General features: G+C 68.2%; 53 protein-coding genes. 33 read left to right on the plus strand and 20 right to left on the minus strand.

Annotation, left to right across the window (positions count from 1 at the left end):
* Nucleotides 1–92 precede the first annotated feature (92 nt).
* The 6 genes from ACWFR4_RS43150 to ACWFR4_RS43175 form a co-directional block, all read right to left on the minus strand.
* Complete coding sequence (locus tag ACWFR4_RS43150) at nt 93–461, minus strand: transposase (RefSeq protein ID WP_453656933.1); 369 nt, start codon at nt 459–461, stop codon at nt 93–95.
* A complete protein-coding gene (locus ACWFR4_RS43155; RefSeq protein WP_453656934.1) occupies nt 434–2,464 on the minus strand; it encodes an RICIN domain-containing protein in 2,031 nt (676 codons plus the stop codon). The genes ACWFR4_RS43150 and ACWFR4_RS43155 overlap by 28 nt, the downstream gene beginning before the upstream one ends.
* A gap of 58 nt (nt 2,465–2,522) precedes the next feature.
* On the minus strand, nt 2,523–4,571 hold the full coding sequence (locus ACWFR4_RS43160; RefSeq protein WP_453656935.1) for a beta-galactosidase: 2,049 nt from the start codon (nt 4,569–4,571) through the stop codon (nt 2,523–2,525).
* Nucleotides 4,572–4,625: 54 nt separating this feature from the next.
* Nucleotides 4,626–5,966 carry an ABC transporter substrate-binding protein gene (locus tag ACWFR4_RS43165; protein ID WP_453656981.1) on the minus strand — a complete coding sequence of 447 codons (1,341 nt, stop codon included), beginning with the start codon at nt 5,964–5,966 and terminating at the stop codon, nt 4,626–4,628.
* A 65-nt stretch (nt 5,967–6,031) separates the two neighbouring features.
* Nucleotides 6,032–6,964, minus strand: coding sequence for a carbohydrate ABC transporter permease (locus ACWFR4_RS43170; RefSeq protein ID WP_453656936.1), 933 nt, complete (start codon nt 6,962–6,964; stop codon nt 6,032–6,034).
* A gap of 5 nt (nt 6,965–6,969) precedes the next feature.
* Nucleotides 6,970–7,896, minus strand: a complete 927-nt coding sequence (locus ACWFR4_RS43175) for a carbohydrate ABC transporter permease (protein ID WP_453656937.1) — start codon at nt 7,894–7,896, stop codon at nt 6,970–6,972.
* 254 nt (nt 7,897–8,150) lie between these two features.
* Between ACWFR4_RS43175 and ACWFR4_RS43180 the strand changes: the two genes are divergently transcribed.
* Nucleotides 8,151–9,155, plus strand: coding sequence for a LacI family DNA-binding transcriptional regulator (locus ACWFR4_RS43180; RefSeq protein WP_453656982.1), 1,005 nt, complete (start codon nt 8,151–8,153; stop codon nt 9,153–9,155).
* Between the two features lie 53 nt (nt 9,156–9,208).
* Here ACWFR4_RS43180 and ACWFR4_RS43185 read toward each other — a convergent pair whose 3' ends face one another.
* A complete protein-coding gene (locus ACWFR4_RS43185) occupies nt 9,209–9,973 on the minus strand; it encodes a transposase (RefSeq protein WP_453470030.1) in 765 nt (254 codons plus the stop codon).
* A gap of 145 nt (nt 9,974–10,118) precedes the next feature.
* On the opposite strand from ACWFR4_RS43185, the gene ACWFR4_RS43190 reads away from it, so the two are divergent.
* The gene (locus ACWFR4_RS43190; protein ID WP_453656938.1) at nt 10,119–12,281 is read left to right on the plus strand and encodes a zinc ribbon domain-containing protein; all 2,163 of its coding nucleotides are present in this window, start codon (nt 10,119–10,121) and stop codon (nt 12,279–12,281) included.
* A 529-nt stretch (nt 12,282–12,810) separates the two neighbouring features.
* Here the strand turns inward: ACWFR4_RS43190 and ACWFR4_RS43195 are convergent.
* Together ACWFR4_RS43195 and ACWFR4_RS43200 are read right to left on the minus strand one after the other, a co-directional pair.
* Complete coding sequence (locus ACWFR4_RS43195; RefSeq protein WP_453656939.1) at nt 12,811–13,470, minus strand: response regulator transcription factor; 660 nt, start codon at nt 13,468–13,470, stop codon at nt 12,811–12,813.
* Nucleotides 13,470–14,651, minus strand: coding sequence for a sensor histidine kinase (locus ACWFR4_RS43200; RefSeq protein ID WP_453656940.1), 1,182 nt, complete (start codon nt 14,649–14,651; stop codon nt 13,470–13,472). Before ACWFR4_RS43200 ends, ACWFR4_RS43195 begins: the two co-directional genes overlap by 1 nt.
* Before the next feature lie 209 nt (nt 14,652–14,860).
* Between ACWFR4_RS43200 and ACWFR4_RS43205 the strand changes: the two genes are divergently transcribed.
* Nucleotides 14,861–15,451 (plus strand): DUF308 domain-containing protein, encoded by a 591-nt coding sequence (locus tag ACWFR4_RS43205; RefSeq protein ID WP_453656941.1) that lies wholly within the window; start codon nt 14,861–14,863, stop codon nt 15,449–15,451.
* A gap of 273 nt (nt 15,452–15,724) precedes the next feature.
* Here ACWFR4_RS43205 and ACWFR4_RS43210 read toward each other — a convergent pair whose 3' ends face one another.
* Entirely contained in the window at nt 15,725–16,297 is a 573-nt protein-coding gene (locus ACWFR4_RS43210) for a TetR/AcrR family transcriptional regulator (RefSeq protein ID WP_453656942.1), read from the minus strand.
* A gap of 81 nt (nt 16,298–16,378) precedes the next feature.
* On the opposite strand from ACWFR4_RS43210, the gene ACWFR4_RS43215 reads away from it, so the two are divergent.
* Nucleotides 16,379–17,152 carry an oxidoreductase gene (locus tag ACWFR4_RS43215; RefSeq protein ID WP_453656943.1) on the plus strand — a complete coding sequence of 258 codons (774 nt, stop codon included), beginning with the start codon at nt 16,379–16,381 and terminating at the stop codon, nt 17,150–17,152.
* A gap of 35 nt (nt 17,153–17,187) precedes the next feature.
* Nucleotides 17,188–17,556 carry a VOC family protein gene (locus tag ACWFR4_RS43220; RefSeq protein WP_372561694.1) on the plus strand — a complete coding sequence of 123 codons (369 nt, stop codon included), beginning with the start codon at nt 17,188–17,190 and terminating at the stop codon, nt 17,554–17,556.
* Between the two features lie 135 nt (nt 17,557–17,691).
* Here ACWFR4_RS43220 and ACWFR4_RS43225 read toward each other — a convergent pair whose 3' ends face one another.
* From ACWFR4_RS43225 to ACWFR4_RS43235, 3 genes are all read right to left on the minus strand, one after another.
* Nucleotides 17,692–17,847 carry a hypothetical protein gene (locus ACWFR4_RS43225; RefSeq protein ID WP_453470046.1) on the minus strand — a complete coding sequence of 52 codons (156 nt, stop codon included), beginning with the start codon at nt 17,845–17,847 and terminating at the stop codon, nt 17,692–17,694.
* 125 nt (nt 17,848–17,972) lie between these two features.
* Nucleotides 17,973–18,275 carry a hypothetical protein gene (locus ACWFR4_RS43230; RefSeq protein WP_453656944.1) on the minus strand — a complete coding sequence of 101 codons (303 nt, stop codon included), beginning with the start codon at nt 18,273–18,275 and terminating at the stop codon, nt 17,973–17,975.
* Nucleotides 18,276–18,558: 283 nt separating this feature from the next.
* Nucleotides 18,559–18,735 (minus strand): hypothetical protein, encoded by a 177-nt coding sequence (locus ACWFR4_RS43235; protein ID WP_453656945.1) that lies wholly within the window; start codon nt 18,733–18,735, stop codon nt 18,559–18,561.
* 509 nt (nt 18,736–19,244) lie between these two features.
* Here ACWFR4_RS43235 and ACWFR4_RS43240 point away from each other — a divergent pair.
* The 3 genes from ACWFR4_RS43240 to ACWFR4_RS43250 all read left to right on the plus strand — a co-directional run bounded on the left by ACWFR4_RS43240 (nt 19,245) and on the right by ACWFR4_RS43250 (nt 20,961).
* Nucleotides 19,245–19,595 carry a hypothetical protein gene (locus ACWFR4_RS43240; protein ID WP_453656946.1) on the plus strand — a complete coding sequence of 117 codons (351 nt, stop codon included), beginning with the start codon at nt 19,245–19,247 and terminating at the stop codon, nt 19,593–19,595.
* A 544-nt stretch (nt 19,596–20,139) separates the two neighbouring features.
* On the plus strand, nt 20,140–20,769 hold the full coding sequence (locus tag ACWFR4_RS43245; RefSeq protein ID WP_453656947.1) for an isochorismatase family cysteine hydrolase: 630 nt from the start codon (nt 20,140–20,142) through the stop codon (nt 20,767–20,769).
* Nucleotides 20,770–20,787: 18 nt separating this feature from the next.
* Nucleotides 20,788–20,961 (plus strand): hypothetical protein, encoded by a 174-nt coding sequence (locus tag ACWFR4_RS43250; protein ID WP_453656948.1) that lies wholly within the window; start codon nt 20,788–20,790, stop codon nt 20,959–20,961.
* A 55-nt stretch (nt 20,962–21,016) separates the two neighbouring features.
* Here ACWFR4_RS43250 and ACWFR4_RS43255 read toward each other — a convergent pair whose 3' ends face one another.
* Nucleotides 21,017–21,757 carry a 3,4-dihydroxy-2-butanone-4-phosphate synthase gene (locus ACWFR4_RS43255; protein ID WP_453656949.1) on the minus strand — a complete coding sequence of 247 codons (741 nt, stop codon included), beginning with the start codon at nt 21,755–21,757 and terminating at the stop codon, nt 21,017–21,019.
* Nucleotides 21,758–21,770: 13 nt separating this feature from the next.
* Nucleotides 21,771–22,940 carry an LLM class flavin-dependent oxidoreductase gene (locus ACWFR4_RS43260; RefSeq protein ID WP_453656950.1) on the minus strand — a complete coding sequence of 390 codons (1,170 nt, stop codon included), beginning with the start codon at nt 22,938–22,940 and terminating at the stop codon, nt 21,771–21,773.
* A 368-nt stretch (nt 22,941–23,308) separates the two neighbouring features.
* Here ACWFR4_RS43260 and ACWFR4_RS43265 point away from each other — a divergent pair, with 368 nt between their 5' ends.
* From ACWFR4_RS43265 to ACWFR4_RS43295, 7 genes are all read left to right on the plus strand, one after another.
* On the plus strand, nt 23,309–24,085 hold the full coding sequence (locus tag ACWFR4_RS43265) for an HpcH/HpaI aldolase family protein (RefSeq protein WP_453656951.1): 777 nt from the start codon (nt 23,309–23,311) through the stop codon (nt 24,083–24,085).
* A gap of 89 nt (nt 24,086–24,174) precedes the next feature.
* Nucleotides 24,175–25,437, plus strand: a complete 1,263-nt coding sequence (locus ACWFR4_RS43270) for an amidohydrolase family protein (protein WP_453656952.1) — start codon at nt 24,175–24,177, stop codon at nt 25,435–25,437.
* Between the two features lie 39 nt (nt 25,438–25,476).
* A complete protein-coding gene (locus ACWFR4_RS43275; RefSeq protein WP_453656953.1) occupies nt 25,477–26,355 on the plus strand; it encodes a hypothetical protein in 879 nt (292 codons plus the stop codon).
* Nucleotides 26,356–26,395: 40 nt separating this feature from the next.
* Nucleotides 26,396–27,313 (plus strand): SDR family NAD(P)-dependent oxidoreductase, encoded by a 918-nt coding sequence (locus ACWFR4_RS43280; RefSeq protein WP_453656954.1) that lies wholly within the window; start codon nt 26,396–26,398, stop codon nt 27,311–27,313.
* Between the two features lie 57 nt (nt 27,314–27,370).
* The gene (locus ACWFR4_RS43285) at nt 27,371–27,952 is read left to right on the plus strand and encodes a nuclear transport factor 2 family protein (RefSeq protein ID WP_453656955.1); all 582 of its coding nucleotides are present in this window, start codon (nt 27,371–27,373) and stop codon (nt 27,950–27,952) included.
* A gap of 127 nt (nt 27,953–28,079) precedes the next feature.
* Nucleotides 28,080–28,868 (plus strand): enoyl-CoA hydratase/isomerase family protein, encoded by a 789-nt coding sequence (locus ACWFR4_RS43290; RefSeq protein ID WP_453656956.1) that lies wholly within the window; start codon nt 28,080–28,082, stop codon nt 28,866–28,868.
* A 48-nt stretch (nt 28,869–28,916) separates the two neighbouring features.
* A complete protein-coding gene (locus ACWFR4_RS43295; RefSeq protein ID WP_453656957.1) occupies nt 28,917–29,513 on the plus strand; it encodes a cysteine hydrolase family protein in 597 nt (198 codons plus the stop codon).
* Between the two features lie 81 nt (nt 29,514–29,594).
* Here ACWFR4_RS43295 and ACWFR4_RS43300 read toward each other — a convergent pair whose 3' ends face one another.
* Nucleotides 29,595–30,095 (minus strand): IclR family transcriptional regulator domain-containing protein, encoded by a 501-nt coding sequence (locus ACWFR4_RS43300; protein ID WP_453656958.1) that lies wholly within the window; start codon nt 30,093–30,095, stop codon nt 29,595–29,597.
* 73 nt (nt 30,096–30,168) lie between these two features.
* Between ACWFR4_RS43300 and ACWFR4_RS43305 the strand changes: the two genes are divergently transcribed.
* Nucleotides 30,169–30,546, plus strand: coding sequence for a hypothetical protein (locus ACWFR4_RS43305; RefSeq protein ID WP_453656959.1), 378 nt, complete (start codon nt 30,169–30,171; stop codon nt 30,544–30,546).
* Nucleotides 30,547–30,599: 53 nt separating this feature from the next.
* On the opposite strand, the gene ACWFR4_RS43310 is transcribed toward ACWFR4_RS43305, so the two are convergent.
* Complete coding sequence (locus ACWFR4_RS43310; RefSeq protein WP_453656960.1) at nt 30,600–31,112, minus strand: flavin reductase family protein; 513 nt, start codon at nt 31,110–31,112, stop codon at nt 30,600–30,602.
* Between the two features lie 76 nt (nt 31,113–31,188).
* Nucleotides 31,189–31,698 carry a DoxX family protein gene (locus ACWFR4_RS43315; RefSeq protein ID WP_453656961.1) on the minus strand — a complete coding sequence of 170 codons (510 nt, stop codon included), beginning with the start codon at nt 31,696–31,698 and terminating at the stop codon, nt 31,189–31,191.
* A gap of 286 nt (nt 31,699–31,984) precedes the next feature.
* Between ACWFR4_RS43315 and ACWFR4_RS43320 the strand changes: the two genes are divergently transcribed.
* The 10 genes from ACWFR4_RS43320 to ACWFR4_RS43365 all read left to right on the plus strand — a co-directional run bounded on the left by ACWFR4_RS43320 (nt 31,985) and on the right by ACWFR4_RS43365 (nt 41,518).
* The gene (locus tag ACWFR4_RS43320; RefSeq protein WP_453656962.1) at nt 31,985–32,806 is read left to right on the plus strand and encodes an SDR family NAD(P)-dependent oxidoreductase; all 822 of its coding nucleotides are present in this window, start codon (nt 31,985–31,987) and stop codon (nt 32,804–32,806) included.
* 42 nt (nt 32,807–32,848) lie between these two features.
* Nucleotides 32,849–33,571 carry an ABC transporter ATP-binding protein gene (locus ACWFR4_RS43325; RefSeq protein ID WP_453656963.1) on the plus strand — a complete coding sequence of 241 codons (723 nt, stop codon included), beginning with the start codon at nt 32,849–32,851 and terminating at the stop codon, nt 33,569–33,571.
* Nucleotides 33,572–33,705: 134 nt separating this feature from the next.
* On the plus strand, nt 33,706–34,905 hold the full coding sequence (locus ACWFR4_RS43330) for an ABC transporter substrate-binding protein (protein WP_453656964.1): 1,200 nt from the start codon (nt 33,706–33,708) through the stop codon (nt 34,903–34,905).
* 61 nt (nt 34,906–34,966) lie between these two features.
* Complete coding sequence (locus ACWFR4_RS43335; protein WP_453656965.1) at nt 34,967–35,830, plus strand: ABC transporter ATP-binding protein; 864 nt, start codon at nt 34,967–34,969, stop codon at nt 35,828–35,830.
* Nucleotides 35,823–36,698 (plus strand): branched-chain amino acid ABC transporter permease, encoded by an 876-nt coding sequence (locus ACWFR4_RS43340; RefSeq protein WP_453656966.1) that lies wholly within the window; start codon nt 35,823–35,825, stop codon nt 36,696–36,698. The genes ACWFR4_RS43335 and ACWFR4_RS43340 overlap by 8 nt, the downstream gene beginning before the upstream one ends.
* Nucleotides 36,699–36,701: 3 nt before the next feature.
* Nucleotides 36,702–37,793: a branched-chain amino acid ABC transporter permease gene (locus ACWFR4_RS43345; protein ID WP_453656967.1), complete on the plus strand. Its 1,092-nt coding sequence runs from the start codon at nt 36,702–36,704 to the stop codon at nt 37,791–37,793.
* 167 nt (nt 37,794–37,960) lie between these two features.
* Complete coding sequence (locus ACWFR4_RS43350) at nt 37,961–38,581, plus strand: TetR/AcrR family transcriptional regulator (RefSeq protein WP_453656968.1); 621 nt, start codon at nt 37,961–37,963, stop codon at nt 38,579–38,581.
* A gap of 197 nt (nt 38,582–38,778) precedes the next feature.
* Nucleotides 38,779–39,465: an enoyl-CoA hydratase/isomerase family protein gene (locus tag ACWFR4_RS43355; protein ID WP_453656969.1), complete on the plus strand. Its 687-nt coding sequence runs from the start codon at nt 38,779–38,781 to the stop codon at nt 39,463–39,465.
* Between the two features lie 119 nt (nt 39,466–39,584).
* On the plus strand, nt 39,585–40,790 hold the full coding sequence (pcaF, locus tag ACWFR4_RS43360) for a 3-oxoadipyl-CoA thiolase (RefSeq protein WP_453656970.1): 1,206 nt from the start codon (nt 39,585–39,587) through the stop codon (nt 40,788–40,790).
* On the plus strand, nt 40,787–41,518 hold the full coding sequence (locus ACWFR4_RS43365) for an enoyl-CoA hydratase/isomerase family protein (RefSeq protein WP_453656971.1): 732 nt from the start codon (nt 40,787–40,789) through the stop codon (nt 41,516–41,518). Before pcaF ends, ACWFR4_RS43365 begins: the two co-directional genes overlap by 4 nt.
* Nucleotides 41,519–41,560: 42 nt before the next feature.
* On the opposite strand, the gene ACWFR4_RS43370 is transcribed toward ACWFR4_RS43365, so the two are convergent.
* The gene (locus ACWFR4_RS43370) at nt 41,561–42,364 is read right to left on the minus strand and encodes an enoyl-CoA hydratase-related protein (protein ID WP_453656972.1); all 804 of its coding nucleotides are present in this window, start codon (nt 42,362–42,364) and stop codon (nt 41,561–41,563) included.
* A 71-nt stretch (nt 42,365–42,435) separates the two neighbouring features.
* Here ACWFR4_RS43370 and ACWFR4_RS43375 point away from each other — a divergent pair, with 71 nt between their 5' ends.
* The 4 genes from ACWFR4_RS43375 to ACWFR4_RS43390 all read left to right on the plus strand — a co-directional run bounded on the left by ACWFR4_RS43375 (nt 42,436) and on the right by ACWFR4_RS43390 (nt 48,821).
* Nucleotides 42,436–43,338 carry a 3-hydroxyacyl-CoA dehydrogenase family protein gene (locus ACWFR4_RS43375; protein WP_453656973.1) on the plus strand — a complete coding sequence of 301 codons (903 nt, stop codon included), beginning with the start codon at nt 42,436–42,438 and terminating at the stop codon, nt 43,336–43,338.
* 113 nt (nt 43,339–43,451) lie between these two features.
* Nucleotides 43,452–45,410, plus strand: a complete 1,959-nt coding sequence (locus ACWFR4_RS43380) for a flavin-containing monooxygenase (protein WP_453656974.1) — start codon at nt 43,452–43,454, stop codon at nt 45,408–45,410.
* Nucleotides 45,411–45,537: 127 nt separating this feature from the next.
* Nucleotides 45,538–47,169: a thiamine pyrophosphate-binding protein gene (locus tag ACWFR4_RS43385; protein ID WP_453656975.1), complete on the plus strand. Its 1,632-nt coding sequence runs from the start codon at nt 45,538–45,540 to the stop codon at nt 47,167–47,169.
* Nucleotides 47,170–47,216: 47 nt separating this feature from the next.
* The gene (locus tag ACWFR4_RS43390; RefSeq protein ID WP_453656976.1) at nt 47,217–48,821 is read left to right on the plus strand and encodes a class I adenylate-forming enzyme family protein; all 1,605 of its coding nucleotides are present in this window, start codon (nt 47,217–47,219) and stop codon (nt 48,819–48,821) included.
* Nucleotides 48,822–48,888: 67 nt separating this feature from the next.
* On the opposite strand, the gene ACWFR4_RS43395 is transcribed toward ACWFR4_RS43390, so the two are convergent.
* Entirely contained in the window at nt 48,889–49,644 is a 756-nt protein-coding gene (locus tag ACWFR4_RS43395) for an enoyl-CoA hydratase-related protein (RefSeq protein ID WP_453656977.1), read from the minus strand.
* A gap of 281 nt (nt 49,645–49,925) precedes the next feature.
* Between ACWFR4_RS43395 and ACWFR4_RS43400 the strand changes: the two genes are divergently transcribed.
* The 3 genes from ACWFR4_RS43400 (at nt 49,926) to ACWFR4_RS43410 (ending at nt 53,970) form a co-directional block, all read left to right on the plus strand.
* Nucleotides 49,926–51,194, plus strand: coding sequence for an amidohydrolase family protein (locus ACWFR4_RS43400; protein ID WP_453656978.1), 1,269 nt, complete (start codon nt 49,926–49,928; stop codon nt 51,192–51,194).
* A complete protein-coding gene (locus ACWFR4_RS43405) occupies nt 51,191–52,693 on the plus strand; it encodes an MFS transporter (protein ID WP_453656979.1) in 1,503 nt (500 codons plus the stop codon). The genes ACWFR4_RS43400 and ACWFR4_RS43405 overlap by 4 nt, the downstream gene beginning before the upstream one ends.
* 728 nt (nt 52,694–53,421) lie before the next feature.
* Nucleotides 53,422–53,970 (plus strand): TetR/AcrR family transcriptional regulator, encoded by a 549-nt coding sequence (locus ACWFR4_RS43410; RefSeq protein WP_453656980.1) that lies wholly within the window; start codon nt 53,422–53,424, stop codon nt 53,968–53,970.
* The last annotated feature ends 190 nt before the right edge of the window (nt 53,971–54,160 follow it).

Genomic DNA, 54,160 nt, shown 5'->3' on the forward strand with positions numbered 1-54,160 from the left:
CACCACCACAATGACGGGGCCGGTGAACCCGTCTGATCACAGGGTTCCAGACCCGGTGGTGCTTCAGGTTTCACCGGCCCCGTGAGTCACCATTAGATGGTGCTTGGAGCCGGGGTGGGCGCGGTCGACCGGCGCGGGGCCGACATGCTCCCCCTTCGAGGACCCGGACCTGTGCGCCGTCCACGGCGCAGTCGTCCAGATCCAGCAGGTCGGCGCCACGCCGTCACTCCGGAGCAGCCCACTCTCTCCGCGGGAACGTCCCGCCAGGTCACACCGGTTCGCACCACATACATCACGTCGGCCAGCGCTGCCCGGTCGGGAACGTGCAACCGTCCCGGATGGCGTAGGCGCCGCTCGGGAGCAGGTGGCAACAGCGGACCCCGCGAGGGACGCGCTCCACGGCACGAGGCCGTGGAGCGCGCCGACGCGGTCCTCAGGACGTCACGTCGGTGACCTTCCACCGCTGATTGGAACCGGAGTTGGGCTGCCAGGTCCCGACGGGCGCGCCCTCGTGCGTGGCCTGTCCGCCGACCTCGAGGAGGCGGCCCGTACCGGCGTTGACGAGCGTGTACGTGCCGTCGCCCGTCGTCGACAGGATCCATTGCGCGGCCGCGTCCCGCTCGTCTGTGTCGGGTTCGATGACCGGCGCACCGTCGCGGACGGCCAGCCGCCTGCCGTCGGCGGCGCTGGTGAAGATGTGCCGTCTGCGGTTCGCCGGTCCTTCACCGCTGATCTGCGCGAGCCGCCACCGCTGACCGGCCGTGCCCGTCCCCGACTCGATGACGAGTGTGCTGCCGCCGTCGGCGACGGTGAGGTCCTTGCCGCTCTGCACGCCGGTCAGCTCGTACGTTCGTCCCTTGCGCAGCGTCGCGGCGTCCTTCGTGACCCCGGACACGCCCTTGATCACGAACGTGGTCACCGACTGCGCGGGCACCGTGAACGTGGCCGTACGGCCCGTCACCGCGACCGGCGGCTGCTCGGCCAGCTTGCCGTCCGTGCTGGTCACGACCGGGGTGATGGTCGCGCCCTGGCGTACGGTCGCGAACTTCGACAGGTCGAGCGTCACCGTGCGGGAGGACGTGGTGCTGTTGACGTGGACGACGGTGGCGCCGTTGCCGCCACGGGTGACGGCCGCGGTGCTGCTCGTGTCGTCGGTCTTGATGAGGTGGTCGCCGGGACGGATGTAGTGGGTGAAGTTCCGGGCGGTGTCGAACTTCGTGTTCGTGTGGACCGGGCAGGTCTCCAGGGTGTCGTCGGGGCCGGCGCTGAAGGAGACCTGGATTTCGCCCCAGTTGCCTCCCTTGGCGGATTCCCCGCCGGGCTTCATGTTGTCCCAGTCCTCGACGGGCTGCCAGAACACCCAGGCGCTGGGCTCCAGTTCGCGCAGGTCGTCGACGATGTGCTGGGCGAGCCCGAGTCCGGGCCGCATGTCGGTGAAGGACTGGCCGTCGCCCCAGTCTCCCTCGACCTCGCTCATCCACAGCGGCTTGCCGTCGGCCTTGGCGAGGTCGCGGACGGAGGTCCGGCCGCCGGTGCCGTACGTGTGGACGTTCATCTGGGCGACGTGGCTCTTCACGTCGGCCGGGTAGCTGGTCCAGTTCGTGGCGAAGGTCGTCGGGTTGGTCTCGTCCATCGCCGAGACGGCCGCCGTCGTCCGCGCCTTCTTGAGCGCGGCGTGCAGCGCGGGCACGATCTTCTGCTGGAGGGCGGGGCCGATGTGACAGCCCTCCTGACGGCCACCGGTCGGATTCCCGTCGGCGCCCAACTTCGTACCCCAGTAACTGGTGTTGGGCTCGTTGCACGGGTCGACGGTCTTCACCTTGATGCCGTGCGCCTTCTCCAGGCGCCGCGTCGCCCCGGCCAGATAGGTGGCGAAGTCGTCGACGGACGCCTCCTTCAGCTGGTCTCTCGACGCGTCGAAGCCGCCGGAGACATAGCCGCTGACCGTCATGAAGTACGGCGGCGAGTTGGAGAACGTTTCCCAGTGGGTGATGTCCTTCTTGATCCGGTCCACCCACCAGCGCTGGGTGGCGTCGGCGTCCCCGTTCCAGTGGTCCCCGTTGTCGGGGTCCCACCAGTCGGTGTCGGTGCGGGTGGTGCCCTCGGGCGCCTTCCACCAGCCTTCAACGGCGCCGCCCGGCCTCAAGTAGTCCGGTACGTCGGGGGCGTTGCCGCCGCCTATGTTGTAGCGGGCGATGTTCAGGGCGAGGCCGTCACGGCCGAAGACGAGGTCGGCTATCCGCTCGCGGATCTCGTCCGGGTAGTGCCCGGTCGCGTTCGCGAACCAGACCAGGCTGGTGCCCCACCCCTCGAACCGCTCCTGCCGGTACGAGGGGTCGGGGGTGACCGTGACCGTCGCGCCGGCCGCCGCGGCGACGAGCGGTGCGGCTGAGAGCTGGGTTCCTGCGGCCGCGGCCGTGGCCGCGGCGATGCCGATGAACCGTCTGCGGGTCAAGCGCGCCAACGTGTGCTCCCAATGTCGTTGTGTGGGTGGGGTGTCGGTGGTGCGAGAGCGGGTGGATTCAGGAGGCGGACTGCCGCAGGACGGCGACCTGGCGGGGCGCCAGGACGAGGCTGTCGCCCTCGGTCCGCGGCGCGACGAGCACGTCACCGGTCAGACCCGGCAGTGCCACCTGCTCGTCGCTCCGGTTGACCAGGAACAGATAGCGGTACTCCGTGTCGCGTCGTACGGCGTGCTCCACCAACCCCCGTGTGTCTTCCGGGAGTTCGCTGGTCACTCCGGCGGGGGAGAGCAGCTCGGGCAGCAGCACGGTCAGCCCGTCGACGCCGAGCCGGGTGGACACGTACGTGGCCGAGCCACGGCCCGTGCCGCGCCGGGTGACGGCAGGGCGCGACGCGTACGTGCCGGTGCGGTAGCCCGCCAGGACCTCGACGTCCGTGCCGGTGACGGAGATCCGGTCGGTCCACAGGCTGCCGGTGGTGCCGTTGTCCAGCTCGACGGTGTCGCCGTCGAGCAGTGGCCCGAACTCCTCGATGCGGATGCCGAGGACGTCGCGCAGCGCGCCCGGGTAGCCGCCGAGCCAGACGTGGTCGTTCTCGTCGACGATCGCGGAGAAGTACGTGGTGACGAGGTGGCCGCCACCCTCGACGTACCGGGTGAGTTCCTTGGCGAGAGGCTGTGGCACCACGTGCAGGACGGGCGCGATGACGACGTCGTACGCGGACAGGTCGGTGCGGTGGGCGGGCACCACGTCGGAGCGGTGGCCGAGACGAAGCAGCGCCGAGTACCAGTCGAGGGCCTCGCGGTGGTAGTCGAGGCGGGAGGTCGGGTGGGAGTCCTGCTCGCCGGCCCACCAGGAGTCCCAGTCGAAGAGGATCGCCACACGGGCGGGTTCGCGCTCGCTGCCCGCGATGGGGGCGAGCGCGTCGAGGGTGCGGCCCAGCTCGACGACGGAGCGGAAGAGTTCACTGTCGGCTCCGGCGTGCGGGACCATCGCCGAGTGGTATTTCTCGGCTCCGGCCGCCGACTGACGCCACTGGAAGAAGCAGACGGCGTCGGCGCCGTGCGCGACGTGCAGGAGCGAGTCGCGGGCCAATTCTCCCGGGGTCTTCGGTGGGTTGACGGGCTGCCAGTTCACGGCGCTGGTGGAGTGCTCCATCAGGAACCAGGGGCGGTGTCCAGCGATGCCGCTGCTGAGGTTGGCGGAGAAGGAGAGCTCGTCGCGGTCCTGCGGTCCGGGGGTGACGTAGTGGTCGTTGGCTACGAAGTCGACCTCGTCCGCCCAGTCCGCGTAGTCCATGCCCTTGGTGCCCGGCATCACCATGAAGTTGGTGGTGACCGGCGTGTCCGGGGTGAGCTCGCGCAGGATCTCTCGCTCGGCGAGCAGGTGGTCCTTGAGCGCGTCCGACGAGAAGCGCTTGAAGTCGAGCTGCTGGGTCGGGTTCGGGTGCGAGGCGGCGAGCCGCGGTGGCAGTAGCTGCTCCCAGTCGCTGTAGCGCTGGGACCAGAAGGCCGTCCCCCAGGCGTTGTTGAGGGCGTCGAGCGTGGTGTAGCGGCGGCGCAGCCACGTCCGGAAGGCGCGGGCGGCGTCGTCGGAGTAGTCGTAGACGTTGTGGCAGCCCAGCTCGTTGTTGACGTGCCAGGCGACCAGGGCCGGGTGGTCGGCGTAGCGGGACGCCAGGCGGCGGACGAGGTTCAGGGCGTGCTCGCGGAAGACGGGCGAGGTGGGCCGCCAGTGCTGCCGGGCGCCCGGCCACAGTGTTTCGCCGCTCGCGGTCACCGGCAGGATCTCCGGGTGCGCGGCGGTCAGCCACGGCGGCGGCGACGCGGTGGCGGTGGCCAGGTCGACGCCGATGCCGCCCGCGTGCAGCAGGTCCATGATCTCGTCGAGCCAGCCGAAGTCCCAGGTGTCGGTGGTGGGTTGCAGCCGCGCCCAGGAGAAGATGGCGAGGGAGACGACGTTCACCCCGGCCTCACGCATCAGCCGGATGTCGTCCGCCCACACCTCCCGTGACCACTGCTCGGGGTTGTAGTCGGCTCCGTAGCCGAGGCGCCGGGTGCCGTCCGAGCCCTTCGCGTACGGGAAACGGGAGGTGAGGGGGGCGGTCATGCGCGTCCTTTCGGGGAGCGGTCTTCCAGAGGTGCGGTCGCGGGAGGCGACGGGCTACTTCTCGACGGTGAAGCCCTGCTCGGTGCCGTACTTGACGGACGCGTCCTGCCAGGACTTCAGCCCGGCGGTGAGCTTGGTCGAGGAGACGTATGCCTTGCCGACGGTGTCGTTGAAGATCGAGTTGGAGTACACCTGGTACGGCAGGTACTTCCAGTCGGTGGGCACACTCTTCGCGGACTCGGCGAACACCTTGTTGGCCTTCTGGCCGCCGAAGTACGGGAACTCGGTGTTCTGGAACGACGAGGAGTTCAGGTCCTTCGTCGTCGCGGGGAACGCGCCGTTCTTGATGCGGGTCTGCACGCCCGCACCGGAGTTGGCGTACTCGACGAACGCGTAGGCGAGTTCCTTGTTCTTGCCGAGCTCGGGCAGCGCGAGCGAGCTGCCGCCGTTCTCGGAGCTGGTGTTCGCGCCCTTCTCCCACTGCGGCATGGGGGCGACGCGCCAGTCGCCGGAGGCGCCCTTCACGCCGGAGGCGAAGTTGGCGGGCATCCAGGCGCCTGTGGCCAGCGTGGCGATAGTGCCGTCGCCGAGGCCCTTGTACCAGTCATCGGTCCAGGCCGTGACGGGCGAGACGAGCTTCTCGTCGATCAGCTTCTGCCAGGTGTCGGTGTACTTCTTCGCGCCCGCGTCGGTGAAGTCGATGCCGACCTTGGTGCCGTCGACCTTGTACGGGTGCGAACCGGCCTGCCACAGCAGGCTGGTGGTCAGGCCCGCGTCGCCGACGTCGCTGGTTATGTACGCCTTCGGGTCGGCCTTGTGCAGCTTGCGGGCGGCCTCGACGTACTCGTCCCAGGTCGTCGGGACGGCGATCTTGTACTTGTCGAAGACCTTCGTGTTGTAGAAGAGCGCCATCGGGCCGGAGTCCATGGGCAGGCCGTAGACGCCGGCGCCGGACTGCACCGAGTTCCAGGGCCCGGGCGAGTACGAGTCCGCCAGCTTCTCGGCGCCGTACGCCTTGAGGTCGGTGATCTGCTTCGTCAGGGCGTACTGGCCGAGCGCGTAGTACTCGATCTGCGCGACGTCCGGGACGCCCTTCTTCGCCGAGATCGCATTCGACAGAGCCTTGTACTGGTCGTTGTTGGTGCCCGCGTTGACCAGCTTGATGTCGACCTTCGGGTACTTCTTCTCGAAGTCGGCGGCGACCTGCTTCAGGGTGGGCTCCCACGCCCACACCGTGACGGTGCCGCCCTTCTTCAGGGCCGACTGGATGTCGGCCGAACTGACCTGCTTGTCACTCGAGGTGTCGTTGTCGGAGCCGCCGCAGGCGGTGGCCCCGAGGGCGAGGGCGCAGAGGAGACCTATGCCGCGCAGCAGGCGGCGTGAGTTCTTGGGCATGGGCATGCTTCCACTTCTTCGTGGTCCTACAGAGGGTGTACGGGGTGTGAACTGCGGTGCTGCGCCTACTCCTTGACGCTTCCGGCGGAGAGCCCGGACTGCCAGTACTTCTGGAGCAGCAGGAACGCGGCGATCAGCGGCACGATGGTGAGCAGAGAGCCGGTGAGCACCAGGTGGGGTATGGCCTCGCCGCCGGCCGTCTGCGCCTGCTTGTTCCAGGAGTCCAGGCCGAGCGTGAGCGGATACCAGTCGGGGTCCTTCAGCATGATCAACGGCAGGAAGTAGTTGTTCCAGGTCGCGACCGTGGTGAAGAGCAGGACGGTGACGGTGCCGGGCGCGAGCAGCGGCAGGGCGACCTGGAAGAAGGTACGCAGCTCACTCGCGCCGTCGATGCGGGCGGCCTCCATCAGCTCGGTGGGGATCGCCTCGGTGGCGAACACCCACATCAGATAGAGGCCGAACGGCGAGATCAGCGACGGGATGATGACGGCCCACGGGGTGTCGGTGAGCCCCATCTTGCTGAACATCAGGAACGTGGGGACGGCAAGGGCCGTGCCCGGCACCGCGACCGCCCCGATGACGACGGCGAACACGGCCCGCTTGCCGGGGAAGGCGAACTTGGCGAGCGCGTATCCGCCCAGGACCGCGAGGAAGGTGGCGCCGCCCGCGCCCACCACCACGTACAGGAGGGTGTTGAGGAGCCAGCGGCCGAAGACGCCGTCCTGATACGTGAAGGTCTCGCCGATGTTGTGCCAGAGGTCGAAGTTCCCGTCGAACCACAGGCCGAACGAACGGGCCAGGCCCTGCTGGGACTTGGTGGCACTGATCAGGAGCCACACGAGCGGCAGCAGACTGTAGACGAGGACCACGCCGGTGAGCACGGTCAGCAGGACGCTGCGCCGGGGGCGGCCGGGTATCCGGCGGCGCGGTGAACGCAGGCGCGGGGCGACGGACTTCAGCGGTGCCGCCGGCCGCACGGAGTCGGTGGTGGTGGTCATCGCGCTCACGCTCCCTTGCGCATGCCGCGCAGCTGGACCACGTAGGCGACGATCATCGTGATCACGCCCATGACGATGGCGACCGTCGCGGAGTAGTTCTGCTGCTGGCCCGCGAAGGACAGCGAGTACGTGTAGAAGTTCGGGGTGTAGTCGGTGGTGATCGCGTTCGGCGCGAGCTTCTGGAGGATGGCGGGCTCGTTGAAGAGCTGGAAGCTGCCGATGATCGAGAAGATCGTGGCGATGACGAGGGCGCCGCGGATCGCGGGGAGCTTGATGGCCGTGATGACGCGCCACTGTCCGGCGCCGTCGATCTGGGCCGCCTCGTACAGTGAGTGCGGTACGACGCGCAGCGCGGCGAAGAAGATCAGCATGTTGTAGCCGACGAACTCCCAGGTCACGATGTTGCCGATGGACGCGAGGACCAGGTCGGCGGAGAGCGGGTCGGGCAGCTTCACGCCGAACGCGTCGTTGACGTCGCCGACCAAGCCGTAGCGGGTGCCGTACATGAAGCCCCACATGAGGGTCGCGACGACGGCGGGTACCGCGTAGGGCAGGAAGACGGTGATCCGGAAGAAGTCCTTGCCGTAGAGGCGGCCGCTGTCGATCGCGAGGGCGACGAGCAAGGCGATGCCGAGCATGATCGGCACCTGGATCAGCAGAAACAGTCCGACGCGGAAGACTCCCTCCCAGAACTTGCCGTCTTGCAAGGCCTGTTGGTAGTTGTCCAGGCCCACGAAGGTGGTGCCGCCGATGAGTTGTGTGCGAAACAGGCTCAGATAGACCGAGTATGCGAGCGGCGCCAGGAAGACCAGGGCGAAGACGAGCACGAAGGGGCCGATGAACCCCCACCCCGTCCACGAGCGGCGCGCCCTGCGTACCGGTGGCCCGGCCGGTCGTGGCCTTGCGGCGGCCGGCGGTTGCAGCGTCGTCATCTCGCGTCCCTCGCTCGTACGTGCCTCGCGGATGGTGCTCGGATGGTTGCGTAAACATTCCGGCGCGCAAGCGACCGACAGGTATTATGTTTGCGTAAACATTCGGTGGCGGCATGTCTACACTGCCCCGCAGAGGACGGTCAAGAGTCGCCCGTGAACGATCAACTCGACTGGTGAGGCCAACGGTGGGAGCAACGCACAGCGCCCCGGAGCGCGGCAGGACCGACGCCCGGCGCCGCACACAGAACGCGTCGATGGCCGACGTCGCCCGGGTTGCGGGTGTCTCGTCCCAGACGGTCTCCCGCGTCTCGAACGGCTTTCCCGGCGTCAACGAGGAAACACGCGAGCGGGTCCTCGCCGCGATGAAGGAGCTCGGCTACCGCCCCAACAGCGCGGCGCGGGCGCTGAAGCGGGGCGACTTCCGCACCATCGGCGTGATCACGTTCACGCTCTCCACGACAGGCAACATGCGCACGCTGGAGGCCATCGCGACCTCGGCCGCACAGGAGGGCTACGCGGTCACGCTCCTCCCAGTCGCGGTGCCCACCCAGGACGAGGTGCGCGGCGCGTTCTCGCGCCTCGGCGAACTGGCGGTAGACGCGGTCATCGTCATCATGGAGGTCCATCTGCTCGACTCGGCGAGCCTCACGCTGCCGCCACACGTGAAGGTCGTGGTCGCGGACTCGGACGCCGATGACCGTTACGCGGTGGTGGACACGGACCAGGCCGGCGGCACCCGCGACGCGGTACGCCACCTCCTCGACCTCGGCCACCGCACGGTCTGGCATCTGGCGGGCCCCTCCGAGTCGTTCGCCGCACAGCGCCGAACAGACGCGTGGCGCAGGGCACTTGAGGCCGCGGGCCGCGCGGTCCCACCGCTGGTGCGCGGCGACTGGTCGGCCGATTCGGGCTACCGCGCAGGCCTGCGCCTGGCCGAACAGGGCGACTGCACCGCGGTGTTCGCGGCGAACGACCAGATGGCCCTCGGCCTACTGCGGGCCCTGGAAGAGCGGGGCCGCAGGGTCCCCGAGGACGTCTCGGTCATCGGCTTCGACGACATCCCCGACTCTGGCTCGTTCCAGCCGCCGCTCACCACGGTCCACCAGGATTTCGCCGAGGTCGGCCGCCGCTGCGTGGAGAGCGCACTGCGCCAGGTCCGGCAGGGCGAGGCGGAACCAGGTACCACGCTGGTGCCGACACGGCTGGTCGTGCGGGAGAGCACGGGACGATCGCCGTCGCGAGAAGGCGGGCGAGGCTAAGAGCTATCACGTAATGCCGGTGGGAACGTACCCCGCTGCGGAGAGTGCCCCGTTTACCCGATGTCGAGCTTGAGGTTGTGGAGTGCGGCAACGCCGGCGACGGCGTGATTGATCGCGTCGCCGCGGCGTCGGCACTGACGCAGGATCTGGTGGTCTTTGAGTCGGGCGATGGTGTGCTCGGCGACGGCCCGGCGTTTGCGGAACCGGTGGTAGGTGCGGTCTTTGATGATGCGGCCGTCGGGGCCGCGGCGGGGTGTTCGGATGCGGTCGAATCCTCGGTAGCCGCCGTCGCCGGACAGGCGGGGATGGTCGGGCAGCGTTTTCGCAAGGGTTTCGCGGAAGACGACGATGTCGTTGCGGTTGCCCGGCCACGCGTCTCCGACGGCGACAACCCTCCGGTCCCGGGCCCGGCAGACGACCTGTACGTTGACGCTGCGCCGGTAGTTTTTGCTCTTCGCGGTGCGCCGCTGGTCGTGGACGGGGATCAGTGTGCCATCGACAACCCACAACTCCCGCCGGTCGGTTGGCGGCGGCCCGAGAAGCTGCGCGAGCGGTTCGGCGAGCCTGGTAGTGACCCGGTGGACAGCGGCGTGGGAAATGCCGAACAGGGAGCCGAGCTGCTGCATGGTGAGATTGGTCCTGTAGGAGAGGACGACCAGCAGGACCCGGTCGGCGAACGGGAGCGCCCAGGGCCGGCCACGACCAGTGTCCGGTGCGAGGTCCCACAACTGCCCGACGAGATGCTGCATTTGTGGTCCGGTCAAGCCGGTCCAGGCGTGGAGGTCGGCCGAGGTGCAACGGGCGAGACGCAGGCGCATGCAGGGAGCATAGAGCCCGAAGTCCTGCCGCAGCACGGTGCGTTGTCAGTGGGGGCTTGTAGCTTTGGCGTTGGTTGCCGCACCAGCCGCGGTGCGGACAAGTCACGCCGTCCGGCATGAGCAAAAAGGGGGAGGTGGGTCAGCGGTGAGCACAGAACTGGGTGCGCCCGTGCCCGCCTCCGATGTACCGGCTTTCGACGCTTCTCCTGCTCGCCGGTTTAGGGGGAAGAACAAGAGCAAGCGGTGGACGCGGGGGAAGGACACCGAACTTGTGGTGATCCGCCTGCCGCTCGACGTCCACGACCCCGGAACCCGGCACCGGACCGAGGACCTGTACTCGGCGATGTGGTCCGTCAAGCGGGCATTGCAGCGCGATGCGCGGGACGCCATCGACGCGTACTGGGCCGGCGATGTGCGCCGGGCTACGGACGCGCAGGCGTGGCGTCTGGAGCTGGGCCTGTCCCGGGAGGGGATGGAGCGCCGCGCCTACCGGCACATGGAAAACTCCCGCCACCTCGCCCATCACGTCACCAAAGCGCTGGTGATGCACCAGGCAGACGAGGTGTTCGAGACGTCGGCGAGCCGGCATCTGTTCGCGGACTCCTCCGGCCGCAGGTTCGGCCGGCCGAAGGTCGGCCGGTGGTGGGATTACACCCGAATTCCCGGCCGCGCCCGCTCCCACACCGCCGAGCGGAAATGGGAGACGTTCCGCCTGCACGGCACGCTTGCTGGGCACCTGGAGGCCTACCGGCACCGTGGCCTTGACCGTACGGTCACGACTCCTGAGCAGGCCGCTCCGCTTCCTCCCGATGTGCGGGTCCTCGAGCAGCCGCGGCAGCTGCCTACACCCGTGCGGCCCACGGGACGTGTTGAGACGGGTGAGGTAACACCGAAGGGCACCCCGAAGAAGCGGGCAGCAACCTGGTGGGATCACACCGGGCCGCTGGCCGTCGTCTTCACAGGCGGCGCCGACTCGAGTCGCGGCGACCTGGTCCTTCCCGTCCGCTTGCCGTCCGGCTCCGGACGCTGGCCATACCTGCTGCACTTCCTGAACAACCCCGAGACCTGGCACAAGATGGACCTCGTGCGGCGCCGGGATACCTCCGCGCCGGGCGGGTGGGCGTACGAAGCCCACCTGATGGTCCTCTGCGGCAGCTATGCGTCACCGGCGACGAAGGCCCGCCGCCAGGCGGCGGCCGCACTCGAGCGGCGCGGCGGGGTCGACGGCAACGTCTCCAACCTCTCGATTGTCTCCTTCCCGGCCACCTTCGACCCCGCCGACGGCGACGTCGAAGCCACCCGCATCGAGCCGTCCGACGAGGAACTCGCAGCCCTGGCGAAAACCCGGCAGAAGGAACGCGGCCGCAAGAGGGCACTCGACCGCTCTCGCCGAGCGGCCAACCCCGGCCAGTACCGGCCGTCGAAACGCCAGCAGGCCCGGGCCGAACGGCGCCAGACCGTAGGCCTGCCCGCACGGGCCGTCGACATGCCCCGCGGTGCGAGGTCGGCAAACAAGGCCGGGGTGCCGAGGCAGGCGTACCGGCGCGACCGCCTGTCGGCCGGCTACCGCCTCAACCGGGCACGGCTCGCCGAAGCCGCCGCAACCGCGGCCGCCGCCAAAGACCACCGCGCGAGGTGGATAGCCGCAGACATCATCGCCGACCACGGCGCCAACCTCGTCGTGGAGGACTGCGAAATCCGCACCTGGTACCGCAGGTGGGGCAAAGCCCTCCAGGCCACAACGCCCGGCAGGCTCGTAGCTGCCATCAGCCGGGAGTGTGAGAAGACCGGCGGGCGGATGCTCCGCGCATCCACCTTCACCACCAAACTCTCCCAGACATGCTTCTGCGGCGAGAAGGTCACCAAGACTCTCTCCGACCGCATCCATGTCTGCACCTCGTGCGGGCTCGTCGGCGACCGGGATATGGTCTCCGGCGCTCTCGGCGCCCACGTTGGCCTCACCGACCCGGACGACCCCAGCACGGCGCGCCTGGACATAGTCCAGGCGCGCCATACACAGCTTTTGTTTCATGAAGGGCTGCAAGAGGCCCTGTCCAGTCAACCGCAGCGCGGTGCCCGCCCCACCCGGGGCCGCACCCACGCGGCAGCCCAGAAGCCGGACACCTCCGGCTGTGGGCCTCTGCTCGACGAAATGCCACCACCTGGTACCGGACAAACCCCGAATGAGACCCGACCCGCAGTCAAGCGGCACAAGGCCCACGTCGGAGCAGCCGGCTGCACGGACAGCACGCCACCCCGGCGCGCCAGTTCCGTGCAGACACCGGGCGGACATCACAGCACTACGTGATGACTCTTAGGCAGTTCTGTTTGGAACAGCCAGCTGGTCGTTGGTTCGGGTGTGGCGGTGGCTGACGTGCAGTGGGCCCGGATTGAGCCGTTGCCCCCCGGACCGGATGCCGAAGCCGGGTGGCCGGTGGCTTGATCACCGTGAGGTGATCGATGCGATCGGGGCCTCGTGGGGCCGGGAGGTCGACGACCGCAGCCGCTGGATCGCGGCACCGGCCGCCCACCCGATCCTGATCCAACGACCGATCATCACGGCGGACGGTGGAACGACACCGGCTCCACAGAGCAGTAGCGCGGCGCGGATGGTCTTGGTGCCGACGGGGATGGGGAAGTTGGGCGGGGGAGCGGTGACGGCTCCGGGCAGGCGCGGGCAAAAGGGCGGGTGCTGTGAAGAGGTGTCCTCGCGGTGGCCTGCTCAGCCGAAATGACCACCGGTGCGGGCACCTTCCGCGCCGATGCGCTGGTGAAGAAGGTGTCGAAATGGGCCTGGACGGCTTGTGACTGCTGATGCGGGGTTCTGCTTGGCAGGCTCAACGGTAGAGGCCGGCCCGGAAGGTGAATGAGACGAGTTGTGCCCGATCACGTGCGCCGACCTTCGTCATGGCCCGCACCGCATGCGTCTTCACGGTGAACGGCGACACGGACATCTGGGCCGCGATCTCGTCGTTGCCTAGACCGCTCGCAACGAGAACGACCACGTCCCGCTCCCTGGGGGTCAGAGAGCCGAATCGTCGCAGAAGTTCCTGGTCGATTACGGGGGGCGGACTGTCGGTCATGTGACCGATGAGCGCGGCTGTGGCGGCGGCGGACAGTGCACCCCCACCGCCAACGACCTCGGTGATTCCGGCGACGAGTTCAGCAGGGCTCACGGTCTTGCTCAGGAAACCGTTGGCGCCCGCGCGAAGAGCGGCGAGAACGATGTCGTCCTGGTCGAAAGTGGTCAGCACGATCACGCGTAGCTTTTCGGGTGGGTGTTCTTTGCGGATCCGTCGGGTGGCTTCGACACCGTCGATGCCGGGCATCCGGATGTCCATCAGGACCAGGTCGACGGGGTGGTCTCGGAGGAAGGGGAGGGCCTGGAGTCCATCGGAGAGATCACCCGCAACAACGAGACTCGGGTCGATCAGGAGCATCGCTCGGATGCCGGCCCTGATGTCGTCCTGGTCATCGACGATCAGAATTTGTGTCATCAGACGACGGCTCCCTGGGGGCTGAACTCCGCACGGACCCGGAATCGTCCGCCGTCATCGTCGATCGTCAGTCGCCCGCTGGAGGACTCGACGCGTTCGCGCATTCCCACGAGTCCGAGTCCACTGCCCGAGTCGGGGCCGCGGAGTGAATGACCGACGCGGTTCTCCACAGTGACGCAGATCCTGCCGTCGCGCTCGCGCACATCCACCGTTGCTGTCCCTTCTCCATGCCGATAGGCATTCGTTAGTGCTTCTTGAACGACTCGGTAGACCGTCACGCCGACGCTGGGCTCCACGAAGCCGGTGGGGATGTCGATGGAGGGCTGGATGTCGAGGCCGATGCTCTCGAAAGAAGAGATAAGGCCTTCCAGGCCGCTGAGCGCCGGGGTCGGCCGGAGTGCCTCGTCGTCGGAGCTGTCGTCTCCGAGGCGGAGGAGCGCGAGGATCCGTTGCGTCTCGACGACGACGGTGCGGGCGCTGGACCTGGCTGAGACGAGGGCCTGCCGCGACGATTCGGCGTCTTCAGGCAGCCCGATCTCCGCAGCACCGAGATGCAAGCTGAGCATCGCGACTTGGTGGCCGATGACGTCGTGGAGGTCTCGGGCGATGCGGAGTCGTTCTTCCGTCACTCGTCGGGTGGCTTCGATCTCGCGGGTGGCGATGGCGCTTTCGGCCCGTTCCTCCAGCATCCACCAGTGGTCTCGATGGATGCGGAGCGCGCCCCCTGTCGCACCTCCTGCTATGGCCGAGAAGAGGGCGGCGGCTCCCACGATCGCGCCGCCACGGAATCCTCCCAGCGTCATGAAGGCCCCCAGGAAGAACGCCGCCACGATGGCGGTTCCGGCCAGCGGCTGCTTTCCCCTGAAGGTGACCGAGAACAGCACGAGCACCGCCATCATCCACACCGATAGAGGGTCGTGGCCGACCGCTGTGACGGCGAAGGATGCTGCGCTCGTCACGATCAGTCCTGCCCAAGGCTTCCACCATGAGAGGGCGACACCGCCACCGGCGAGCAGTACGGAGAGGGCTGTCGGCCAGTCCGATCCCCTCAGTACCACTGCCACGATCTGACCGGTGAACACCAGCGCGGCCACTGAATAGGCGACGAGGTGCAGCACCTCGGGGCGGCGGATCCACAGGGGTGCCGCGGACCCGTCTTGAGTGTTCTGCGCCTTGACCATGACCTGATTCTCGTTCACGCGTGCTGTGGCCGTGTACTTCGAACGATGTATACGGCGCGAACCTCCTGATCGAGGGAGACGGCAGAACTCGTTCGATCGATGTGGATGGCAGAACTACTTCGTTCGAAGTACACGGCCCTCCTCGAGGCCCCCGAGACTCATCAGCGAGGCAACCGCCTCACACCATCGAGATCACAAAGGGACACCCCGTGACTCAGACCATCGAACCTTCCACCACGGCAACGACGACGGCCTCCGGGCTCCGATCGCTCTACCTGATCCGGGTCATCTTCTCCCTGATCTGGGTGGCATTCGTCTTCACGACCTCCGCCACGCTCGTGTCGACGGACAGGCCCACAGTGATCGCGGCCGTGCTACTCGTCATCTACCCCCTGTGGGACGTCATCGCCACGCTCTTCGAGCGTCGCGTGGCCGGCACCGGCTCCACGAACCAGGTCAGCACCATCAACGTGGCTCTCGGCCTCGTCACCACCATCGGGATGATCATCGCCGTCTTCTCGACCATCGGAACGACCCTCCTCGTGTTCGGCATCTGGGCCCTGCTCTCGGGGGCGATCCAGCTCGTCGTAGCGATCCGACGCCGGCGTACCGTCGGCGCCCAGTGGCCCATGATCATCAGCGGCGGACTGTCCGTCCTCGCCGGCCTCAACTTTGCTGCCATGTCCGCCTCGGCGACGAGCGGCCTGTCCACCGTCGCCGGATACTCAGCCTTCGGTGCCTTCTGGTTCCTTGTCTCCGTCATCGTCCTGAGCATCCGCAGCCGACGCGCAAAGCGCTGACCGTCGCTGTCGTGGCCACCGCCTTTCCCGCAGGCGCGGTGCCTTCACCAGAAGTACGACCACCTGAGGAGAGATCCTGCGACCTGCGGCCACCGTCTCATCGTCTTCGCAGCCCTGGCGCCCCTGAACCGCAGCAGCTCTCATGCAACGAGGTGAAGCCGCCGCCGCGCTCGCGGAGTTCGGCGACCATTCGGTGGCTACCCGCAGGTATTTTGAAGACCTCGCAGGCCCTCTGGCCAACGGATGGCCTCGCTCGGGTGTGTTGCGGTCGATCTAGCCGTGGTTCGCCGCGCCGTAGCGCAAGCCGTCATACAGGAGCGTGGCGATGTGCAGCGCATCATCCTTCCAGCCTTTGGCGCGCATCCCGCAGATGCCGCCGAGGGCGCGCAGGACGATACGTCCCTCGACGTCACTACGGACGAGGCCGGCTGCGACGCCTGCGGCGAGTAGTTCGTCGAGCGCGCGGGCCATCTCGTCACGCGCATCTTCGAAGACCGGTGAATCGGTCGCCATGATGTTCTCCAGCACCTCACCCATCCCTTTGCCCACCGCCGCGTGCTCCACGAGCAGCAGCAGGAAGACGCGCAGTGCTTCGTCCGGGGCGTGGTGTGCGAGCAGCCGGGCGGGGGTGGCGCAGAGCTCGGCGGCTTCCTGGCGGTACACCTCCGCCACGAGCACTTCGCGCGTTTCGAAATGCCGGTAGAGGGTGCCGACGGACACGCCGGCTCGGCGTGCGATCTCCTCCACACCGGCGTCGTCGCCGGCGAGGAACGCTTCTCGTGCTGCGGCCAGGAGGGCTTTGCGGTTGCGGCGGGCGTCGGCACGCAACGGACGTGGTGACGGCAACGGTCCTCCATAAGGTGAGTCGGACTCCGCTTGTGTGTAAAGTTTCCGGAGTCCGGTTCACCTTACTGAAGGGATACGCCCATGACGATCGAGCACGGAGAGTTCGCCGGTCTGCGCGTGCTGGTGACAGGCGGTAGCCGAGGGCTCGGGGAAGCGACGGCTCGTCGCTTCGCCGCAGCCGGTGCCACCGTGCTGACGGCCTCACGAACCGCGCCCCCGGAAGACCTGCCCGCCACCTTCATTCCCGCCGACCTGCGCTCTGAGGAGGGGGCGGCGGAACTCGGCCGACGGGTAGTGGACAGCGTCGGAGGCATCGACGTCCTGGTCAACAACGCCGGAGCCGCGACCGGACCGATGCCGACCCTGGAGCGGTCGGACGCGTCCTGGCTCGCTGACCTGGAGATGAACCTGCTCAGCGCGGTCCGCCTCGACCGGGCCCTGGTTCCCGGGATGGTCGAGCGCGGTTCCGGCGTCGTGGTGCACATCTCCTCTATCGCCAGTCATCTACCCCAGCCGGCCGAGGCGTCGTACGCCGCATCGAAGGCGGCACTGAACGCCTACAGCCGCGAGTTGGCAATGGCGGTGGGCGAGCACGGCGTACGCGTGGTGTGCGTTCTGCCGGGCTTCGTCGTCACCGAGGGAGCGGCCCAACACCTCCAGCAGATGGCCGACAGCCAGAACATCGGAATCGACGACGTCAAGCAGCAGATCGTGGACCACCTGAAGTTGCCGATGGGCCGCCCCGGCGAACCCGAGGACGTCGCCGAGATGATCGCGTTCCTCGCCTCCGCCCGCGCCAGATGGCTCACCGGCGCCCAGTTCCGGGTCGACGGCGGCATCATCCCCACGATCTGAACCACGCCCCGACACGCAATTCGAGGAGAGACACCATGACCTTCAGCCTGACCTCACTGATCGTGGACGCCGCAGACCTGGAGAGCGAGAGCTCGTTTTGGCACCGGCTGCTCGGCGGCTCGATCACGAGGACGACCACGCACCACTTTCTCCAGCTCGACGGCTTCCCCGTGATCGTGATCCAGCACGCTCCGGGGCATGTACCGCCGCAGTGGCCCGACGGTGCCACCCAACAGATGCACTTCGACCTAGCCACCGACGACGCGGCGACCGCGGACACACGGGTGCTCGACGCCGGCGGTCGACGGCTGCGACCCACTGACGATGTCGTCGCCTCCACTCAGCAGGGCTCCCGGGTGTACGCCAGCCCGGCCGGACATCCCTTCTGTCTCCGATCGGCCTGACCCGGCAACCCAGCACGAACAACCGCGCCAGCGTTGTTTCGACGAACGCACCACGAGTCCTGGCAGTGATCCTGTTGAGGCCGAGGATGTCCACCCTTCTCGCGACGGGGGCTGCTCGCAACAAGCGGGCCAGCATCACCCCGCCGCCCATTCCAGTCCGAGGTCGGCCAGCTGCCGGAGTTTGACGGAGGTGAGCTTCGCCCGCCTGGCCTTGGTGCTGGTCAGCCACCCACCGAGCTTGACCTCGGTCCCGTCTTCCAGCTGCTCTACGTGGCCTCTGGGGACGGTCACCGAGCCGGTGCGGGTCTTGTGTCACGGACCAATCTGGGTGAGCAGATCTGAAGCGCTGAGTTGCGAGTTCTCACTTCAACTGAGCGTTATGAGGGCGCCTGTTGGCGCGCTGGCGGAGGAGGGTGTCAGCGTGCCGAGAAGGATGGGAGTTGCTGAGCCGCGCAGTCGCCCTTGGCGACGAGGTCGGCGCCCTGGCGGCGCGAGTTGCGGCAGGCCCCCAGCGCCAGAGCCCCGCACAGGCTGGCAGCGTTGTCATGACTCATGGCATCGAAGATCGTCAGATGCGCCAGAGGCCCGTCCAGGGCGTGCTCGTACACGTCGCCGCTGATCCGGTAGGCCGGTTCCAACGACGCCGAAATCACGACCCGCCCGTCGGCATAGGTACTCGGCGGCATCAGGTTCCACGCCGTCTCGGCCCCGATGTTCATGGGCTCGGTCCGCGTAAGGCGGGCCAGCGTGTCGCTGTGGTCCGCTTAGAGTCGATCCGCATCGCCACGAGCGCGGCGAGGCAGCCGGCATCGTCGTACACGGAGCGCACGCGCAGGACTCCCAGGCGCTCGGTTCCGTCCACCACAGGCAGCCACCAGTCGATGCCTGCTGCCTCCTTGAGGGACGAGGAGGTGAGACGGCCGAACTGGTAGGCCCGCCCGGGTACCGTGCCTTCGATCCGGATGTTCCTATCGGTGTCCGGCGGCGACCCGTTCGGCCCGGTCAGCAGATGTAATCCTGGCACCCCAGATCCGCCACGTAGATGAGCACGTCGGTGAAGCCCGCGGCGCGGGCAAGCTCGCCGGTCTTGTCCGGCAACGCTTCGAGGGGCATCAGATGGCTGGCGTGCAGCAGGCCAGCGAGCATCGCCCGCCCGCCACCCTCGCGGTCCACATCCACGGGCCTGCTCCCTCTTCTGTAGAAACGGCTCCGTACCTTCCGTACCGGGTACCCAACCGCAACCGCAGCACAGGAGGACCGCAAGCGCCAACAAGGCCCACGGCCTGTCGGCCCGGCAACCTACCGCCGACCAGCTGCTCGACGGCCCGCACGACGCGGTCAGGGGGTGTCGTCGAGATACTGGTCAATGGGGCAATAGTCGGGAACTACGCTGTGCGCCCGCACGGCACGAAACTGGGCTGAAGTGCGCCGAGACTGATCGCAGCGGCCAACGAGAGGGTCAACGGCAACGTCCGCACCCTGCAGTTCTGGCCCGCGTGACACCTTCCGGACCCGCTGGAGCGGGGACCGGAAGCGTGGTGGCGTCAGGAAACCTTGATGATGTAGCCGTCGTTGGGGCCGTCGATGATGCGGTTGGGGCGGTAGAAGTCCGCGATGATGCGCCCCGCCGGCGCCGTTGTCCTCCTTCGGGATCGGCCGTGCGCAGAAGCCTTTCTGCTTGTGGCCGCTTGCTGGCTGAAGAAGGGGTCCGTCTGCTCACCAAGGACGCGCTGGCCGCCGCCGCGATCGACCTGGACCGCGAGCCGGAGGAGATGGGCGGCATGCCCAAGAGCGCGGGCGGCTCGGGTGTCTCCCACCCCATGACGGTGAACGAGACGGTCATCGCGCTGATCCGTCCGAAGCCCGACCTCGACCTGGTCGCGGGGGAGCCGGCCGAAGCGGTCGCCGCCGCGCAGGCCGCCGTCGACGCACCCAAGGGGATCGGAACCATCACCTCCTACGCCACCGAGGTCGCGCTCCCGGTGAAGGGACCTGGAAGAACCCCGCGATCGGCAGCGCCCGCGCCGACGTCGTCGTGATCGCCCCGTCCCGGATTTTGTCGTCGGGGATCTGTCGCCGGTCGTTCGTCATCACGTGGTTCCTTCGGTCGGTATTGGCGTACGAGGGTTCTGCAGATGGAAGAGCCCGTCGGTCTGCGCCGCGCTCACCAAAGCGGGTTCCGCTCGTAGACCGCGGTGCAGTTGAAGCACAACGCCGCCTCCGTGTCCCTCTCCTCAGCTATCGACAGTCCGCCCACTACCGTGCTGTCGGTTCCGCAAGCAGGACAGCCGACCATCCCATGGTCGTCTTCGCCCATGGTGACCACGTAGTTGAATGCGGCATTGAAGGCATGGTTCCACCCCTGCCGACAGAAGCGGCAGTTCAAAGGCCCACTGTCATGGCAGCCGACCAGCGCTGCGGCATTGGGGGCGGCTGCGCGTGGTGACGTCGTGGACGGACCACGCGAAGGCTGCGTACGGCGCGGGGCTGCACCGGGGCTGATGGTGGTCTCGGAGACACCCTTCCGGCTGATACCTGGCCTCTGTCTGCGGGAACTTCAAACAGCCATGGAAAGTGATTGATATGTCATCTGAGAAGAATTACGAACCCGGACTGACGGGGCTGCTGATCGTCGACCCGTACAACGACTTCCTGTCGGAGGGCGGCAAGCTCTACGACTACGCTCGCTCGACTCTCGACTCGCTCAACGTCGTCGATCACATGCGCCAGGTCCTCGCCGCCGCCCGGGCGGTCGGCGTGCAGGTCTTCATCGCCCCGCACCATCGGTGGCGTGAAAGGGACCCGTACAACTGCTGGAAGACGATGCCCCCCGTCCAGGCCTCCGCCGCGAAGGCGCACGTGTTCGCCGACGGAACCTGGGGCGGAACCTTCCACCCCGATTTCGAGCCGCGCCCCGGCGACATCGTCGCTCAGGAGCACTGGCTCTCCAGTGGATTCGCCAACACGGACCTCGACCTGCAACTCAAGAAGACGGGCGTCCGCAAGGTCGTCGTGATCGGCATGCGTGCCAACACCTGCATCGAATCCACCGTCCGTTTCGCCGCCGAGCTCGGCTACGAGGTCACGGTGGTGAAGGACGCCATCGGCAGCTTCGGGGCCGCTGAAATGGATGCGTCGCTGCAGTTCAACATGCCGGAGTACGCGAGCGCCGTCATCTCGACCGACGAGATCGTCAAAAAGCTTTCCGCCTGACGATCACGGAGATCGAAAATGACTGACGGCATCATCGCTGAATCGGTGGCCGAAGCCACCATCCACGCTGAGCTGGAGTCGATCGACCTGGCGGACTGGGTGTTCACCCTCACCGACAGTGAATACCAGGCATGCTCGAAGGACCACTTAAGCAGCGGCCTCGATGCTCACGTCCGAGGGCAGGGCCGCTGACGTGGGCATCGGGCCGCCCGGGCAGGGCAGACAGGGGGCGGTGTCCGGGAGACCCTCAACGCGGCCAGGTATGCGAGTCGACCGCGAGCGGTTCGGTCAGTTCGCGGAAGGCGGTCACGTCCTGGATGCCGATGAGCGCCGTGCCCCGCGCCTCGCAGAACGCACGGATCCCTTCCCCTCCTGCGAGTGCGCGGACGACGCCCACTAGCGGCAGTCCGGCGATGCTCAGGAGGTCGAGCACTGCCTCGTCCGCACGCGGGTGGGTGAGGACGCCGCCCGGCTCCGCATAGTCGGCCGCGACATGTCCGGGGCGAGTGAAGTCGTCGGCTGTGAATGCGGGGTCGGCGAGCAGGGTGAGGGTACGGGCGATGCCGCCCGCGGATCCGGTGTCCGACGTGCCGGACGCTGCGTCGAGGGACACCGGAAAGTGCGGGCGGCGGCGCTGAGCGCGCGCTGTCGCCGACGCCGGCGCGAGAGCCAGCATGCGGGCGCGCTGTGGCGACATCGCGGCGCGGAGACGGCCGGAGCCATGGTGCACCGCCCACGCCACATTGACCGGCGTGGCCCGACTCGCGGCGAACGCCAGGAAGCCCGCGCCCGACGCCTCGTCCGCGATCACGACGACGCGGCCGGCGAGCAGTTCGTCGACCGTGCGCGAGACGCGGCCGACGGATTCACGGATGCGGTCGAGGTGGCCGTCGCGGAGAGAGCTCTTCCTCGCCGACGGCTTCCGCCGGTCCGGCAGTGGCACGGCGGGGTGGAGCACCTGTCCGCCCCGAGCGGTAACGCTTGACATGCGTTTGCCCCTTTCAGTGCGCAGCGGTGGCGGGGTCCGGTGTGTCGTCGCCGCGCAGGCCCGCTTGGTGCAGCAGCGGCATGACCTCCGCGTTGAAACGGTCGACCCCCTCGGTGTAGTCGAGCCAGCCCATCGCCACGCCCCTGATGCCGAGCTCGTGGATGCGTACCAGCTGCTCGGCGACCTGCTCCGCCGTTCCCACCAGCGGCAGTGCGCCCCAGCCGGCGACGAACGCGCGCGCCTGCTTCGCGACGATCTTCGGGTCGAGGCTGCGCGCCCCGCCGCTGATGATGCCGCTCACCAGCCGCTTCGCGGACTCCATGTCCCCCAACTCGTCGACGTACCACTCGAAGTAGCGCTTCGCCTCCTCCTCCGTGTCCTTCACGACCACCGTGGAGAAGGTCAGGGTGTTGAGCTGCCGGTCCACCTCTGCGGCCTGTGCGCGGGCGCGTCGTACCGTCTCCTCGAGCAGGTCCCAGTTGTCGCTGCCGACGAAGCAGTAGTCGGCGCGGGTGAGAGCGAAGTCCATCCCGGCGCGCGACATGCCGGCGGAGATGACGACGGGCCGGGGCTGCTGGATGGGTTTCGGCTGGAGGTAGCCCTTGTCGACGCGGTAGAACTTGCCGTTGTGGTCGAGTTCCTCGGACGGGGACTGTGCGGACCAGAGCGCCTCGATGATGTCGAGCCACTCGGCGGTGGCCGCGTAGCGGTCGTCGTGGGCGAGCTGTTCGATGCCGAACATGCCAAACTCGGCGGCGTTCCAGCCCGAGACGATGTTGAGGCCGAAACGGCCGCCGCTGATGTTGTCGATGGTCGCGCCCAGCTTCGCGACGAGCGTTGGGTGGAAGATCGGTACGTGGCAGGTGGCGAAGACCTGGATCCGCTTGGTGAGGGCGGCGATTGCGGCGGCCCAGGTGAAGCATTCGTACTGTTCGGCGTTGGCGTTGTACTTGCCGCCGTGCCCGCGCCAGCGGCCGATGGGAAGAAGGAAGTCCCACCCCGTTTCGTCGGCCGTCTTCGCGACGGCCACGTTCTCGTCCCAGTCCAGGTGGGGCTTGGATGCACCGGAGAGCATCATGCCGCCACTGACGTTGAGACAGAAGACACCGAGCTTCAGGGCGTTGTCGCCCCTGAAGGTCGGCTGGGCGATGGGATCGAAGCATTCCTGCTGCTGCGCGGTCATGACGCGGCCTCCTTTGGACGCTCGCACGACGTGGAACTGAGCTCGAATCTCCATGAACGGGGCCGGCAGTGGTGCGGCCGCCGCCGATGCGTGGCACGATGAAGTCACGCTATCCGGGACGCGCATCCCGGTCAACGGTCTTGTTGATAAAGGATAGTTGTCGCGTGTCGCCGTTGTGGTAGCAGCGTGGACTTGACGCTGTGTGGAATGGCAATTTGATCGCTGAGGGGCGAGGCGTCATGGCAACTTGCGTTCGTCAACGCAACCGTTGACATCGCGGAGTTGCCGGTTCTACGGTCGACGCGTCTCACTCCCACACAGGCCACAGCGGGCGACGGCGCCCGCGTGCACTCCCCAGGAGGGCTTGGATGAGTGGTAACCCCCTCAAGGACCGCCTCGCACGATGCGAGCCGTTGTTCGGCGGCTGGTGCAGTTCGGGGTCTCCGTTCGCCGCCGAGGTCATCGCACTTCAGGGCTTCGATTTCATCGGGCTCGACGCGCAGCACGGGCTGTGGAGCTATGACCGTCTACTCTCGGCCATGATGGCGCTCGCCCGTACCGGCACCGGGATCATCGTCCGCATGCCGTCGCGGGATGCAGGAGCGGCCGGGCGGATGCTCGACGCCGGCGCCCACGGTGTCATCTTCCCGCTGGTCGAATCCGCGGACGACGCACGGGAAGCCGTCGAGGCGTGCCGCATCTACCCCAAGGGGCGGCGCAGCTTCGGTCCTGTACGCGCCTCGCAGACCTTCGGGCGTGACCCGCAGACCGTGAGCGAGGGCGCAACCTGCATCGTGATGATCGAGTCCGTGACCGGCGTGGAGCACGCCGAGGAGATCGCCGCGGTCCCCGGCGTGGACGCCGTCTACATCGGCCCCGGCGACCTGGCTATCACCCTTGGTCTGCCGCCCGGCAACGACCCCGTACCCGGACCGCACGCCGAGGGCATCGAGCGGGTGCGCAAGGCAGCCGCGACCCACGGCGTTGCGGTCGGCATGCCGTCCACCACCGCCGCCGGGGCCCTGGCGCTCGCCGAGCGCGGCTTCAGCCTCCTGGCGGTCGGCGCCGACACGTGGTGGCTCACCGGCAACGCACGCAGCGAGGTGCAGGCGCTGCGCGAGGCCGGCCACCTCGGCTCGTGGTAGGCGACCAGCAGCCGACCAGCACTCGACACGTACACCGGCACGCCCGCCCTCGTGCCGGCGGATCGCTCGCGAATGGATGGTGCTCAACGATGAGTAGGTTCACGGTCATTTCCAGCGACGGACACGTCGCGGCCCGCATGAGCGACTATCGGCCCTACCTGGAGAAGAGGTATCACGACGACTTCGACGCGTTCCTGGTCGACTACCGCAAGTACGGAGTGGTGACCACGGACTCGACGAACATCGCCAACCGGCTCGACCCCGACGCGGCGGCCGAGTGGAAGGAGAGGGTCGCCGACCAGGGGCGGCTCGAGGCGAGTTGGGACCCGGCCCGGCGCGTCGCCGAGCTGGACAAGGAGGGGATCGCAGCCGAGGTCCTGTTCCAGGAGTTCGCGACCCCGTTCCTGATGAGCTCGCCGACCCACGCAGCCACCCTGCAGGTCGCCCAGCCCTCCGACGGCCAACTCGGCGCCGGTTACCGGGCGTACAACCGGTGGCTGACCGACTTCCGGCAGTTCGCGCCGGAGCGCTGGCTCGGCATGGCGGCGATCAGCCTGCACGACATCGATGCCGCCGTCGCGGAGATCAAGGCCGTCAAGGAGATGGGATTCGGCGGCGTCGCCCTGCCTGCCCTCCCCGAGGGGGACCGGCCCTACCAGGAGCGCTACGACCCGGTGTGGGCGGCGCTGCAGGAGAACGAACTGGTCGTCAACATCCATGTGGCGATCGCCAACGCGCTCCCCGAGTACACCGGCGCCCCGACGCTCACCTCCGCGCGTGCCATGGTCGGCGCCGACATCTTCACCGGTGTACGCAACCTGCTGCCGTCGCTGATCTTCGGAGGTGTCCTTGAGCGCTTCCCCCGCCTGCAGATCGTCTTCACCGAGACCCACTCGGACTGGGTGCTCGGCGCATTGCAGCGCATGGACCACTCCTACGAGCGCAGCGACCTGCGGCGCGACATCCGTGACGTCGTGCCCCGGCTGCCGAGCGAGTACTTCGGCCGGCAGTGCCACCTGGGCTCGTCGCTCTTCTCCCGGGCCGAGATAGCGGCCCGGCACCGTATCGGCGTCGACACGATGATGATCGGCATGGACTTCCCGCACAGTGAGGGCGCCTGGCGGTACGGCACCCACGCCTACCTGGAGGCCACCTTCGGCGCCGAGCGCGTACCGGCCGACGAGGCACGCCGCATGCTCGGCGCGACGGCTGCCGGCGTCTTCGGCTTCGACCTGCCGGCACTGGACAGGATCGCGGAGCGCATCGGTCCCGACGAGGCCGAGGTTCTCACCCCGCCCGAGGTTCAGCCGTCGTTCCGCGGCGACCTCGACCGGCCGCTCATCCCGGCGTGACGCGGGCCGGACACACGGCGACAGGAGAGGAGGCAGCACATGCAGATCGTCGACACCGCACGCCAGAGCTGGGAGCTCGTAGTCCCCAACCCCCGTGGCGGTGACGTGTTCCGCAAGGTGATCCGCGCGGCCGAGGGCGGCAGGCGGGTCAGTTACGACATCCGCTTCGAGCGGTTCGGAGAAGGAGAGCGCGGCTACAGCTCGGTCAGGCACCGGCACGACTTCGAGCAGTTGCGCTTCGCGGCGCATGGCCGGATGGACCTCGGTTTCGCCGTGCTCGAGGAAGGCGACGTCGGCTACTTCCCGGCGAACGCCTACTACGGGCCGCAGAAGTGCGAGGGCGCACTCATCCTGGTCGCGCAATGGGGCGACAGGTTCGTCACCAAGGAGCAGAGCGATCAGGCAGTCGCGGAACTGTCCGAGCGCGGGGAGTTCCGCGACGGCATCTACCGCTCGGTCGACGAGCGGGGACACCCGTACAACAAGGACCCGCTGAACGCGATTTGGGAGCAGGTGTTCAAGGAGCCGTACAAGCCGCAGCGTCCGCGCTACCGGCAGCCGGTGCTGATGACGCCGTCGGCGTTCGGCTGGTCGGCACCCGAGGGGCCGGTCCGCCGTCGGCGGATGGGCGCCTTCAGCGAGAACGGGACGAGCGTCGAAACGCTGTGCTTCGACCGAGACGGCACGCTGAGCCTGCCGGCGAACCCCGGTGACCTGCGTCCGACGTTCCTGTTCACGACCACGGGCAGCTTCGCCTACGACGGCGAGTCCTTCGGCCCGCACACGGGGGTGTGGGCCGACTCGGGCGAAGGCTTGGCGATCGATGGCACGGCCGACAGCGAGCTGCTCATGGTCCGCTTCCCTGAACCCTCCAGCCGCCTGACGCTCGACGCGGATGACTGGACGCCGGATGCCTGAGCAACAGTGGGCAACAGCCCGCGAACGAAGAGGAGAACCGGTGGCAGACCGGATGCGATTCGACGGCAGGGTGGCCCTGATCACGGGCGGTGGGCGCGGACTGGGGCGCGCGTACGCCGAACTGCTGGCAGCGCGCGGGGCGACGGTTGTGATCAACGACCTCAGCTCCGACTCCGTCGAGCGGGACGAAATGACAGGACAGCCCGCCGTCCTCGAGACGATCCGCCGCGCCGGCGGACGCGCCGAGATGATCTACGCCGACCTCAGCAGCGAGGCCGGCTCCCGTCGGCTGGCACGCGACGTGCTGCGCGGATACGGTCGCGTCGACATCGTCGTGCACAACGCCGGCACCGCGACCGGCAGCCTCGACCACCACCTCGACCTCCATCTCAAGGGCGCGGTCTGGGTCCTGCACGAACTGTGGCCCGGCATGGTGGACCGCGGCTACGGTCGCGTGCTGATCACGACCTCCGGGGTCGGGATGTACGGCTCCGGGGCCGGCGGCAAGCGGGACAGCGACGAGAGCCCTACCGGGTTCGGCGAGAACTGGCTGTACGGGGTCGCGAAGGCGGCGGCATATGGACTGACCCGGCACCTCGCCAACCGCGGGAAGGCCGCTGGGATCAAGGTCAATGCGATTGCCCCGATCGCGTACACGCAGGCCGCACGCCACGCCACCACCGGCCGCACGGCCGATCCGACGGGGCGCCTGCAGTGGATCCGCGAGCAGTGCACCACCGAGCGGGTGGCCCCGGTCGCCGCGTACCTCGTGCACGACGACTGTGAGGTCAGCGGCGAGGTCTGGCGGGCGGCGGGGGGGCGGGTCGCGCGCATTTTCACCGCCGAGACGGAGGGCATCACGCTGGAGGACCTCCAACTCGAGGACGTACGCGACCACATCGAGCAGATACGCGAGGAGAAGGGCTACACGGTCCCCGCCTCGTCCGGGGTCGGCTGACCGGACCTTTGCCGTACGCCCCGCCTTCGACGAATTCGAGAAAGAGGTCAGGTCGAGATGACGACCGGTGTGGACGACAGCGTGACGCAGGCCAGGCTCGCGCTGCTGCTTGACGAACGCGACATCAAGAACTGTGTGCTGCGGTACTGCCACGGCACCGACCGGCTCAACTGGTCGCAGGTGGCCGACTGCTACCTGCCCGAAGCCACCGACGACCACGGCGCCTTCCAGGGCGGTCCCGAGGAATTCGCCGCCTGGCTGGAGGAGAAGAGCAAGTACCGCGGCGCGAAGCAGCACTTCGTGGCCAATCAGCTCGTCGAGATTAGCGGCGATGACGCGGTGTGCGAGAGCTATTACTGCTGCTACATCGAGTTCGTCGGTGACCCGGAGTTCGTCGCCGACGGGAGCAGTGAGGCGGTCCTGATGGGCGGCCGTTACGTCGACCGGCTGGCGCGCACCGCCGACGGCTGGAAGATCGCGAGCCGCGAGTCCGTCGTGGACTGGACCCGCAGCCTTGGGGAGCCCGCGTACTGGTCCTCGCCTGCGGCAGCCCGGTTCACCAAGGGGCGCGGCGACGAGCAGGACTCGGCGGTTGTCGCGTTCGCCGAGCTGCGCGCCCGCACCACCGCCACCGTATAGCCACCCGGCCCTTCTCCCCGCCGAAGGCGACGTACGGCCATGGCCTCCCCGTAGGCCTGTCTCGCCTTCGGCGGGGCCGTCATGTGCCGAGGACTTGCTTCCCTTTCCGCCGACTCGCAGGGATGCCATGAGTGCTGAGAAGGATCTCGACTACACGGTCGTCGCTCACATCGCGACCATCACGCTCAACCGCCCGCACCACAAGAACGCGTTCACCCTGGAGATGGTCGACGCCTGGGCCGAGGCCTTGACGCGCGCAGAGGCCGATCCCGTCGTCAGGGTGGTCGTAGTCACCGGCGCGGGCGGAGCCTTCTGCGCCGGCGTAGACCTGGCCACGTTCGCCGAGCGCGAGCGAACCCCCGCCGCGGAGAAGCAGCTGATGTCCCGCGTCCACCAGGTCGCGTTCGCCGCAGAGGCACTGACCAAGCCGTACATCGCCGTCGTGAACGGCGCGGCCGTCGGTGCGGGCATGGACATGGCCCTCATGGCCGACATCCGCATCGCGGGGGAGTCAGCGCGGTTCTGCGAGGGCTACGTCCGTGTCGGTCTCGTCCCCGGCGACGGCGGCTGCTGGTACCTGCCCAGGATCGTCGGCACCGCCACCGCCCTGCGACTGCTGTGGACGGCGGACTTCGTCGACGCCGACGAGGCGCTCGCCATCGGCCTGGTCACCGCCGTCCACCCGGACACACAACTCGACAGCCTGGCAAAGGAGTTCGCCACCACGCTCGCCTCGCGTCCCCCGCTCGCCGTGCAGCTGATCAAGCGCGCCGTCCGCGAGGGCGAACGCCACGACCTGCGGACCGCCCTCGACCTGATCGCCTCCCACCAGGCCGTCATGACGTCCACCGACGACTCGCGCGAGGCGATGGAGGCGTTCCGCGCCAAGCGCCCCGGCACGTACACGGGTCGTTGACGCGGCCTCCGACAATCCCGAGCGACAACCCCACCGAGGAGAACCCACTTGAGTACCGCTGCCGTGCCGGCGATCGACCCCAAGCGCACCGCCTTGCTGGCCATGGACTTCCAGAACGGAATCGTTGCGCACGCCCCCGACCCCGACACTCTCGTCGAGCGGGTCAACGGAGCCATTGCCGACGCCCGAAGTGCCGGCGGCACCATCGGCTACGTCCGTGTCGCCTTCACCGAAGACGACTGGGCGGCCGTACCCGACACCAACAAGTCCTTCGCGGCCGCGGCCGCGACGAAGCGGATGCACCACGAGGACCCCACTACACAGATCGACGTGCGGATCGCCCCGCAGAGCGGCGACATCGTCGTACGGAAGACCCGCTTCGGCGGCATTTCCACCACCGACCTCGACAAGCAGCTGCGCGAACGGGGCATCGACACCCTGGTGCTGTGCGGCGTCAGCACTTCCGGTGTCGTGCTGTCCACCCTCATCGACGCCGCCGACCGCGACTATCGCCTCTTCGTCCTCTCAGACGGGGTCGCCGACGCCGATATCGAGACCCATGAGACGCTGCTGACCAAGGTGTTCCCTTCGCGGGCACATATCATCGACGCTGCCCAATTCCGAGAGTTGCTGCAGCTCGGATAAGAGACAACCAGTTCGGGCCGCTCAGCTCGCCGACGGCAGCTGGGCGGCGAGCTTGTGCGCGGCGTCGTTAACCAACTGCCCCTACGGTGTGAACAGTTCGCTGCCGACGCGTGACTTGGGGGCCGACACGGACAGCGTTGCCACCGGCGGCCTGCCGGGGTGCCCGATGGCGGCGGCTATGGCGACCGCGCCGTCGGCGAGTTCCTCGTCGGCGGTCGCGTAGCCGCGCGCCTGGATGGCTTCGAGCTCGGTTCGCAGCCGGTCTGGGTCGGTCACCGTGCGCGAGATCGCGGCGGCGAGCGGGCGGCTGAGATACCGCTCGATGGCTCGGTCGGCGAGCGGACGCGACACGTACGACGGGATGACCTCCGCTCTGCCCCGGGTGTCGACCGCGCCTTGAACGCGGCCCAGGGTTTTGCGCGTCGCATGGACGAGAGGGTGAGGCCGATCGAGAACCTCCGGTACGTCGATGGTCGGCACTGGAGGAGGCTGGGCAGCCTTCTCGGTCTCCTCGTAGACCAGAGCGAAGACGCAGTCGCCGCGCTGGCGAACGTTCCACCGCAACGTGTGGCCTTCCGGCACGTGTCCGTGGTGGAACGCGTCATAGTAGGGGACCCGCCATCGTCCCCGGGTCAGAGGTGCGGGATCAGGGACCGTGAACTTTCCTCCGGCCTACTGCAGGCTCCGCCGGCCGGGGCGCGCGCGGCTTGAGCAGTATCACCCTCCTGCCGTTCCTTCTCGCCTCTACCTGCAGGTGATGCTTGCCGTGCTTGAGGTAGAAGCGGCCGTCCGCAGTCACCACGGCGACGTGCCCGCTGCTGGCCCGTCGACGCCCTGGCATGCCTCGTTGCACCCTCGCGCCGCAGCAGGCCATGAAGGAGTCCTGGGTCTCCGTGAGGCGGATAACGTCGCTCAGGCCGAAGCCCGCTTTGCCGCCTGGCAGCATCAGTCCAAGGGGTCCGGCGAGTCGGCGGAAGGCGTGGTCGCATTCCTCGACGACCGGCCGCCGCAGTTCACCTGGCCCCAGCCGTGAACCGTCCCGCTCCGGTGCCGACTGACCCTACCGGTCGGCCGAGCCGGAGCGGGTCAGCCGATCCGGTGCCGGCCCCGGAAGAAGGCCAGTGGCGCCGAGCGGCGGCCGTCGCCCAGTGCACGCACGCGTCCGACGCAGATCTCGTGGTCGCCCGCGGTGTGGACGGTCTCGATGTCGCAGTCGATCCAGGCCAGGACGTCGTCGATGCGGGGGCAGCCGCCGCCCGAGGGCGCCCAGCCGACACCGTCGAACTTGTCGGCACCCGTGCGCGCGAAGTTGCGGCACACGCCTTCCTGGTCAGCGGCAAGTACGTTGACACAGAACCGGCCGGCCCTCTTGATGACCGGCCAGGTGCTCGACGAATCAGCCGCGCAGAACCCGACCAGGGGCGGGTCGAGCGAGATGGAGAAGAACGAACCGATCGCGAGGCCGACCGGTTGAGTTCCGTCCATCGCGGACACCACCGCCACTCCGGTCAGAAACTGGCCGAGCACCTTCCTGAATACCTGAGGCTCGATCTCCGTTATCGGGGAGTCGGCCGTGACAGAGACAGGTGTCGAAGTCATGGGCACAGCTTAGGAATTGCTGCCCAATGTTTTCAACACCCGCGTTGAACATTATTTCTGGGATCGCCCTGTACGGCTATCGCGCAGGGCGCCAGCACGACGCGAGGAGTACCGCGGCGCCCAACAGGCCGGCGGTCACCCCGACCGTGAACCAGGTCCAGCCGACCGGCAGGAAGATGCCCAGCGCGCCGTCGGCGGACAGCCGTCCGGCGCCCGTGGCGGCGAGCGTGACGCCTGCCAGAGTGAGTGTCATGACGTACTCGTAGCCCTGTCCCGGACGGAAGACGAAGAAGCCGTTGCGTAGGTGTGCGGTCACCCAGGCGACCGTCATCACGCCGATGACACCGCCCGCGGCCAGGGGAGTCAGCAGGCCGAGGACGAGGAGGGCGCCGGCCCCCAGCTCGGTCAGGCTCGCGGCCCAGGCGTGCAGCCGACCGGGCCGCATCCCCATGTCTTCGAACCAGCGCGCAGTTCCTTCGATTCCGCCGCCACCGCGGATGTGGTTCCAGCCGTGGGCGGCCATGACTGCCCCGACGCCCACGCGCAGCACCAGGGCGCCGACGTCCAACACCGTCGTCGTACTCATCGAACACCTCCGAGGGATTGGTGGTCAGCTTGCTACCGGCTCGCCGACATCGTCAACTCATGTGTTGACGATGGGGCATTGGCTGGCTACGGTTCCCTCACTGCCGCCCCGGTCTGTCCGGCAGCGCGGCCCGATCCTGTGCGACTCCGTGCCACGTTTGTGGAATCCGGAGAATCTCGAATGCTTTCCAAGATCGTAAATTGTGTGCCGGCTCGCACCGCTTCGGTCAACTCGCGTCAATGGCCGCGGAATCGAGAGGACGTGACCAAATGGAGGACCTGACCACATGAGTGAGTCGACTTCCCGCTCGCCGCTGCGCGGAAAGGTGGCCATCGTCAGCGGTGCGGCCCGCGGCATCGGAGCCGCTACGGCGAGTCGCCTGGTCGCCGACGGCGCCCGCGTGGTCATCGGGGACGTGCTGGAGGGCCCGGGACGTTCCCTCGCAGCCGATCTCGCGCCGCACGCCCGGTACGTCCGTCTCGACGTCACCGATCCTGATGACTGGCGTGCTGCCGTGGAGGTCACCCAGGACACCTTCGGCAGTCCGGACATCCTCGTGTGCAATGCCGGCATCATGCTCTCCGGCCCGCTCGAGAAGACGACACCGGACGACTTCCGCCGCACGTTCGAGACGAACGCGATCGGCGTACTCCAGGGAATCCAGGCAGTGACGGGGCCCATGCGTGCGAACGGCGGCGGCTCGGTGGTCGTGCTCTCGTCGGTGGCCGGTGCGGTCGGTATCGAGGGGCTCAGCGCGTACTGCACGAGCAAGGCGGCCAACGCGATGATCGCCCGCTGCGCGGCGATCGAGCTGTCCCCGTACAACATCCGCGTCAATTCGGTGCATCCGGGCAAGGTCGATACGCCGATGAGCAGCGGCGCGGTCGCCGTCGTCGGTGAGGCCGCCGCCGCCGACCTGCCGCCGCTCGGGCGCGTGGGACAGCCGGAGGACGTCGCGGCCCTGATCGCCTTCCTGGCGGGCGACGATGCGTCTTACCTCACCGGCGACCAGCACTTCGTCGACGGCGGCCGGCACGCAGGAGTCCAGTACACCAAGCCCGTTGTCCGCGGGACCGGACCCGGGACCGGAATCAGGCCCGGCCGGTAGCGGCACGGGAGTCGCTCACCACAACGGCAGGCAGGTGGACAGATGCTTCTGAGAGCCGAGAACCTCGCACTGCGGTACCCCAATGGAGCGCTCGGTATCGAGGACGTCTCGATCGAGGCCGACGCAGGACAGATCGTCGCGCTGATCGGGGTGAACGGCGCGGGGAAGACCACGACGTGCCGGACCCTGAGCGGCTTCCTCGCTTCCGAGGACGCGAAGGTCGTGCGCGGCCGGGTGACGTACGACGGCGCGGACGTCACTGGATGGGAACCGCACCGGCTGGCGCGGGCCGGGATCGCGTCGGTCCCCGAACGCAACAAGATCTTCCCCAACCTGAGTGTGCGCGAGCATTTCGTCTCCGCGGGCATGCATCGCTCCCGTGCCCAGCGCGACGAGACACTCGCGTTCGGCCTGGAACTCTTCCCCCGGATCCGCGAGCGCCTGCGGCACAAGGCAGGCATGCTCAGCGGCGGGGAACAGCAAATGGTCGCCATCGTCCGAGCGCTGATGAACGGCCCTCGGCTGCTGCTCGTCGACGAGATGACGCTCGGGCTCCATGTCAGCCTGCAGCGCCCCCTCTTCGACGCGCTCGCGACCATCGCCGCACAGGGAACCGCGTGCCTGGTCATCGACGAGAGCACGACCCACGCCGTCTCGACGGCCCAGTACTGCTACCTGCTCGAGGGCGGTCGCACCACCGCACACGGCAGGTCCGCCGACTTCGCGCGCCTGGATCTCCTGGGTACCGCAGGCGCCGACGCGTAGTCGCTGACAGTGCACCTCGCACCACTTCGGCCCCACACACACCACTTCCACTTCACGCCCCACGTACGTACGCACCACGGCGTTGTACCGAGCGGCGTCGCCGCTCGACCACCATGGAGAGGACGGCGGACGCCATGCGCACGCAACCACGATCGAGACGAGCCCTGGCCGCTGCGCTGGGTGCCCTCACGCTGCTCCTGGGCCTCGTCGCCTGCGGCTCAGGCACGTTCGGCGGGTCAGGGACGAGCGGCAGCTCTCGGAAGATCGTGCTGATCTCGGACCTGTCCGGAGCCTTCTCCAGCGTGTCGGCGCCAGGCGCCGCTGCGGCCGAGATGGCTGTGCAGAACATCAACGCACACGGCGGCGTCAACGGCAGGAAGCTGGACCTGGAGGTCATCGACAGCCAGTCCAGTCCGGGCTCAGCACTCACGGCAGCGCACAAGGCGGTCTCCCAGAGCCCGCTCGCCGTGGTCATGCTCTCCGGGGCCGCCGGCGCCTCGTCCATCAGCCAGCTGGTGCAGTCGGCGCAGATACCGCTGCTGAGTCCCGCGCTGCCCGACAGTGCGCTGTATCCGGCGCAGCCGTACTTGTATCAGACGAGTCTGACCGCACGTCAGAACGCCGATGCCATCTACCGGTACGCCAAGGAGCGCCTCCACGGTTCCCTGGCCGGGAAGTCCGTCGCCGTCGCGGCCGTCAACTCCCCGTACGTCGACACCATCATCAAGCGGGCCGAGGCGCTGGTGGCCCGCGCGGGCGGCAGGATCGGCAAGGTCGAGCGATACGACGTACCGCTCGCGTCCTTCACCACGCAGGCCGGCGCCATCGCGCGCAGCAAGCCGGACCTCGTCCTCACCCTCGGGTCGACCGACGACAGCGTCGTCACGGCGAAGGCGCTCACCGCAGCGGGTGTCACGGTTCCGCAGCTCGGCATCCCCTCGGGCGCGGGACAGCCCACCCTGAAGCAGATCGCGTCTCCCCAGTACCACGCGCTGACCGCCAACCCCTACCCCAGCACGCTGCCCGGATTCCTCACCCTGGCCGAGAAACACGGGGCGCAGACGAAGGTGTCAGGATCGATCTTCTCGATGTCGGGCTGGGTCTCCGTGTACGCGCTGGCGCAGGCGATGAAGAAGTGCGGCTCCGACTGCACCAGCACCACGCTCGACTCCGCCCTCGAGCACGTCAGGAACTACACCGTGCCGCAAGGCGCGTCCTACGGCCCCGTCACGTTCAGCGCGTCCACCCACATCGCGATACGCACGGTCCGCTTCCACACCTACGACCCGGCCGAGGGCAGGTTCTCGCAGAGCGCGCCGATCACGCTGCCGTGACAGGCGCCGGTCCGCTCACCCCCACCCCATCCGACCGACCAGGCAGAGAAGGGCACTTGAGGTGAACGAGGAGCATCGAGCCACAGCGGCCGGGGGCGGACGTGATGCTCCGCGCCCCAACGCGATCGAGGTGCGCAATGTCGGCGTCGCCTTCGGCGGCCTGGCCGCCCTGACCGACGTCTCGGTGTCGGTCAGGGCCGACCACATCGTCGCGGTCGTCGGCCCCAACGGCGCGGGCAAGACCACCCTGTTGAACGCGATCTGCGGCCTCGTACCCACGAGCGGCGGCGAGGTGAGGCACAACGGCCGGGATGTCACCCGCGCTCGCCCCAGCCGCATAGCCCGCGGCGGTGTGGGGCGCAGCTTCCAGGATCCGCGCCTTGTCGACCAGGCCAGCGTCGTGGAGAACGTCCTGTGCGGCGCGCACACGACGATCGGTTACTCCCTCGCGGACACGCTCCTGCGCCGCCGCAAGGTCGCAGGGTGCGAGCGCAGGGCGCGCGCCGAGGCTATGGAGCTGCTCGACCTGTGCTCGCTCTCGCAACTGGCCGATGTCGAGGCCGGGCAACTCGCCTACGGGCAGCGCAAGATGGTTGACATCGTCCGGGCGACGATCGCCCGGCCCAGCGCTCTGCTGCTCGACGAACCGTCATCCGGTCTCGACCCTGCCGAACGCGCACGGGTCCAGGACCTGCTCGTCCGCATCCATCAGGAGTTCCGCATCCCGATGCTGGTCGTGGAGCACCACATGGATCTCGTACGGGCCGTTGCCGACCGGGTGCTCGGGCTCTTGTCCGGCGCGGTGGCGCTGGACGGGCCGACCGAAGCCGTACTGGATTCCGAGCAGTTCCAGGCGACCATGACGGGCGGTGCGCCCTCGGCCGCCTCCTTGGCTGCGCCCAAGGAGGCCGTCGCCGATGTCTGAACTCACCGCGGCCGTCGTCGGCGGCCTGTCCCTGGGAGCCGTCTACTCCCTGGTGACGCTCGGCGTCGTCCTCATCTTTCGTGCCACGGACACCTTCAACTTCGCGCACGGCAGCTTCATGCTGCTCGCCGCGCTCATCGTGGGCCGGTTGCAGCAGGACACCGGCCTCGGCTTCGCCGTACTGGCACTGATCAGCCTGGGAGCTGTCGGCGCGCTGGGTGCGCTCCTCTTCCGCCTGGTGCTGCGCTCGGCGGTGGGCAGGCCGCACTTCGTCGCCGTCATCGCCACGCTGGGCTTCGCCGCCGTGGCCGACGGGTTCATCGGCATCGGCTTTCCGGAGACTCAGTACTCGATCACGATTCCGGGGCTGTCCGAGGGAGCGACGACGATCTTCGGGGCGAGATTCAGTACCGCCTCGCTGGAGATCAGCGCGTTCGCCGTCGTCCTGACGGTCGCGCTGGTGCTCCTCTTCCGGTTCACCTCGCTCGGGGTACGTATCCGCGCCGGCGGCCAGGACCCGCTCCTGGCCAGCCAGGGCGGCATCAACATCCACTGGGTGTACCTCGGCTCATGGGTGCTGGCCTGCGTGCTCGCGGGCATCGCCGGGATCGCCTACGGCCAAGTGAACTCGGTCAACAGCGGGATCGCGGACCTCGCCATGCTGGCGTTCCCCGCCGCACTGCTCGGCGGCCTCGACAGCATTCCCGGCTCCCTGATCGGAGGCTTCTCCATGGGCCTGGTCGGGGGCATCGTCTCGGCCTACATCGGGGGAGAGTATGTCACCGTCGCCACGTATCTCGTGCTGCTCGTCGTCATGGTGTTCCTGCCGCACGGCATCGCCGGCACGCGCAGCGTCAGGCGGGTGTGAGTCATGAACCCACTACTGTCCGGTGCCACCGACGCTCCTGACGCCGCGGTTCGGCGCTCCGTGTGGCGTGGCCTCGTGCGGCAGAAGTACATCCTCATCCTTGTCACCGCTGCTGTGGTTGCCGTCACCACGACCAACTTTTCGTCGTACGCGGTCTATGTCGTCGATACGATCCTGCTGGCCGCGATCGGGGCGTTGGCCCTCGACCTCCTCATGGGCACCGGTGGTCAAGTCTCCATCGGGAACGCCGCGTTCCTGGCCGCGGGCGCCTATACGACGGTGTGGACCTTCCGTGCCGGCGTACCTTTTCCGTTCGACGTGATCGCCGGGGGAGTGCTCTGTGCAGCGGGCGGTTTGATCGTGGGGCTGCCCGCCCTCCGTATCCGCGGCATGTATCTGGCCCTGGCGACCCTGGCGGCGTTCTATCTGGCCTCCTTCGCTGCCCTGAAATACCAGGTCCATGCGGTCGGCGCGGCAGGATTCTTCCTCACACCCGTGTTCCCCGGGACCATCGGGGAGCAGGCGGTCAGTTGGGCCTGGCTGCTCGTCGGGGTCCTCGCCGCGACGATCGTCGCGGTGTCGTGGCTGGGCACCGGCCGCAGCGGGCGGGCCTGGCGCATGATCAGGGACCACGAGGTCGCGGCCGCGGTGATGGGCATCGAGGTGGCGCGGTACAAGCTCACCCTGTTCGTGATCTCGTCGGCGATCATCGGGGTGCAGGGCGGTCTGACGGCTCGGTTCACCGCCTCGGTGACGTACGAGAACTTCTCCTTGGCGCTGTCGATCTCGGTGATCGCGATGATTCTCATCGGTGGCCTGGACAGCCTGGCCGGGCCGTTGATCGGTGCTGTCGTCGTGATCCTGCTGCCGATCCTCGTGCCGAGTGTGATCGACACCTTCGTGACGTCGTCGACTGCCGCGCATGACGCCAGCGGGTACGCCGAGATCGCGTACGGGGTCCTCATCATGATCTTCATGATCGCGGCGCCGAAGGGACTTGTGGGCCTTGTCCGGGGGCTCGGCGTCAAGGCGTGTGCGGTGCGCCGCCGGGGCGCGGCTCGGGGTAGGACCAGGGGAACAAACTCAACGAGGTAGTTGACTGAGGTTGGAGTCGGCAGGGGCAGGCTGGCAGATCACCATCCCTGGGGTAGAGCGCTTTTCTGCCATACGTAAGGGAATCAGGCCCGTGCTACTGTCGGCCCAGTAAACGCATGGCCGATGGGATGACGATGGGTAGCGCACAGCAAAAGTCAACGCTCGCGATGAAACGCGACGCTGCCAAGGAGCGCGACCGTGCACGGTACGGCGCCAAGCGCGACAAGATCCTCAAGGCGGCCGGCCAGGTCCTTGAGCGCAAGGGGTTCGCGGGCACGACGATCGAGGCCGTCGCGCGGGAGGCCGGCGTGGACCGCGCCACGGTGTACTACTACTTCGAGGACAAGGGCGCCATCTTCCGCGCCGCGATCCATGACGGGCTGGCCGAGATGGTGGCCGCTCTCGAGGAGGTGGCCGCCAGCAGCGAGCCGCCAGACGTGCGGTTGCGCCAGTCGATGCGGGTCGTCATGCGGTCGTTCGAGCACCACTACCCGCAGCTCTACATCTATCTGCGCAGCGGCGATTCGGCCTCGGTGATCGATGAACACCTCAACCGCGAGCTGATCGACTGCGGCCGGCGCTACGAGGACGTGGTCGAACAGGTCGTCAGGGACGGTATCAAGCAGGGCGTCTTCAGGACCGCGCTGCCGCCCAAGGTCTTCGCCAAGTCCGTGACGGGCATGCTCAACTGGACCTCCCGGTGGTTCATCCCCGGCGGGATGCTCGATGCCGACGACGTGGCCGACGGCATGGCCGACATGGTGCTCAGCGGCGTGGCGGCTGGCTGAGGCTCCTGCCGCCCGACTCCGGGGTCCCGCAAGGACCAGTACGCGCAGCATCACAGAACCGCGGCCGTGTTCGGCCGCGGTTCTGCATGTACTCCGCTTTATGCCTCCGCAGGGCCCGCGACCGCCGTTTCTGCGCCCGGACGACCATCTCCGGAGGGTTGTTCTTTTTCAACGGATACGTTGATACAGTCACGGCCATGGACGAGTCCTCGCTCCGCGCGGATCCCAGCAGGCGCGCCTCGCCGGGAGTCCGGCTGAGCCGCCGCAATGGGTTCGTGCACGTCTGCCTAGACCGGCCCCCGATGAACGCCTTCACGACGGACATGTTCGAGCAGCTCCGCACGCTCATGACGAATCTGGGGGACGTCGCGGAGCCTGAGCCCGTGCTCGTGACCGGTGCGGGCCGCATGTTCTCCGCCGGGTTCGACCTCAAACAGGCAGATCCGGGCGGGTCGGGCGCAACTGCCGCCGCACGCGCCTGCGTCGCCTCGGTGCGTGACCATCCAGCCCCGGTGATCGCGGCGGTGGAGGGGGCCGCCGTAGGAGTCGGGCTGCTGATCGCCATGTCGGCGGACATCCTGGTGGTCTCGCGGTCGGCCCGGCTGAGAATGCCCGAGGTGACCATGGGGGTTGACAGTGACGTGGCCCCGCTGCGGCGCTTCCTGCCCGATCCCTGGATTCGCCGGATGTGTCTGACCGGCGAGGCGGTCATGGCGGCCGAGCTGGGGCTCGGTCATTGCGCCGGCGCGACCGTGTGCGAACCCGGCGCCTGCGTGGCGGCCGCAGAGAACCTCCTTGCGCCACTCGCGGACATCGAGGCGTCATACCTGCGGCGCGCCAAGCAGCGCCTGACCGAATCGCTTTTCAACGGATGCGTTGACTGAACCTCGAGCCGGTCCTAGCCTGTGATCTCTGCAGTCCCCGCTCTCGTCAGTTCTCATCAATCGACAACGAAGCGCGCCCGCCAGCCGGTTCGGCGCGTCGAGGTTGGGCTGGATTCATCATGACCGTTGCATACCTTGTGGACGGAGTACGCACCCCGATCGGCCGGTACGGCGGCGCACTGTCGTCCGTACGCCCTGACGACCTCGCGGCCCATGTACTGCGGGCCTTGAGGGAGAGGCAGCCGGCCGTGGACTTCTCGGCCGTGGACGACGTGGTCCTCGGCTGCGTGAACCAGGCAGGGGAGGACAACCGCAACGTCGCCAGGATGGCGCTCCTCCTTGCCGGGCTTCCCGACACCCTGTCCGGCACGACGATCAACCGCCTGTGCGGCTCCGGCGCCGATGCGGTCGCCGTCGCCGCACGTGCGATCCGGGCCGGCGAAGCTGACCTGGTCGTCGCCGGTGGCGTCGAGAGCATGAGCCGTGCACCGTTCGTCATCCCGAAGTCGGGGGCGCCGTTCGCCCGCACTCCCGAGATCTACGACACGACCATGGGCTGGCGGTTCGTCAACCCCGCACTGCACGCCGCCCACGGCACCGACTCGATGGGAGAGACCGCCGAGATCGTCGCGGCCGAACGCGGCGTGAAGCGTGCCGAGCAGGACGCGTTCGCGCTGCGCTCGCAGCAGCGCACCGCGAAGGCGCAGGCGGACGGGTGGTTCGACGCCGAGATCGCGCCGGTTGCCGTTCCCCGGCGGGGCGGCGAACCGGTGTACGTGGCACAAGACGAGCACCCCCGCGACACCGACGCGGACAAGCTCGCCCGGTTGCGCCCCGCATTCCGCGACGACGGCACTGTCACCGCTGGGAACTCCTCCGGCGTCAACGACGGTGCGGCCGCCCTCCTGCTCGCCTCCGAACGCGCTCTACAGGCATACGAGTTGACGCCCCTCGCTGTGGTCGCAGGCGCGGCGACCACGGGCGTCGCACCGCGGGTCATGGGCCTGGGACCGGTGCCGGCCACCCGCAAACTCCTCGACCGTGCCGGCCTGACGGCCGACGACATCGACGTCATCGAACTGAACGAGGCATTCGCAGCGCAATCCCTTGCCGTGCTGCGCGAGTTGGGAATCGCGGATGACGCCGAACACGTCAACCCCCACGGGGGCGCCATCGCCCTGGGCCATCCGCTGGGCATGAGCGGCGCCCGGCTCGTGCTGACCGCCGCGCGCGAACTGGCCGGAAGGGCCGGCGCTCGCCGCGCGGTGGTGACGATGTGCATCGGCGTCGGACAGGGCATCGCCGTACTTCTGGAGGCTGTATGAGCAGCATCGTTGTCCGCCGTGAAGGCGCCCTGTGGTGGGTCGGTTTGAACCGCCCTGACCGGCGCAACGCCCACGACGAGGCGATGGTCGGCGAGATGGAGGAGGTGCTGGGCGAGGCCGGCCGTGCGCCGTCCATCGTGCTGATCCACTCCACCACGCCCGGCATCTTCGCCGCAGGTGCCGACATCCGGGAAATGCGCGAGCGGGACAGCGACTACGCGCTGCGCGGCATCAACGCCCGGCTGTTCGAGAAGCTCGAGGCGCACCGCTGGCCGACGATCGCCCTCGTCGACGGCGCGGCGCTGGGCGGCGGCTGCGAGATGGCGATGGCCTGCGACTTCCGCATCGCTAGCCCGCAAGCCCTCTTCGCTCAGCCGGAACTCTCGCTCGGTATCCTTGCCGGCGCAGGCGGAAACTGGCGGCTCACCCAGCTCGTCGGCCTGGCCACAGCCCGCCGCATGCTCTACGCGGGCGCCAAGCTCGACGCCGAGGCGGCCCTCGGCGCCGGCCTGATCGACGAGATCGCCGACGACCTTCCCGCACGCGGACGCGAGCTGGCCACCACCATCGCACGACGCTCCTGGCGCGCCCTGGAGTTGACCAAGGCGGCCTTGCGCGCCCACCGTCCCGCCACCACGTCCTTCGACGTCACGGCGCAGGCCCTGCTCTTCGACGGCGAGGACAAGCGCGAGCGGATGACCGCGTTCCTGGAACGCCGCAAGAGGTGACCCTCAAGGTCCGAGGACCTGAGGGTCAGGACGGACGTCCCGTTACGCCGGTGGCCGCTGCGGATCCGCAGCGGCCACCGGCGCGAAGCGCGGCGCGCGCTTCTCCCTCCAGGCGGCCACGCCCTCACGGTGGTCGGCGGAGGCCAGGGCCGCTTCCATGAGGTCCGCCGCCTGCGCGTAGGCATCTCGCAGCGACAGGTCCGCCGCGTCGGCGAGTTGCTGCTTGATCGTCCTCCAGCTGCTCGGCGCGCCGGCCGCCACGAGGTCGCGTGCGTATGTCAGCGCCACCTCGCGCGTCTGGGTACGGTCGACGGCCGCGTTGACCAGACCGATCTCTGCGGCCGCGGAGCCGGTGATGGTGCGTGCGGACAGTAGCAGGTCCGCGGCGTGTGCCCGTCCCACAATGCGGGGGAGCAGCCAGGCCGCCCCGTGTTCGGCGATCAGGCCGAGGCGGGCGAAGGCGGTGGTCAGCTTGGCGTCCTCGGCGGCGATGCGGATGTCGCAGCACAGTGCGAGCACGAGGCCGATTCCTGCCGCAGGGCCGTTGACCGCGGCGATGACGGGCTTGGGGAATGCGGCCAGCTCAAGCAGGTCGCGCCGGCCCTCGCGGCCGGTCGGCCGGGGTCCCCCGCCCAGCATGTCCATGGAGGCGCCGGCGCAAAAGCCGCGGCCTGCGCCTGTCACCAGCACAACCCGCACCTGCGGATCGATCGCGGCGGCATCGAGCGCGGCGAAGAACTGCGCCTCCAACGACAGTGTCCACGCGTTGAGTTGGGCGGGCCGATTGAGGATCAGCTGAGTGATGCCCGGTTCGGCGGTGTCGATGATCAGCTCTGTGGTTTCCACGGTGCCGAGCGTAGCCAGCCTCGTCTTCAAATTTCAACGGTAGCGTTGACAAAGGCTGCTAGCCTGACAGAGTGGACTCATCGAACCGGATAGAACGAGTGACCGTCATCGGGGCCGGAATCATGGGGTCAGGGATCGCACAGCTGGCCGCAACTGCCGGCTACGAGGTCGCCGTCCACGACGCGGATCCGTCCCAAGTCGCCGCGGCCCGCACCCAGATCGAGGCGAGCCTGGCGAAGCTGGTGTCCAAGCGGGCGGTCGCCGAGCCGGTGGCGCAGCGAGCGCTGGAGCTCCTGCGCCATCGTCCCTCGGTGGCCGAGGCGGCGGACGGGGCGGACCTGGTCATCGAGGCCGTCGTGGAGCGACTCCCCGTCAAGCAGGAGATCCTCGCCGAGGCGGCGGGAGCCGCAGCGCCAACGGCGTTGCTGGCCACGAACACGTCGCAGTTGTCCATCACGGCGATCGCCGCCGGGCTCGAGGGCGCAGGCGATCGTGTGGTGGGCCTGCACTTCTTCAACCCGCCCGCGCTGATGCGGCTGGTGGAGGTGGTCGCGGGCCTGGAGACCAGCGAGGAGACCGTGACCGCTGCGCGCGCCTTCGCCGACAGCCTGGGTAAGGAGACCGTGGTCTGCAGAAAGGACAGTCCGGGCTTCCTGACCTCCCGCATCGCGGCGATCGTGCGTCTGGAGTGCCTTCGCATGTTGGAGGAGGGCGTCGGTACGGCGGAGGACATCGACCGCGCGCTCCGGCTCGGCCTGAACTTCCCCATCGGCCCGCTCGAACTCGGAGACCGCAACGGCCACGACACGTTCCTGCTGGCAGCGGAGTCGATGGCCCAGACGCTCGGTGAACGTTTCCGGCCCACCGTCGGCCTGCGCAACCTCGTGGCGGCCGGGCGACTCGGGCGCAAGTCGGGCAGGGGGATCTTCCGATACGACGAGCGGGGCCGAAAGATGCCCGGCGACGGCGCCTGACCATCTTCAACGAGTACGTTGAACATGGCTCACCCGCCGTCACCGATTCGACCCGCACGAACGCAATGCCCCAAGGAATGCCGCAGCAGCGAATCGCTACAGGAGTCAGTCGAGTGCACTCAACGCATACCGGGAGCCCCGGACTCAGCGAACTGCAGGAGCTCACCAAGTCGGCCAACATCCCGACCCTGTTGATGGTGATCTATCAGGTGACCGGCGACCCGCGCTGGCTGGAGCCGCCCTACCGCCCCACCCGCACCAAGGGCCTGGGCGACCACGACACCGGAGGACTTCCCGACGACGTCCAGGCGGCCATCCGCCGCGCGGCCGCGCAGGCCTTCGACCACCTCGCGCAGGGCAAGCTCCCGGCCATCGAACTGCCGACACCCGAGCAGACGGCCGCGATGCTGGGGGTGTGCGTCGGAGAGCAGGTCGACGCCACCTACGGGCAGATGTTCAGCGAGGAGTTCCGCCGGCGCATCGCGGATGACCAGGTCGGCGCTCAGGCCACGGACACGCCGTCCGTCGGCGTCCCCCCGGGCTTCCGCGTGCTCGTCATCGGTGCCGGTGTCTCCGGCATCATCGCGGCGCGCCAACTGAACCAGCTGGGCGTGGACTACCTCGTCGTCGACAAGCATGAGGCCCCGGGCGGCAACTGGCTGGACAACCGCTACCCGGGCGCGGGCGTTGACACCCCCAGCCACCTGTACTCGTACTCATTTGCCCCGCACGACTGGAGCCACCACTTCGAACTACGCCCGGCCCTCGAGGAGTACTTCGACCAGGCCTACGAGAACGTGGGCGCACGCGAGCACACCCGCTTCCGCACGGAGGTCGTGCGTGCCGAGTACGACGAGCGCGCAGCCAGCTGGTCGGTCACGCTGCGGGCGGCGGACGGCACCGTCGAGGTCGAGTCCTTCAACGCCGTCGTCGGCGCGGTAGGCCTCCTCAACCGGCCCAAGTACCCGGAGATCTCCGGGTACGGCAGCTTCGAAGGGCGGTCGTTCCACTCCTCCGAATGGCCCGACGACCTGGATGTGACGGGCAAGCGGGTCGCCGTGATCGGCAGCGGGGCGAGCGCCATGCAGATCGTGCCCGCCATCGCCGAGCAGGCCAGCGAGGTGAGGGTCTTCCAGCGCACCCCGCCGTGGATCGCGCCGTTCGAGAAGTTCCATCAGCCGATCACCGAGGACGCTCGCTACCTACTGCGGACGTTCCCGCTCTACCGCACCTGGTACTGGCTCAAGCTCTACTGGCAGTTCGGCGACAAGGTGCTCGACTCCCTGCGCAAGGACCCCCAGTGGCCGCACCCCGAACGCGCGATGAACGCTCGCAACGACGGACACCGCGTGTTCTTCACCCAGTACATCCGCGACGAACTGGGGGAGCGGGCCGACCTGTTCGAGAAGGTGCTGCCCGGCTACCCTCCGTACGGCAAGCGCATCCTCCTCGACAACGGCTGGTACCGGGCACTGTGTCGCCCGGACGTGACCCTGGTGACCGAGGCGGTCGAGAAGGTCACCCCGACCGGCGTGGTCGACCGGTCCGGTGCGGCGTACGACGCGGACGTCCTGGTGTGGGCGACCGGCTTCGAGGCCTCGCGGTTCGTGGCCTCGATGGAGGTGGACGGGCGCGATGGCATCACCCTGCGCGAGGCGTGGGAGGACGACGACGCGCGTGCCTATCTGGGCGTGACCGTGCCAGACTTTCCAAACTTCTTCCTGGTCGGCGGCCCCAACTCGTTTCCGGGCAGCGGCAGCTTCATGTACTTCATGGAGGTGCAGATGCGGTACATAGCCCGGCTGCTGCTGGACATGTTCCGGACCGGGGCGAGGTCGATCGACGTACGCAGAGATGTCTTCGACGAGTACAACGAACTCGTCGACCGCACCAGCGAGATGACGGTGTGGGCCCATCCGGGAACCAACACCTACTTCCGCAACTCGCGCGGCCGGGTCGTCTTCGTCTCGCCGTTCCGCAACATCGAGTATTGGACGCGCGCCGAGCGCTCGAGCATCGAGGACTACCGGGTGCTCGCCTGGTCGGACGCCCCGACGCGGTCCGCTTCGTAGATCCACAGCGCAGATCCACATCGTAGTTCCGCACCCTGGTGCGCCATGTGGTCAACGAGTATGTTGATCGATCATCGCCTCGGAACGGCAGCGCACCGCAGGGCTTGCCACGTCAGTGAGGGGATTCATGTTCGTACACGAGGCAATAGCCGAAGAAATAGCCGCAACAGGCACGGACACCGTGTTCGGCCTGATCGGGGACGCCAACCTGTTTATGGTCCACTCCTTCGTAGAAAAGCAGCACGGCAGTTACGTGTCCGCAGCCCACGAAGCCAGCGCCGTCATGATGGCCTACGGCTATGCCTGCCGCAGTGCGCACCTTGGCGTCGCCACCGTCACACAGGGGCCCGGTCTCACCAATACGGCGACAGCGCTCACCGAAGCCGTACGGTCGAGTACCCCACTGCTTTTGATCACCGGTGACACAGCGCCGAGCAACAGGCTCAACCAACAGAGCCTCGACCAGGAGCCGTTCGTCCGGGCGACCGGAGCTGGGTACGTGGTCGTCGGGTGGCCGGGCGAGGTCCGCTCCGCCGTCCGGCGGGCGGCGCGGCAGGCAATGGAGCAGTCCTGCCCGGTCGTCCTGAACTGCCCGACGGAGTACGCCTGGGTGGACATCGGTACGGAGCCGGAAGACACCGAGGGTGCCGCAGGCCTGCCGCTGTCGACGTCGCAGGATCTCCCGGTGTCGGAGGGCGAGATCGACGAGGCTCTCGGTGTGATCGCCGCGTCCCGCCGCCCGCTCGTCCTCGTCGGCCGAGGCGCCATCGGCAAGGAGCACCGCCAGGCCGTACTCGACTTCGCCCAGCGGATCGGCGCCCCCATCGTCACCACGCTCCGAGCCCGGGGCCTCTACAGCGCCGATGAAGGCAGCGTCGGCGTCTGCGGGACCGTCTCGACGGAGCCGGGCGTCCTTGCCATCAGCGACAGCGACTGCGTCATCGCGTTCGGCGCGAGCCTCAACACCTGGACCACGGTCCGCAATTCGCTCTTCGCTGACAAGCGGGTGGTTCACGTCGACACCGACAAGTCCCGCTTCCGCGGCGAAGTCCCGGTGACCGCCACGGTCCTGGGGGACGCGGCAGCCGTCGCTCAACGCTTCATCGAGTTGCTGGACGCTGCCGAGGTCCGCGGCGCGGGCTTCCGCGAGCGCGCGACGGCAGGTGTCACCGACGCCGACCTCACCTGGGACGCCCCGCTGGGCGACAAGGTGACCCTCGCCGGCGTCCTCAGCGCGGTGAGCCGCGCGCTGCCGGGCCGCCGCACGGTCGTGCACGACGGGGGCCGCTTCCAGGGCGAGGCGTTCAAGTACCTCTGCGGCCCCACCTACCGTAGCGAAGTGCCGACCACTGACTTCGGGGCCGTCGGGCTCGGGATGGGCGCCGCCATTGGCGCCGCAGCCTACGCACGCGACGAACCCACCGTGCTCGTGACCGGCGACGGCGGATTCATGATGAACGGCCTAGCGGAACTGCACTCCGCCATCCGCGCCGGACTGCCACTGACCGTCATCATCTGCAACGACGGCAGCTACGGAGCGGAGTACGACCAGTTCGTGAACAAGGGGCTCAATCCGCAGCTGTCGCTGTTCCAGTGGCCCGACTTCGCCGACGTGGCCCGCTCGCTGGGTGCCGAAGGGCTGACGGTGGAGGCAGTGTCCGACGTCGCAGCCGCGCTTGCCGCCGTCGCCGCGCCAAGTCGCCCCGTCGTCATCGATGTGCGCATCGCTCCCCACGACATCCCGGAGGTCCCGCATTGATCGGCACAAGCACGGGCAGAGGCACAGGCGGCAGTAACGCCACCGGCATGGACTTCGGCAAGAAGGGGCCCTCGCCCGCCCCCGGTCGCGGCGACCCGATTTCCACCATCGGCGACGTACTCGACTCCGCGTCCGCCAACTGGGCCGAACGGGTCGCCCTCGTGGACGGCGAACACCGCTGCACCTACGGGGAGTTGCAACGTCGCGCGCGCAACGCGGCGGGTGCGTTCATCGAGCTGGGCGTCCGCAAGGGCGACCGGGTGGCGTTGTGCCTACCCAACGGCCTGGACTGGGCGATCGCATTCTTCGGCGCCGCCTACGCGGGCGCGGTGGTGGTGGCGCTCAACACGGCCCTCTCGGCCCCGGAACTCGAGTACCAGGTCAGCCAGTCCGGAGCATCGGTCCTTGTGGTGCGCGGCGAATACCGTAAGCGCGACTATCTGGCGACAGCACGTCAGATACGGGACGCCGTCGACACCACGCTCACGATCGTGGCTGTCGACGGAGGCGATCGGCCCGACGCGTCCGATGACGTCCTGGCATGGGACCGCCTCATCCGTACCGCGCCGGCCGAGGCATCGCTGCCCGCCCTGAGCAGAACCGACCCCGCGATCATGCTGTACACGTCGGGCACGACCGGACGTCCCAAGGGGGCGGTGCACACCCACAGCTTCGTGATGATGCTGTCCGCCGGGATCGAGCATCTGAGGCTGAGCGAGCGCGATGTACTCGTGCTCTACCTCCCGCTGTTCCACATCTACGCTCTCGTCGCCGGCCTGCTCATGTGGACACGGGCCGGGGCCCGCCTCATCCTCATGGAACGGTTCCACGCGGCCGAGTCGCTGAGGCTGATCGAGCAGGAGCGCGCGACGGTCATGTACGGCATCCCTACGACGTACATCGACCAGCTCAACGACCCGGCGCTCGAGACGACCGATCTCGCCACCGTGCGAATGGCCTTCACCCCGCTCGCGTACGACCTGTGCTGCAAGGTCAGGGACACGATGGGTGTGGTGTGCCTCAACCCGTACGGCATGACGGAGACCGCGGCCCTGGTGATGGTGGCCGACCCGGACGATCCGCCGGAGATCGCCCTGCGGACGGTCGGGCGTCCGCTCGCGGGCATGGAGGCGAGAATCGTCGACGAGACGAGCGGAGTTCCGGTGCCCAGCGGCACCCCCGGCGCGCTGTTGATGCGCGGCCCGTCGATCCTGTCCGGGTATCACGAACTGCCGCAGGCCACCGCGGACGCGTTCGACGGGGACGGGTGGTTCAGGACCGGGGACATGGCGTCCATGGACGATACAGGCAATGTCACCTTCATCGGCCGGAGCGGCGACAGCTACCGGGTGGGCGGCGAGATCGTCGACCCGGTCGAGGTCGAAGCGGTGCTCCAGTCGCACCCCGACGTGCTGCGTGCGGCGGCGCTCGGGGTGCCCGACGAGCGCCTGGGCGAGGTCGGCCACGCTTGGGTGCAGGTGTGCGGCGGTGCCGGCGTTGCGGAGGACGAGCTGCGCGAACGCGTGGCGGCCGAATTGGCGTCGTTCAAGGTGCCTCGCCAGGTCCACTTCGTCACCGAGTTCCCGACGACGCCGAGCGGCAAGATCCAGAAGTTCCGGCTGCGCGACTCGCTCCTGGCCGCGGGGGAGTGAGCTCGGGCGCGACGAAACGGGGTGGGGCGGCCCGCGCCGCCCCACCCCGCAGTCCGTACGCCGGCCGCTACGGCTTGTCCACGAACCGGATGATCGCCTCGGCCGAGTTGGCGTACGCGGACAGGTGGCGGGTGTAGTCCTGTTCGGTCCGGTACGCCTGCTCCAGCGGGAGCGTGTCGGTACGGACCACCGAGGCCTTCGCCATGCGGATGGCCACCGGGTCCTTGGCGGCGATCTCCTTCGCCAACGCGTGTGCCTCGGTGAGAAGTTCAGAGGGTTCCACGACGGCCTCGATCCCGCCGAGGCGGTACATCTCGGCGGCTGGCACGCGCTGACCGGTGTAGAACATCCGCCGCGCCTTGCCCGGACCGACCATCCACTGGGCGAAGGATGCCGCCCCGAGGACGCCGACGTCGATCTCCGTAAGGGCGAAGGTCGCCGACCGTGCGGCCAGGACGATGTCGCTGACCGCGGCCAGGGCGACCCCGGCGCCCACCGCAGCCCCGTTGACGCCGCAGATCACTGGAACCGCGCAGTGCCGTATCGCGAAAAACGCTTCGCGGGTGAGGTGGTAGGGGTCGCCGACGTGGGCCGAAGGGGGCTCGGAGCGTTCGACTTTGAGGTCGTGGATGTCGCGGCCGCCGCAGAAGACCCGGTCGCCGGCTCCGGTGAGCACGATGGCCGAGACGTCATCCCTGTCGCGGAAGCCGTCGAAGACCTGCTTGATCTCTCGATAGGTGTCGCGGGAGAGAGCATTGACCGGGGGCCGGTCGATGACCACCTCGGCGATGCGCTCCCGCGTTGTCACTGTGAGTCCGGGCATGCGGTGAAGGTATTCCTGCCGCCGATCTATGTCAACGTAGACGTTGAGAAAGCTGCACGATGTATGGCCTGAGGATCTGATACCAAGTTCGCGGTGTTCACCGCGCATTGAGCAGCTCAAGTGACGCCTGCGCGAGCCGATGTCACCATCTGAGAGGTGCGAGTGTCGGCTCTTTTCAACGTACCTGTTGTCTAAGGGTCGTTGGCTGCCCTAAGGTCGCACTCAGCTCCGGTACCCCTGGGTGTACCGGTATTGACATCCAGTCGAAAGGCAGGCGTGCGGTGACTGTTGAGGCGACGACGGCTCTGTTCGATGAGGTCGACGAGTCGATGCGGGGTATCAAGGTCATTGACGTGGACACCCACCTGACGGAGCCAGCGGACCTGTGGACGTCCCGGGCGCCGCGGGCGCTGAGCAAGCGGGTGCCGCGCGTCGTACTGGCCCCGGACCTCACCGACGAGATGCGCGAACAGGTCGCCAAGCTGGGGACCACCGGGCCGGTGGACAAGGCGCCGATGTGGGTCGTGGACGAGCACCAGGTCCTCGGTCCCGCCGGCGCCGGCAGCGTGATCAACCGCAACAACGAGAAGGTCAAGGGCAGTGTTTTCCTGCAGTGGCCGCTCGACGAGTCCTCGCTGGCTGCGTCCTTCGTCGGCCCGCGCGTGGCGATGATGGATCAGCTCGGAGTCAGCGCGCAGATCGTCTTCCCGAACGTGGTGGGCTTCGGTGGGCAGAACTTCTTCCGCATCAGCAACCACGACCTGCGCATGTCCATCGTGCAGATCTGGAACGACGCGATGGCCGACATGCAGCGCGAGTCTGGCGGCCGGATGCTCGGCATGGGCCTGCTGCCGTGGTGGGACATCGACCGTACTGTGGCGGAGATCAAGCGCATCGCCGAACTCGGGCTCAAGGGCGTCATCACCAACGCCGACCCGCAGAACCAGGGCCTGCCGGACCTTGCCGAGCCGTACTGGGACCCGATGTGGCAGCACCTGCAGGACCTCGAGCTGCCGATCAACTTCCACTGCGGCGCAAGCGCCACGCAGCGTACCTACAACGGCGGTTCGCCCTGGCCGTCGATGAGCCCGAACAGCAAGCTCGCCGTCGGCTCCGCGATGCTGCAGATGGGCAATGCGCGCATCGTCGCAAACATGATCCTGTCCGGGGTATGTGAACGCTTCCCCCGGCTGAAGGTCGTCTCGGTCGAAAGCGGCATCGGCTGGCTGCCATTCATGCTCGAAGCCCTCGACTACCACGCCGACGAGAACGCGGCCGACGGCCTGTCGCTGCTCCCCTCGGAGTACTTCCGGCGGCAGATGTACGCCTGCTTCTGGTTCGAGTCCGGCCCCAGCCTGATCGACTCGATCGAGCGCCTCGGCGTGGACAACTGCATGTTCGAGACCGACTTCCCACACCCGACCTGCCTGTTCCCCGAGCCGCTGCGCAGCACGGCACCGACGTTCAAGGGCGTCGACGCCGCCATGCGACGGAAGGTCTTCAGCGAGAACGCCGCGCACGTCTACAACATCGATCTCGCCGCACTGTGACAGGTCGCCCACAGCGGGGCCGCTACCACGGCGGCCCTGCCCCGACGACGGGCGACGGGGGCCACGCCACGAGCCGTCGCACCGTCGAGCCGGCCGCGGGCCAAGAGCCCGACCATGAGCGGCCGTTCAGTGCGCGCTTCGTGACGCCCCTGTTCATGGGCGCAGCCCTCAACCCGGTCAACAGCTCGCTGATAGCCACGGCGCTGGTCTCCATCGCGGTGGCGATGCACGTCCCCGTCGGACAGACCGTGGTCCTGATCTCGTGCCTGTACCTGACCAGTGCGATCGCCCAGCCCATCGCGGGCCGCCTCTCGGAGGAGTTCGGCCCGCGGCGGGTGTTCCTGGCGGGCATCACTGTCGTGCTGGCCGCAGGCGTCATCGGCGGGCTGGCCGCGAACATGGCGACCTTGGTGGTAACACGGATACTCATCGGCCTCGGTACGTCGGCGGGCTACCCGGCGGCCATGTTGCTGATCCGTCGCCGGGCGAGCGAGGCCGGCCTCGACGGGCCGCCGGGCCGGGTGATCGGGGGGCTGACCACCACCAGCGCGGCAACCTTGGCGATCGGACCCGCCCTTGGAGGGGCGCTGGTCGGCTGGTTCGACTGGCGCGCGGTCTTCTGGATCAACGTGCCGGTGGCGGCGATCGCCTTCGTGACGGCGATGCTGTGGATCGCCAAGGACACCGAGTCGATCCGCGGGCACTCGATCCGGGACCTGCTCGGCCGGGTCGACCTGCCGGGCGTGATCCTCTTCGGCCTCTCGATCACGGCCCTGCTCGTCTTCCTCATGGCGCTGCCCGGGATCAACGCCATCGCGCTGGGATTGTCGGTGCTCGCCGCGGTGGCACTGGTGATCCTCGAACTTCGCGCAGGCAACCCGTTCCTCGACGTACGGCTGCTCGTGTCCAACACACCCTTGACCCGTACCTACGTGCGCTACTGCCTCACCCTGCTCGGCATTTACGTGGTTCTCTACGGGCTCACGCAGTGGATCGAGGAGGCCCGTGGCCTGTCCGCGTACCAGGCAGGACTTGTCCTGATCCCGATGGGCGTGCTGTCCGCGGTGACCGGGAGGGTGGTGTCGTACTACAACAGGCTGTGGCCGTCGCTGCTCGTCTCGGCGGCTGCACTCGTCCTCGGCGCGGTCGGCATGCTCTTCCTCCACCGGCGCAGCCCCCTACCGGTGCTGATCGGCGTCACCGTGGTGTTCGGCCTGGTGGCGGGCTTCGGGAACGTCACCAACCAGACGGCCCTGTACCAGCAGGCTCCGGCCGAGAAGGTCGGCACCGCGTCCGGCCTGCTGCGGACCTTCGGCTACGTCGGATCGATCGCCGCGGCGACGATCACGGGCACCGCGTTCCGCTCCCAGGTGGGGGACGCAGGGATACACCGAGTCGCGGTCATCCTCATCGGGATCGGAACCGTCGTCCTGCTGATGACGGTCCTAGACCGGCAACTTGCCTGCTCCGACCTTACGACGAGCCGCTCCCCGGCGTGATCAGCCAGTAGGGCCTGGGCCTGGAACGCCCTGTCCTTGTGGGCCCGGTATTCCTGCTGCGGACACCAGGGAACAAGTAATCCGTCGGTAGGTTCTGGGTCTACTTGATGCCCTCCAACGACACTTGCCAGGTAGAGCGCGAAGCCCCAGGTGTGACGAGCGCCCCGGAAGCGCAGTCGGGTCCTTCGGCACCGCCCGTCCTGCCGCCCACGTCACGGCTGCTTCGTGATCACTTCCCGTGAGGCAGGAGGCCGACACGTCAGGTGCCGGAGAGACAGCGAGGCTCAATGCGGCACCGGCAGGAAGACCATGCCGCGGGGCCAGCCGCAGAGTCGTGTTCTCGACGCCGCCGAAGCTGCACACCAGCCACACGGTTCCGGCGATGAGCATGCTGAGCGTCGCGGGTGTGGACCGCACCAGCGAGAGTCCGTACCCCGCGAGGAGTGTGCGGACGCCGGGGTGCGGAATGATGGAGGCAACTGGGAAGCGCGGTCGCCTGTCCTGGAAGCGTGGGTGGCCATGTCCGGCGTGGTCAATCGCTCCTTGCGCCGTAGGCGGAGCAGCTTTCGGTCGCGCGGGCAGGCGGCCTCGACCGCGCGGGGCCCTGGGCCGTCGTCCGGGGAGGAGAGGGCGCTGCGGGTGTGCCGACGGTATAATCGGGACAAGAGTCCCGGTTATCTGAATATGCGGGATGCTCAACCCGTATATTGAACCGGAAAGGTTCCACCGTGCGCGCCGACGCCCAGCGAAACCGCCAGCGCATCCTTGAGACGGCGCGTGAGGTGTTCTCCCGCGACGGCTTGTCCGTCCCTGTCGCGGAGATCGCCCGCCGGGCCGGGGTAGGTACCGGAACGGTCAGTCGGCACTTTCCGACCAAGGAGTCCCTGTACGAGGCGATCGCCCGCATGCTGACTGCCGAACTCGCCGACGAGGCATGCCGCCTGGCGGACACCAGAGACCCGGCTGAGGCGTTCTTCGACTTTTTCGCCTACCTGGTCGACCGGGTTCGGAAGAATCGGGGACTGACCGAGGGGATGAGCGGAGCGGGATTCGACATTCCCAGCGCCGTTACCGACGAGTCCCGCAGGCTGGCCGCGGCGGAAGCGGCGCTGCTGGCTGCGGCTCAGCGGGCTGGTTCCGTCCGGGCCGACCTCGCCGTCGCTGACATGCGGGCTCTGATGGTCGGCTGTGTGGCGCGCGAGCAGGATGCTACGGATCCGAAGGTCCGCCGACGTATGATCGACATCGCGTCCACAGGGATGCGGCCCAAGTCCTGATGCCGGGCAGGCGTGAAACTGGCACCGCACGACACAGGCACCGTTCAGCGTGCTCTTGCGAGGAACCCCGGGGGTTCACCCCCGGGAGGAATCGCATCCTGTGGTGGCGATGCGCAGCATCGCCGCGGCAACGGGCGCGGAGCGCACGTAAGAAAACGGGCCGCAGCGCCCGGTGAGGAATAGTCACATA

It is taken from the genome of Streptomyces sp. NPDC055140 (assembly GCF_053607285.1).

What these genes read in the sequence shown, in the direction of transcription:
- ACWFR4_RS43160 (WP_453656935.1), bottom strand. Translation starts at nt 4,571, where the DNA reads ATGACCGCCCCCCTCACCTCCCGTTTCCCGTACGCGAAGGGCTCGGAC.
- ACWFR4_RS43165 (WP_453656981.1), bottom strand. Translation starts at nt 5,966, where the DNA reads ATGCCCAAGAACTCACGCCGCCTGCTGCGCGGCATAGGTCTCCTCTGC.
- ACWFR4_RS43170 (WP_453656936.1), bottom strand. Translation starts at nt 6,964, where the DNA reads ATGACCACCACCACCGACTCCGTGCGGCCGGCGGCACCGCTGAAGTCC.
- ACWFR4_RS43175 (WP_453656937.1), bottom strand. Translation starts at nt 7,896, where the DNA reads ATGACGACGCTGCAACCGCCGGCCGCCGCAAGGCCACGACCGGCCGGG.
- ACWFR4_RS43180 (WP_453656982.1), top strand. Translation starts at nt 8,151, where the DNA reads ATGGCCGACGTCGCCCGGGTTGCGGGTGTCTCGTCCCAGACGGTCTCC.
- ACWFR4_RS43185 (WP_453470030.1), bottom strand. Translation starts at nt 9,973, where the DNA reads ATGCGCCTGCGTCTCGCCCGTTGCACCTCGGCCGACCTCCACGCCTGG.
- ACWFR4_RS43195 (WP_453656939.1), bottom strand. Translation starts at nt 13,470, where the DNA reads ATGACACAAATTCTGATCGTCGATGACCAGGACGACATCAGGGCCGGC.
- ACWFR4_RS43200 (WP_453656940.1), bottom strand. Translation starts at nt 14,651, where the DNA reads ATGGTCAAGGCGCAGAACACTCAAGACGGGTCCGCGGCACCCCTGTGG.
- ACWFR4_RS43215 (WP_453656943.1), top strand. Translation starts at nt 16,379, where the DNA reads ATGACGATCGAGCACGGAGAGTTCGCCGGTCTGCGCGTGCTGGTGACA.
- ACWFR4_RS43220 (WP_372561694.1), top strand. Translation starts at nt 17,188, where the DNA reads ATGACCTTCAGCCTGACCTCACTGATCGTGGACGCCGCAGACCTGGAG.
- ACWFR4_RS43230 (WP_453656944.1), bottom strand. Translation starts at nt 18,275, where the DNA reads ATGAACATCGGGGCCGAGACGGCGTGGAACCTGATGCCGCCGAGTACC.
- ACWFR4_RS43245 (WP_453656947.1), top strand. Translation starts at nt 20,140, where the DNA reads ATGTCATCTGAGAAGAATTACGAACCCGGACTGACGGGGCTGCTGATC.
- ACWFR4_RS43250 (WP_453656948.1), top strand. Translation starts at nt 20,788, where the DNA reads ATGACTGACGGCATCATCGCTGAATCGGTGGCCGAAGCCACCATCCAC.
- ACWFR4_RS43255 (WP_453656949.1), bottom strand. Translation starts at nt 21,757, where the DNA reads ATGTCAAGCGTTACCGCTCGGGGCGGACAGGTGCTCCACCCCGCCGTG.
- ACWFR4_RS43260 (WP_453656950.1), bottom strand. Translation starts at nt 22,940, where the DNA reads ATGACCGCGCAGCAGCAGGAATGCTTCGATCCCATCGCCCAGCCGACC.
- ACWFR4_RS43265 (WP_453656951.1), top strand. Translation starts at nt 23,309, where the DNA reads ATGAGTGGTAACCCCCTCAAGGACCGCCTCGCACGATGCGAGCCGTTG.
- ACWFR4_RS43270 (WP_453656952.1), top strand. Translation starts at nt 24,175, where the DNA reads ATGAGTAGGTTCACGGTCATTTCCAGCGACGGACACGTCGCGGCCCGC.
- ACWFR4_RS43275 (WP_453656953.1), top strand. Translation starts at nt 25,477, where the DNA reads ATGCAGATCGTCGACACCGCACGCCAGAGCTGGGAGCTCGTAGTCCCC.
- ACWFR4_RS43285 (WP_453656955.1), top strand. Translation starts at nt 27,371, where the DNA reads ATGACGACCGGTGTGGACGACAGCGTGACGCAGGCCAGGCTCGCGCTG.
- ACWFR4_RS43290 (WP_453656956.1), top strand. Translation starts at nt 28,080, where the DNA reads ATGAGTGCTGAGAAGGATCTCGACTACACGGTCGTCGCTCACATCGCG.
- ACWFR4_RS43310 (WP_453656960.1), bottom strand. Translation starts at nt 31,112, where the DNA reads ATGACTTCGACACCTGTCTCTGTCACGGCCGACTCCCCGATAACGGAG.
- ACWFR4_RS43315 (WP_453656961.1), bottom strand. Translation starts at nt 31,698, where the DNA reads ATGAGTACGACGACGGTGTTGGACGTCGGCGCCCTGGTGCTGCGCGTG.
- ACWFR4_RS43320 (WP_453656962.1), top strand. Translation starts at nt 31,985, where the DNA reads ATGAGTGAGTCGACTTCCCGCTCGCCGCTGCGCGGAAAGGTGGCCATC.
- ACWFR4_RS43325 (WP_453656963.1), top strand. Translation starts at nt 32,849, where the DNA reads ATGCTTCTGAGAGCCGAGAACCTCGCACTGCGGTACCCCAATGGAGCG.
- ACWFR4_RS43330 (WP_453656964.1), top strand. Translation starts at nt 33,706, where the DNA reads ATGCGCACGCAACCACGATCGAGACGAGCCCTGGCCGCTGCGCTGGGT.
- ACWFR4_RS43340 (WP_453656966.1), top strand. Translation starts at nt 35,823, where the DNA reads ATGTCTGAACTCACCGCGGCCGTCGTCGGCGGCCTGTCCCTGGGAGCC.
- ACWFR4_RS43345 (WP_453656967.1), top strand. Translation starts at nt 36,702, where the DNA reads ATGAACCCACTACTGTCCGGTGCCACCGACGCTCCTGACGCCGCGGTT.
- ACWFR4_RS43350 (WP_453656968.1), top strand. Translation starts at nt 37,961, where the DNA reads ATGAAACGCGACGCTGCCAAGGAGCGCGACCGTGCACGGTACGGCGCC.
- ACWFR4_RS43355 (WP_453656969.1), top strand. Translation starts at nt 38,779, where the DNA reads ATGGACGAGTCCTCGCTCCGCGCGGATCCCAGCAGGCGCGCCTCGCCG.
- pcaF (WP_453656970.1), top strand. Translation starts at nt 39,585, where the DNA reads ATGACCGTTGCATACCTTGTGGACGGAGTACGCACCCCGATCGGCCGG.
- ACWFR4_RS43365 (WP_453656971.1), top strand. Translation starts at nt 40,787, where the DNA reads ATGAGCAGCATCGTTGTCCGCCGTGAAGGCGCCCTGTGGTGGGTCGGT.
- ACWFR4_RS43385 (WP_453656975.1), top strand. Translation starts at nt 45,538, where the DNA reads ATGTTCGTACACGAGGCAATAGCCGAAGAAATAGCCGCAACAGGCACG.
- ACWFR4_RS43390 (WP_453656976.1), top strand. Translation starts at nt 47,217, where the DNA reads ATGGACTTCGGCAAGAAGGGGCCCTCGCCCGCCCCCGGTCGCGGCGAC.
- ACWFR4_RS43395 (WP_453656977.1), bottom strand. Translation starts at nt 49,644, where the DNA reads ATGCCCGGACTCACAGTGACAACGCGGGAGCGCATCGCCGAGGTGGTC.